We start from the raw sequence: 57,671 nt of genomic DNA, 5'->3' as shown, positions 1-57,671 counted from the left end.
TCAATACAATACTATGGCAGCAGGGTTGGCTGCATCCGTTATCGGATTGCGCAAGGATAAGATCAGGGAAGCCATTCAATCCTTTGAAGCGCTGGAACATCGGATGGAAACCGTCGCCACCGTACGTGGGGTGGAATTTATCAACGATAGTAAGGCGACCAATGTGAACAGTACCTGGTATGCACTGGAAAGTATGAACAAGCCGGTTATCCTGATTTTGGGTGGAGTGGACAAAGGGAATGATTATTCTCTGCTCTTGGATCTGGTGAAAGAAAAAGTAAAAGCGATTGTATGCATGGGCGTGGACAACCGAAAAATCCAGGAGGCTTTTCAGAACCATGTACCGGTGATGGTGAATACGGGTAGTGCCGCAGAAGCCGTGCATTCTGCATTCCAGCTTTCTAACAAGGGCGATGTCGTATTGCTGAGTCCGGCTTGTGCCAGCTTCGACCTGTTTAAAAATTACGAAGACCGCGGCAAGCAATTCAAAGAGGCTGTTTTAGCGCTCTAACGTCTCACCCGTCCGGTGCCACCGGACGGGTGAAGAAAATTAACAACAATGAACCAACTCTTAAATAAAACCAAAGGCGATAAAGTGATCTGGGCACTGGTAGTGCTCCTGGCACTTATGTCGTTGCTGGTTATTTATAGTTCCACTGGTTCATTGGCCTATAAAATGTACAAGGGGAATACCGAAATCTATCTGTTCAAGCAGGTCGTGTTTATCGGTGTGGGACTGGTGCTGATTTATTTTTTTCACCAGGTGAATTATACCATTTATTCCCGTGTGTCGAAAGTGTTGTTCTGGCTGGTCATTCCACTCCTGATCTACACGTTGTTTTTTGGAGTTCGGCTGAATGAAGGAAGTCGCTGGATCAAACTGCCAATCATCAATCTGACCTTTCAAACATCCGACCTTGCAAAGCTGGTGTTGTTTATGTACCTGAGCCGGATGCTGAGTAAAAAACAGGAAGTAATCAAGGATTTCAAAAAAGGTTTTCTGCCGTTGATCATACCTGTTGGACTTGTATGTGTATTCATTGCTCCGGCGAATTTGTCTACAGCCTTATTGGTTGGCGCTACCAGCATGCTTTTGTTGTTTATTGGGAGAGCCAGTATGAAGCACCTGTTTTATACAGGACTAATTGCCATGATTCCGGTAGTGATCCTGGTTCTGATGGCAGTATGGCAGCACAAAGAAGGAAATGGTGTGGCACCGAAGGTGGAGAATCGCAATAAGCTAACGGCAAGGGTGGCTACCTGGGTAAACCGGGTGGAAAGCTTTATGTATGGAAGTGATCAGAAAAATGACGAAGACAATTACCAGGTTAACCAGGCAAAAATAGCGATCGCAAAAGGGGGCTGGATGGGATTAGGTCCGGGTAATAGTGAACAACGCAACTTTCTACCCCATCCGTATTCTGATTTTATATATGCAATCATCATAGAAGAATACGGAATTGCTGGAGGCGCATTTGTGTTGTTTGTATACCTCGTGTTTTTATTCCGGAGTATTCAATTGTTCCGGAAATGTCCCTTTGCCTTTGGTGCATTCCTTGCTTTGGCATTGAGTTTTACGCTCGTCATTCAGGCCATGACCAATATGGCGGTAAACGTGAACCTGTTTCCGGTAACAGGAGTAACACTTCCCCTGGTAAGTATGGGAGGAAGCAGCTTTTTATTTACCTGTACGGCGATTGGAATCATTTTGAGTGTATCCCGATTTGTAGAGAAAAATCAGTTGGAAGGAAAAGAAGAGGAAGAAGAGGAAGAAGAAACGCAAGACGAAAAGGAGGAAGCCCATGACTAAGCGCATCATCATAGCAGGAGGAGGAACTGGTGGGCATATCTTTCCGGCGGTGGCAGTGGCCAATGCCATAAAAAAACTGTCACCAGCAACCGAAATTCTGTTTGTGGGTGCCAAAGGAAAGATGGAAATGGAAAAAGTGCCGCAGGCTGGTTACCAGATAGAAGGACTTGATATTGCAGGATTCAATCGTACGGCACTCTGGAAAAACATTTCACTTCCCTTTAAACTCATCAAAAGTTTTTTTCAGGTACGCGGAATAGTTAACCGCTTTCAACCTGACCTGGTTTTTGGTGTTGGAGGATATTCCAGTTTTCCTGTGTTGAAATATGCACAGCAACAAGGGATTCCGACCTATTTGCATGAAGCAAATTCCTTTGCCGGTAAAACCAACCAGTTGCTTGGGAAGAATGCCAGTACCGTATTTGTTGCTACACCCGGGATGGAGAAATTTTTTCCGGCAGATAAAATTGTGGTGAGTGGAAATCCGGTGCGTTCCAACATCGTGAACTGCCAATTATCAAAAACGGATGCAGCCCGATTTTTTGGATTGGATCCGGAGCGCCCGATCCTGCTTTCGGTAGGTGGCAGCCTGGGGGCCAAAAGTATCAATGAGGCCATCGCGGCCGGATTGGATGCTTTACAAGCGGCAGGTATTCAGCTGATTTGGCAAACGGGTAAGCCATTTGCCGAGACCGCTAAAACGGCAACGGCTAACCGAAAAGGAATCTGGGTAAATGATTTTATTAAAGAGATGGAGTATGCTTATGCTGCAGCGGATGCGTTGATCTCCAGGGCCGGCGCTATGAGTATTGCTGAAATTTGTGTTGTTCATAAACCGGCCGTATTGGTTCCCTATCCTTATGCTGCAGAAGATCACCAAACCGTGAATGCCGGTTACCTGGTAAAAGAGGAAGCGGGGATTATGGTAAGGGATGGAGAGGCAGCCCAACAGCTGGTGGCTACAGCTATCCGGTTGATGGAAGACCCCGTGAAACGCGAATCCATGAAAAAAAAACTGGCCCTCCTGGCAATCCGGGATGCTGATGAATTAATTGCGAAACATTTATTACAATAAACTTGCTATCCGTTAAAGACATACAATCCGTTTATTTCATCGGTATCGGCGGTATCGGGATGAGTGCACTTGCGCGTTATTTCAATGCACTTGGGAAAATCGTTAGCGGATACGATAAAACGCCAACGCCCCTTACAGAACAACTGGAAGCGGAGGGAATTGCGATTCATTTTGAAGAAAACCTGGAACTGATTCCAAAGCAGCCGGATCTGGTGGTGTATACACCAGCTGTTCCGAAGCAACACGCCGAGCTGCTCTATTACCAGCAGCAGGAAGTACCTGTGCTGAAACGGAGCGAAGTATTGGGCATCATCAGTAACAGTTCATTCAATATCTGTATTGGTGGAACACATGGTAAAACCACTACCACTACAATGACAGCTCATGTGTTGCGACACACAGGTTATGGCTGTAATGCTTTTCTTGGAGGGATCAGTGTGAATTACCAGACCAATTTCTGGAGCGATCCACGAAATGTAGCAGTGATTGAAGCCGATGAATACGATCGCAGTTTTTTACGCCTGCATCCCGATATTGCCGTGATCAGTTCCATGGATCCGGATCACCTGGATATTTATGGAACAGAAAAAAATCTGCAGGACGCGTTCATTGAGTTTTCTCAAAAACTGAAACCGCAGGGACTATTATTCAGCAAATACGGATTGCCAAGATCCTCCGAGTTAAAAGCTGGTAATCATTTTACGTATAGCCTGGATAATACCAACGCCGATATCTATGCGAAAGATATCCATATGAAGGATGGCAGCTACACCTTTTCTGTGAAACTGCCGGATATCGAACTGAATGATGTAGCACTGCATATGGGCGGGTTGCATAATGTGGAGAATGCTTTGGTGGCGATCGCCATCGCGCAGCAGTTGGGAATTAGTCCGGAAAATATTAAAGAAGCGATTGCAGCCTTTAAAGGAGTAAAAAGAAGATTTGAGTATGTAGTGAAAAGTTCTCGCATGGTCTTTGTAGATGATTATGCACACCATCCGGAAGAATTGAATGCTTTGATTAAAGGAGCGAAAGCCTTGTTTCCGGATCGTGTCTGCACTGTAATTTTTCAACCGCATCTGTATTCAAGAACCCATGATTTGTCATCAGGTTTTGCTAAGGCACTCAACCAGGCTGATAAAGTGATGCTGTTGCCTATTTATCCGGCAAGAGAATTGCCAATGGAAGGAGTGGAAAGTGCGTTGATCGCGAATCAGATGCAAGCGGGAAAAGTTCAGCTGATTGAGAAAGCTGCTTTGCTGAATCAGATTAAAGAAACAGTGCTGAATAATAAAGAGCAATTGCATTTATTGATAACGGCCGGGGCTGGAGACATTGATGCGCTGGTTCTGCCGATTGCAAAATTAATTGAACAACATGCCGGGTAAAAAAATCAGTATACGAAAAGTATTGGTGGCCCTCAGCTGGATGCTGGTTGGCGCAACCCTGCTTGTAGTATTGATTGCGGCAATCAACCGGACCAACGGTGCCAATTGTTCAGTAATTAATATAACTATTAAAGGATCGGGTGAAACCAGTTTTGTGGATCGTGGAGATATACTTTCCATAATTGGAGCCAAAACAACTAAATCCTTTGCCAGTAAACCGATGCAGTCAATAGATCTCCGTGGTTTGGAGAACCGCATTCGTAAGAATGTTTGGGTAAGGGATGCAGAGCTCTACTTTAATGCGGATAGGGAACTGGAGATAATGGTGATGGAGCGGACACCGGTTGTTCGGGTATTTACCGCCAACGGAGCCTCCTGGTACATGGATACGGCAGGAGTGTATCTGCCCATTGTATATGGAAAAGCGCCGGTAAAATTGCCGGTAGTGACAGGATTACCAGAGAAATTGTTGAAAAGAAGATCGGGCGACAGTTCCCTGATTGCAAGGGTATTGGGCATTGTGGAAGTATTGAATAAGGATCCTTTCTGGGATGCACAAATCGAACAGGTGGTGTATACTCCGGAAAAACAAATTGAACTGATCCCCCTGGTGGGAAATCATCGGATCCTGTTTGGAAATGGGAGTGAAGCGGCAAAAAAATTCTCACGACTCAAATTGTTTTACGAAAAAGTGCTGATCAAAACAGGCATGAATTATTATGCTACGATTGATCTTGGTTTTGCAGGGCAGGTAGTGGCAACGAGAGCAGCAGGAATATCCACACCCGTGGATAAAAATATAGTTCCGTACAAGCTCACAATAGCACCTTTACAGGTTAGTAATCCAGTATCCTCCGAATCCCGTCTTTTATCCGGTCCAGCCCCTGTGACAACTGCTTTAAAACAACTAAAAACAAGATAGAATGAACAACGAACAACCCATTATTGTAGGGCTCGATATTGGTACAACCAAGATTGCTGCCATTGCGGGTCGCAAAAATGAGTTTGGCAAACTGGAGATTTTGGGATTCGGTCGTGCGAATAGCAACGGAGTCAAACATGGACAGGTACTGAATATTGACGAAACCATTAAGGCAATAGCAGTTGCCCTTGAAAATTGCATGGCCTCTAATCCTGATTTACAGATCAAGGAGGTATATGTAGGAATTGCTGGTCACCATATCAAGAGTTTACAGACCAGAGGAGATATTGTACGTCAGTCGAATGAAGAAGAAATTTCTCAGCGCGAAATTGATCAGCTGATTGCAGATCAGTATAAAACCTATATCCCCGCGGGTGATCAGATCATTGATGTGATTCCGCAGGAGTTTACGGTGGATAATTTTCAGAACATTCCCAACCCCATCGGGTATGGCGGTGTGAAAGTCGGTGCTAATTTTCATATCATCACCGGTGATAAAAATGCCATCCGTAACATCAACCGTGCTGTTGAAAAAAGTGGACTACAAACCAAGGACCTGGTACTCCAGCCCCTGGCTTCCGCTGCTGCGGTAATGGGGCAGGAAGATATTGAAGCCGGTGTGGCCATCGTGGATATTGGAGGTGGTACCACGGACCTCGCTGTATTTTATGAAGGAATCTTAAAGCATACGGCTGTTATCCCTTTTGGCGGAGAGAATATTACCAATGATATTAAAACCGGTCTGGGTGTATTGAAAACCCAGGCGGAGCAAATGAAAGTACAGTTTGGGTCGGCTTTGTCCAATGAAGCAAAAGCGAATGCCTTCATAACGATTCCGGGTATGCGCGGTTTGCCTCCCAAGGAAATCAGTGTGAAGAACCTGGCCAATATCATCCAGGCAAGAATGAGTGAGATCCTGGATTTTGTAACCTATCATTTGAAGCAGGTTGGCATGGACAGCCGGATGCTCAATGGCGGTATCGTTTTAACGGGAGGTGGTTCTCAGCTTAAACACCTGATCCAACTGACCGAATATGTAACAGGTTTAAATGCACGGATAGGTTATCCGAATGAGCATCTTGCTTCGAACCATACCGATGAGTTGACCAAGCCGATGTATGCTACCTGTATCGGTCTGATCCTGAAAGGATATGATGATTACGAGCGTAACCGTAAACTCTTCACCAAGCAGTTTAAAATGGTGGAAATTCCAAAAGAGCTCAAAAAGGAAATCCAGGAAGCGCCCGTTCAGGATGCAGTAGCTGCAGATGCTAAAGAGGAACCTGTTGAAGTGACAGCCAGAACACGGAAGCTAGCGGGCATCAATGGCTTCTGGAGCAAATTCAAAGACAACCTGATCGACCTGTTCAAGGAAGAAGAGGATAAGAATTTTTAAGGATCACATACTAACCCAACTATTCTAAAACAAAACGTGATATGATACACTTTGATTTACCGAAGGAAAAATCATCCATCATCAAGGTGATTGGTGTAGGAGGTGGAGGCAGCAATGCTGTGAATCACATGTTCAGTCAAAGTATTGACGGGGTGAATTTCATCATTTGTAATACAGACGCTCAGGCTATTGCACAAAGCGAAGTGCCTAATAAAATACAACTCGGTCCGCACCTGACACAGGGACTTGGAGCCGGTGCGAATCCAATGATTGGTAAACAGGCAACTGAAGAAAGCCTGGAAGAGATCAAACGCATCCTTGAAGTAAATACCAAAATGGCTTTCATCACTGCCGGTATGGGTGGTGGAACAGGAACCGGGGGAGCGCCGATCATTGCCAAAATCTGTAAGGATCTCGGTGTGCTGACTGTTGGCATTGTAACTACGCCGTTTTCCTATGAAGGAAGAAAGCGTCAGTTGCAAGCGGAAGAAGGCATACAACAACTGAAAGATCATGTAGACACCCTGCTGGTGATCAGCAATGATAAATTAAGGCACCAGTACGGTAACCTAAAAATGAAAGAGGCATTCGCCAAAGCGGATAATGTGTTGGCTACGGCTGCAAAATGTATCACAGATGTGATCAGCAGCACAGGTCAGATCAATGTCGATTTTGCGGATGTGTGTACAGTTATGCGCAATGGTGGTGTTGCCATCCTGGGGAATGCAACTGCATCCGGTGAAAATCGGGCACAACGTGCAATTGAAGAGGCATTGAATTCACCGTTGCTGAATGATAACGATATCCGCGGTGCGCGCTGGATCCTGATTAATATCAATTCTGCTGAAGGGGAGCATGAGTTCACGATGGATGAAGTGGATATTATTCAGAATCATTTGCTGAGCCAGGCCGGTGAGGATACTGATGTTATTCTCGGGTTGGGATATGATGCCTCCCTCGGAAATGAGATTGGAATTACGTTGATCGCAACCGGATTTGAATACAAGGATCCTTTCAACAAACGTGCAGCGAAACAGCCTGAAGTAAAGAAAGATGAGAAAATTGTGATGACTCTGGATCAGTCGGTGCTGCCATTTGGAACAGAAGATAAAGCCTACTATAATCCGGTTCCCAGTGCTACAGTACAAACTGCACCTGTCGCTGCAACACCAGCCGTGAAGCCTGCAATTTCTGTATTGCGTCCGGCAGAAACACCAGCACCAGCGTCAGCATCAGCATCAACGCCTGTGCCACAGGTAGAGGATAAATTACAGCCAAGGCTGATGGAAGAACCTTCTGTTCGTGAAACTACGAGTCCGGTTATTTCTTTTACGGAGGATGAGGATCGTACAATTACTGTGGATAATTCAAACGATGAAAGAGATAATCAAACCTTAGTTTCGTCCGGCTCACACTCATCCATACCCGAAGCTAAAGTTCAATTCGATCTTTCTGAAAATAATTCTCCGGTGTCTGCAGCATCAGGGGGATACTTGGCCAAGCCATCCAATATTTATGCCGAACCGGTACAAGGGCCTGAACCCAGTTCTCGCCAGGAAGACAGTTCTCCTGTGAACGAACCCATCCGTCAGCAGTTGCCGGCAACGCCACAGAAAGATGACGCAACTTCTTTCGATATGCAACTGGTGATAAAAGATGAAACCCCTGCGGCGGAGCAGCCGTTGGCACCATCAACTCAATCTTCTTTTACCCCCTTTGCTGAGGAGCCGGCTTTGCTGGACGAAGTGGAGGAACAAAAAAGGAAAGCAGCAGAAAGAATTCAGAAATTACGTAATCTGTCTTTCAACATCAATGCCGCGGACCCGAACAATGAGTTTGACACTGTGCCGGCTTATATCCGCCGCAACCTTGAACTCTATAACACTGTTTCACCGGCTGAAAATTTTTACAGCAATTACACGGTAAAAACAGATGAGCATAATAATACCCAGATCAGTACGATCAATACTTTTCTGGATGGTAAAAAGCCGGATTAATCCGATTCTTCCGGCTTTTGCCAACGATTTTTGTTTTTAGTTGTTTATCCGAAAAGGATAGTCGGCCCTTCGTTTTTGCGAGGGGCCTTTTTCTAGGAGGAATGGAAGATGGAGGAATGGAAGATGGAGGAATGGAAGTAGAAACAATAGTGAAATGAAAACAATACTTATAACAGGGGGTACTGGCATGATTGGCAGGGCCCTTACAGCAGCTTTATTGGAGGCAGGACATAGGGTAATTATTTTTACCCGTAATCCTGCACAATACAAAGCAACTGGTAATTGCAGTTACGCAGCGTGGGACCCTGCAAAGGGTACCATCGATGAAGCTGCTATTCAAAGTGGCCATGCAATTTTACATCTGGCGGGTGCTGGTGTGGCTGACAAACGTTGGTCTGAAAAACGGAAAAAAGAAATCCGTGATAGCAGGGTGCAGGGAGGCGAATTGTTATGCAAAGCACTCTCTACCATTTCAAATGAGATTTCAGTTGTAGTATCAGCCTCGGCAATCGGATGGTATGGACCCGACCCCCAGGTCCCCAATCCAAAACCATTTGAGGAAACAGCTCCTGCTCACGATGATTTTTTGGGGCCCACTTGTGAAGCCTGGGAACAATCGCTGGCCCCACTAACGGCCATGGGTAAACGTGTTGTATTTCTTCGTACCGGTATTGTCCTGGCAACCCAGGGCGGGGCACTTGCCGAATTCATGAAACCCGTTAAGTTTGGAATTGCCGCCATTTTAAGTAATGGCAAACAGATGATCAGCTGGCTCCATATCCAGGATATGGTTCGGATGTACCTGGAAGCAATGGAAAATGAGCAGTGGCAGGGTGCCTATAATGCAGTAGCACCACATCCCATATCCAATAAGGAACTGGTGCTGGAGCTTGCGAAAAAAATGCGTGGAAAAGCATTTATTCCCATACATGTTCCAGGTATTTTCCTGAAAATCGGTTTGGGTGAAATGAGTGTGGAAGTCCTGAAGAGCACCACAGTTAGTGCTGACAAAATCCGGAAAGCAGGCTTTCAGTTTGCCTTCCCTACAATTGAAGCTGCATTACAACAACTACTGAAATAAATAATTGATTACCTCAATTGCACAACTTTGGTTTTGGTCCATCTGTCATGAAATGGATAACCGTTAAGACCAGCAATCGCATCAAAGGGCACCAGTCGGGTTAAACTCCGCAAGAGGTAATGCTTAAAGGTCAATTCAGCTCCATCTACGTGTACTACCCTGGTTCGGGTTATCAGTTTACCTAAAGAACGGCCCCTTGAAAAGTATTCAAACAAGGTATAATAAACTACATAAACCAGCATGGTAAAGATTCTGTCTATAAGTGGATTTATATCTTCCTCCTGCCATAAAAATGATTCGCCGGTGATTTCAAAAATAACAGCAATCAAAAAACCAGATACAAAAACCGCAGCATAAAATCCCACATAATCTAAAAGCAGGTTGGCAAACCGCTGGCCTCTTGAAGCTGCTTCAAAATTGGAAATTTCATTGAAATCTTCGAGTATGTCAGCAGTAGAGGGTGCATTTTCCATAAGTTATTTTGATTGTACAAAATAATATGGAGAATCCAAAGATGCAAGCCTGCGGTGATTTATAAATCCCGCTTCAGGTACAGGCGATAATTAATGAACCAGGTCAGTACCACCAGTGCAAGGGTTAACCAGACATGTGTTGATACTGCGTCCAGTGCGGCCTGGTATTTGGCTTCATCCAACCTGCTCATAAAGGCAGGTTGCGGCAACATACGATCTGCAATCTCCAGTGGAAAATAACGTCCGATTTCCAATTTGAATTTATACTTCAACAGGTTCACCGCAATCGGTTCTGCAATAAGGGCATAAAACAGAAAGATCGCCATGGCCAGAAAAGCTTTCCTTACGAGCAGACCTACCAAAAAAGCGATGGATAATTGGGAAAAGGTATGAAGGGAAAATAAAGCGATATAATAGATTTGGTCAAAAATCGCATATTCCTCTCCGGTAGTATTCTGCATGCCCATGAAAAATGCGACCACTGCATACATAATGGTTACAATGAGGGTAATGAGTAATACATCAATAGCTTTAGCCACCATGAAATCTTTTCGGCTCCAGCCATCAATAATATTCTGCCGGGATGTTTTATAATTGTATTCATTAGTGATCAGCATTATCACCAATACCGCGGGAATAAATACAAAAATGGAAGAAAGATAGGCACTTGTTTTCCATACTTCCGGAAAAGAGAATGGGTTCCCAAGCAGCATGGTTACTATCTGTCCTGTTGTGGATTCCTTCTGCGTTACTTCGTGATATACATTTAATACGATCAGGTTAATACCTGGATAGGTAATCATACAGATTCCCAGCAACAGCCAGAAAGCTGGATATCTGTTCAGTTTTAACCACTCTGTCCGGAATAGCGAATACATAATTTGTTAGTTACTGGTTAATTCAAAGAAGCGGGCTTCCAATCGTTTTTTACGCATTGCCAAATGATTGATGCGAATTCCTGCAGTATGACAATATTCATTAATCGCTGCAGGGTCCAGGCTACCTTTGGGGCCTTTCACCAGCAATAAATTTCCTGCTTCTTCAACCGCTGCAATTCCTTCCAATCCGTACAGTGCTGCTTTTGCCGCAGCCTGATCTTCTACTCCCAATTCCAGCACATCTTCATCTGCCAGCACTTCATCCACCGTTCCCTGTGTGATCAATGTGCCTGTTTTCAAAATGGCTACATGGGTACATACTTTTTCCACTTCATCCAGCAGATGACTGGCAAGTATGACCGTGGTGCCATTTTCGCTAAGTTGCCGGATGAGGGATCGAATCTCAGCAATACCAACAGGATCCAGTCCATTGGTAGGTTCATCCAATACCAGTACGGGCGGGTTGCCCAGTAATGCAGCAGCTATCGCCAAACGCTGTTTCATACCCAGGCTGAAGGTGCTGAACTTGCTGTTTCTTCGCTCGTATAAATTCACCGTTTTTAATACCTCTTCGATTTCAGCCATTGACCCCCTTCCGCTAATGCTTTGCGTAATTTTTAAATTATTTACAGCTGATAGATAATGATAGAAGTTGGGTGTTTCCAGCAAGGATCCGATTTGTCTGCGCTGGTACTTGGACCCAGGTTGACCAAACCAGGTATACTGTCCCTTGTCTGCAGACAATACATCCAGTATGATACTGAGCAGGGTTGTTTTACCACTACCATTCGGACCAAGAATTCCAAATACCGTACCCTTTGGTACCGAGAAGCTGACACCCTTCAGTGCCTGGATGGGACCGTAGGATTTATGGATGGAATCCAATGCCAATACATCCATTTCTTTTTTTGACAAGATAAGCTAAGCACTGCAGGATCAGAAAACAAATGTAGGACCGGCAAAAAAAGCCGGCCCGAAGGCCGGCATTCCTATGTGTGTTACAAAATGACTGCTGGTAGCATCATTTATTAGTTGCGAATCGGTTTGCCCGATTTTAAAACAGCTTGAATTCTTTCCAGTGTTTTTCTTTCTCCGCAGAGCGACAAAAATGCCTCTCGCTCCAGGTCTAGTAAATATTGTTCAGATACCAGGGTAGGTTCACTGAGATCACCTCCGCACATTACATAGGCCAGCTTACGTGCCACGAGTGCATCGTGTTCAGTTGCATAATTGGCTCGCAGCATTCCATTGATACCGGTTAACAATGTTCCTAAACCAGATCTTCCCAAAACTTTGATATCGGTTCTTGGTATCGGTGTAATATATCCGCTATCGTATAGTTCAAGTACTGAACGCTTCGCTTCACTGATTCGGCGGCCCTGGTTCAACACGATCTCATCTCTTCCTTTCCGAAGTATACCCATCTCCATTCCTTCCTGCGCGGAGGTGGCCACTTTTGCCGTTGCAATGGATAAAAAGCGATTTTTTAGGGTGATGGTCTCAGGTTCGTCTTCATGCATTTCATCTGCTGCACGTAAGGCAAATTCCTTACTGCCTCCACCACCGGGTATCAAACCTACACCCAATTCAACCAGTCCGATATAGGTTTCAGCGGCTGCACAGATTTTATCTGCATGTAAATTCAGTTCGCATCCTCCTCCTAATGTGAGTCCGTGTGGTGCTACTACCACTGGTATTGAAGAGTAACGAGCTCTCATCATGGTTTGCTGGAATTGGCGGATGGCCATATCCAACTCATCGTATTCCTGCTCAATGGCCAGCATAAAGATCATGCCCACATTGGCACCTGCACTGAAATTCGCACCTTCATTGGCGATTACCAATCCCTTGTATTTTTCCTCAGCAAGCCCGATAGACTTTTGGATGGCTTCCAATACTTCACCACCAATGCTGTTCATTTTGGTGGACCATTCCAGTCCGATTACATCATCACCCAGGTGATAAGCTCTGCAGGCAGCATTTTTCCAGACAGTCTGTCCTTCAAAATTCTTCATCACAATAAAGGCTTCTCCACCCGGTATCGGCTGGTAGGCTTTTGTTGCGATATCATAATAAAAACGTTTGCCGTTTTCCACTTTGTAAAAATTGGTATGCCCGGCTGCCAGCATTTCTTCTACCCAGGGATCTACCGAATAACCAGCTTCCATCATTTTACTAACGGTCTTGCCTACCCCAAGTACATCCCAGCTTTCAAATGCTCCGATTTCCCATCCAAACCCAGCCATCATAGCATCATCAATTCGGTAGAGCTCATCAGAAATTTCAGGAATACGGTGACTTATATACGAAAAGAGTCCATAATGAAAATGACGATAAAACTCTCCTGATTTATCAGTAGCCTGCACCAGCATTTTAAGACGGGTTGCGAGGTCTTCCACCGGTTTGGCTGCTTCCAGTCCGGCAAATTTGGGCTTCTGCCTTGGACCATATTCCAGTGTGGAAAGATTGAGGGTCAGAATTTCTTTTTCTCCACCTGCACCCTTGGTTTTTTTGAAGAATCCCTGTCCGGTTTTATCCCCCAGCCAGTTATTGGCGACCATTTTTTCCAGCCAGGCGGGAATAGTGAAAACGGCCCGCTGTTCATCATCCGGGCAATTATCTGCCACTCCTTTCGCCACTTTCACCAGGGTGTCAATGCCTACCACATCAGCAGTGCGGAAAGTGGCTGATTTAGGGCGACCGATTACAGGTCCGGTCAGTGCATCTACTTCATCAATGGTGAGCCCCAGTTTATCTACCAGTCCGAATATCGCCATAATGCCATATACGCCAATCCTGTTCGCGATAAAAGCAGGTGTATCCTTACAGAGTACGGTTGTTTTTCCTAATTGTAAACTACCAAACTGCATCAGGAAATCCACCACTTCCGGTTTGGTTTGTGGTGTTGGAATAATTTCCAGCAGCCGCAGGTACCGCGGCGGATTGAAGAAATGAGTACCGCAGAAATACTGTTGAAAATCCTCCGATCTGCCCGCAGCCATCATATGTATAGGAATGCCTGAGGTATTGGAGCTAACGAGTGTACCGGGTTTACGATACTGCTCTACCTGTTCGAAAATCTGTTGTTTTATATCCAATCGTTCCACTACCACTTCTATGATCCAGTCCACACCGGCGATCTCCTTCATGTTATCAGTGAAATTACCAGTACGAATCCTCTTTACCACCTCTTTACTGTAAACCGGGGAGGGGTTGGATTTCAGAGCTGCCTGCAGCGCATCGTTGACCAGTTTGTTGCGGGCTGCTTTGTCCTGGGATTCCTGGGCATCTTTTGGTACCATATCCATTAACAGCACTTCAATACCTACCCCCGCGAAATGACAGGCAATCCGGGAGCCCATGACTCCACTGCCCAGTACCGCCACTTTTCTGATCGTTCTTTTCATATAACAAGTTGATGTTTCGTATTCCGACAAGAAATTAGTTAGTTAAACAACTAATTGAGTCGAAGTTAATGATTTATTGGAAATTCAATAACAGTCGTTCGTTTTATTTAAATCCTATCTTGGCGATATGAACAGTGCTACAGCCAAAACCATATTCCAGGCCGGCATAGAGGCAGTGCTTCCTTCCGTGTTCATGGCGGATTTTCTGGAGAAAAAAGATGCCGCATTCCGGGTTGGAACTCAATGGATTGCCCGAAAGGAGATAAGGCGATTGGTGGTGCTGGCTATGGGAAAAGCCGCTTCTGCGATGGCATTGGAAGCGCAAAAAATACTGGGTGAATGGGTGGATCAGGCACTGGTAGTGACCAAGGAGGATCATGCATTGCCTGGTTTAGAATGGCCCCAACTGGAAGCGGGACATCCGGTACCCAATCAGAAAAGCTTTGATGCAGGACTAGCGGTCCGAAACCTGGTTAGCAGTTTGGACCAGCGGGATCTTTTGCTGGTATTACTCAGCGGTGGCGCCAGTGCACTGGTAGCTGATCTGCCGGAAGGATGCAGCCAGGAGGAACTGCAATCCTTTTACCAGTTGCTGCTCGCATCCGGCGCTTCCATTGCTGAAATGAATGCAGTTCGAAAGCATTTTTCTTCCCTGAAGGGAGGCCAATTGGCAAGACTGGCTGGTGGTGCCAAAATCGAAGTGGGTGTATTGAGCGATGTTCCCGGGGATGATCTTTCCGTTATTGCGAGTGGCCCTTTTTATCCCGACAGCAGTAGTATTGCAGAGGTGGAACAATTGCTTTACCGGTTTGGTATAACCGAAAAGCTACCGCAAGGCTTACAGAGTCATATCAACCGACTGAAAAATGATCCCGCTCTCGAAACCCCCAAACCTGGGGATCCCCTTTTTCATAAGGTACAGCATCATTTACTGGCTACCAATCAACTGGCTTTAAAAGCCTGTGCTGATAAAGCACTTGCGCTTGGATTTGAACCCATCACGTTTCATGCAGCGCTTGATGGCGAAGCTCGGGAACTGGGTGTTAATTTTCTTCAACAGGCACTCTCCCAAATGGAAGCATATAAGAAACAAGGCGATTGTTCGGCCCGCTGTTTCCTGGCGGGTGGCGAAACAACCGTAACCTTAACTGGTATAGGAAAGGGTGGAAGAAACCAGGAACTGATTCTTGCTTTATTGGTAGCATGCCTGAACAAGGATGAGCTTGCCAAACAGCTTAAATCCTATGCTTTTGCGTTTCTAAGTGGAGGAACCGATGGAACCGATGGACCTACAGATGCTGCCGGTGCTGTACTGGATGAAACCTTGCTGGAGCAGGTAAGAAAAGCTGAATTGAATCCTGATTCATTCCTGGCTAACCAGGATGCCTATACGTTTTTTTCTGCTGCAGGAGGTTTAGTGAAAACAGGACCCACACAAACCAATGTGATGGATATCCTGCTTATCCTGTTACAACATAAAGAGCCAGTACGCCAAGCAGGGTAGTGATTCCCATCGCTGCAGTTAACAAGGTGTAACTCCGATATAGTTTATTAACAGGGATCTTGCCATATTGATGGATTACCCAGAAATAACTGTCGTTGGCATGACTTACCGTCATCGCCCCACCGCCGATTGCCAACACTACCAGGGCTTGCTGCGGAGTGTTAAGATCAAAAGATCCCATTACGGGGAAGAGTAATGCCGAAGTAATTATCAGCGATGCAGTGGACGAACCCTGTGCTGTTTTCAATAGGACAGCTAGTAAAAATGCAACCGGGTAAATGGCCCAGTTGGGTATACCGGATGTATGCAGGAATCCTGATAGTACATCCTGAATCGGTGTGGCTTTTAATACAGCTCCGAATGCACCACCAGCGGCTGTAATAAATATAATAGGGCCGGATGCTACCAGGGCCTGTTGAAACCATTCCCCCCAGTTTTTGCGTTCCTTTCGGGCCAGTAAAACCAGCGCCAGTAAAGCACTGATTCCGAGTGCCGGCACCGGGTGTCCTACTAATTGAAAACCATGCTGCAGTTTCTCATTGCTGATGAAAAAAGGAGCAACTGAACCAGCGGTGATCAGCAGTAAGGGTAAAAGAAGGGGAAAAAGGGAGGAAAGGAGTGTTTGTTCACGCACCTTGCTTGATTCTGTTACAGAATCGGTTTTGCGTACCGGAGGATCTATTGCAAATAACTGTTTATCCATTTTTCGAATAAGCATACTAGTGAGTATGGCAACCGGTATCAATACTATAAGTCCGAGCAGTATTACCCAGCCAAGCTGGTTTTCCAGTCCCAGGTTGCCGGTTGCAGCCATTGGTCCTGGTGTAGGGGGTATCAAAACATGCGATGCATACAACCCGGTACCCAATGATAACTGCAGCGCAGATACTGAACTGCCCTCTACCATGTGCATGGACTGAATAAGCCTTGATAATAAAATAAAGCCTGCATCACAAAAAACCGGGATCCCGACAAGTAACCCTAATGCATGCGTCAGATAAGGAACCCTTGCTTGTTTGGAGCTGTTGATGAACTCGCTGGCAATTCTGGCAGCGGCACCACTTCTTTCCAGCACTTCCCCCAGGAAACTGCCAAGTATGATCAGAAATCCTATGCTTGCGAAAATGGATCCCGCTCCACTTAAAATGGTTTCCATAGTTTGTTTGGGGGATATACCAGATCCTATTCCAACAAACAAGGCTGCCGTCAGCAATACCAGCATGGGATGCCACTTTAATCGGGCGCAGGCTATTATGATAAAAACAATCGCACTGCCTATTATGAATACTAAATAGATGGCAGAATTCATATGGTTAATCAAGCAATTCAATTGGAATCTCCAATCGCTTTGCTTCTTTTTTATAATTACGAAGGTATTTTCGGTTGGACTTTACACCCAGGTTGGTCATTAATCCGCTTAATGCAATCTTGCCCCAGTAATTGAAAGTGGATTTGTTCTGAACCCGCTCCTGGTAGACCAGCCCTTTTTTGCCATTCCTGTTTTTTATCAACAGGTTCGCCAGGAAACTGGTGAACTTCTTTTTTCTTCCGTTCTCATCATAGAGTTCAAATTTTAACTTACGATAATCCAATTCCATATGGCCGTAAGCAAAATAATCATTGCCTTTTACCCGAAGCCAGACGCTATCAGCACGACCCTGTTTAATATGCAGATTGAAAAGGGGCATAAGTAAAGGGGATAATGCATTTAATTCCATCTTTCCCATTCTTGCCAATAAATAGAATCCATACAGACTGTCGAGATATGCCTGGTGAAAGCCAAACCGAAGGTGTCCGCTGTCCATAAATAGTGTGGTAGCGGTTATTCGTAAGGAATCAGTTGGTCGCAATTCGAAATTTTTAATTGGTCCCGCTACCAGGTTGAGATCATTAAACCAGACCGTTCCCTGCTTCCCGGTTTTGCCACTGGTTTCACTATACTGGATGCGGGATTTCGTTAACAATGCAGAACCAATCTCCAGGTTCAACGGGATTTTTTTGATGAGCCCGGGTAACATGTTACGATAGCTGACGGTGTCCTCCGGCTTTCTTTTATCGCGCTCTACTTCCATGTTAAACTGATCCAGCTCAATACGATTCGCTAACCATATGGTATCCTTTTCTTTGATTTCACGATTCAGTCCAAGTATTCTTCCTTTGCCAGCGTGGAACTCAATAAAATCTGTCTGGTAGGATGCCCTGGCAAGGAAACTGTCTTTGCTGATCAGGCTGCTGAATCGTATACTGTCAAACCCAATGATCTTTTTGTCAGCATCTAATAGTGTTTTATATAGTTCCCATTTCCGATCCTTTTTCTTATAAAAAACTTCATCTGCCGCCAGGTTAATATTGGGTAGGTTTTCAAGGAACTTGCGCAGCTCTTCTTTTTTGCTGGAAAAAAGAATCGGTTCTTTATTTAGGACCGCAATATCATTGATCCGTAAATGATAATTGTCGGTTTGATGATCAATGTTTCCCTGACCTAAAGAAACCTTCTGGATAGTTGTTTCGAGGTTTCTGTCCAGGTGAAAATTACTGGCACGTAATTGAAAGTTACCAATGTGCAGGTTGGTTTTTTCCGGCATTGCTATGATCTTATTCAGGGAGAGGTTTACAAGGGCTGTTGAGACGCGACCTTCATTAATGTTTATGACATCTGTTTGGATATTTCCGCCTCTGTTGCTAAAGAGTTCAATGGTTCTGCCTTCTGATTCTCTTGAGATATTCAGCGCCGGGTCTATTAATTCCAGGGCAGGCAGTTTAGTATAACGGTTAGCCGTGACCGCAGTTTCCTCAAATTCGGTTACTTCCTTAAGTACCAGTTTTATATCGGGACTGGTTAGTACTGCTTTTTTTATGCTGGCTAATGGATCCTTCAGCGATGCGGGACTTCCTGATAACTGTACTCCTGGCATCTGGCCTGCTAAATCAAACCGATTTCCTTTCGCTTGAATTTGTACCTCCTGCAGGTTGCTTTGCTCAGATGAAACCAGATAAGGTCCAATACTGAGCGCCAGCTTATCCTGATTTAGTTTCAGTTTTTGTCCCGCCAGGTAATAATGAAACCAGGTCCATTGCTGGTTCTCATACCTTAAACTGTCCACAGCAATGCTGTCAATTGAAGTATTGACGGATAGTCCGGGTTGGTCAAGCACAAGCTCAAGTTTGCCGGTTCTTATATTCCGGATCATTTCCTGGGGAATCCTGGTTTTCGTTGAGGTTTTATTTTTCCCGGTTGAATGACCGATGAATACTTTACCAGTTCCCAATTCAATCACTCGCACCCAGTTGGTGTCCTTGCCTTCAATGATACCGGCAGCGTTGATATCCTGCACATGAATATTACGAAGATCAAAACGAATGTTGTTTTCACTTGTGTTGCCAATAGCCTGGCTGGCACGAAGATCATTATCTTCGTATACTGCATTCGTTAAATCTACATTGAAATTCTTAAGACGAAGTGCCAGTTGAGGCATTTCCAACCGATTCTTACCATCAAATAATTCCTCGAGCGTACCTGCCCGTAATACACTGTTACTTGAGATAATGGCAGAAAAAGAGGTTGAGCTGACCAGCGGTTTTTTTGCACCGCTTGCTGTTATCTGAAGGTCAGCATCAAACACACGGATGGTTTCAATCTGGAGTTTGCGACGAATGGTTCGTTGAATCTCACGTAATGGATTTAGTTTTTTGCCAGTATTCTTACCTGCCAGTTGGAGTCTTACATTGGGACTGATCAGATCCAGCTCATCTGCTTTTAACTGACCACTCAGCAAAGCGGGAATAGAGAGGTTGTGCAAAATTAATTGACTGGTGGAAATACTGGTATTGGCTGTTTTGTTTCGGTTAGACGCGCGGAGAAAATAATTTTGTAGGGTTAACTGGTTCTTTTTGATGCGCATGCCGTCAAACCCGGTTTGAAAGGTTTTATTACTATCCGATTCGAGGAAACCACGTACAGCAAACTCAAGATCGTCCAGCTCAATTTTATTAGGTAAGGAATTATCTACTACCAGATTGGATACATAAAAATTATCACCCAATATTTCAAGGCTCTCATTACCTCTCCGGGTGATGGTGCTACCCTTAAACTGGATGCTGTCAATCTGGACGGTTTTTATTTTAATTGGCCCCATTACATCCAGGAAGCTGTTTTCAATGCGGACTGAATCTTTATTCCTGGCCCGGCGGAATCGAATATTATTGCTGGTAAAATATCCCTTTGCGGCTTTCAATAATCCAAGTTCAATTCGTCCTTCCGTCAGTAATTTGTTCCAGTTTAAAGAATCCAGTTCAATATTTTCCAACCGAAAACCTGATTTTTCTTTATAGTCTTCCACTCGTTTATGAAAATCAAGTCCGCTTAACTCAAATCGTCTTGTTTTGGATTGCCAGACCAGTTTGTCAAGTACCACCTGCAATGTAGAATCCGGATATTCAATGGTCGGTTTCAATAATCGAAAATCTACAGCTACCCGGTTGGTATTATCCCATTGTTTGATTTTTCTCAGCAGGTGCAGATCATCCAGTGCCAGGTAAATATGATTCAGAAAAAAACGTCGCTGGTGAATGCTGGTTTCCGGATAAATGGAAACACTTCCGTCGCTCATCCTGAACTGCTGTACTTCAAGCGAGGACAAAACATTAAAAAATACATCCTGAACGGCTGCGATTTCAATGTGCAGGGGGCGTAATGGCCTTTCCCTGGTGCTGTCTTTTGAAGCCCTTTTTAATTCCAGGTAGGGAGATTTCAATATCAGTTTGTTTACCGCCAGCCGCTTAAACAATAAAAGTTGGATGGGATTGTTGATCTGTATGGAAACCGAGTCGGCTTTGAATTCAAACAGACTGTTGTCGTCATTATCAATAGTCGGCGCTACATGCAGATTTCTTGCATTGATCTGAAATTTAAACAGGTTAAACCGGAAACTGGTGGCGCTTAATTTATATTGCCCACCTGATAAATTATTCACCAATTGTTCCACTGCTTCCACTGAACGGTACCGAAGCAAATAACCCAGCACCAATCCAAGCACCAACAACGTGATCCCGGCTCCCATCAATATCCAGTGTTTACGCAAAATCCTGCCCATAAGATACAAGTTAAACAAAAAAAAGAGGTTGTTCAAGTGTACCCGAACAACCTCTTTTTTTGCAAATGCCGACTGCTTAACTTACCCCTGCACCCGGATTAATCTGCGTACCCGGTTTTACAAAATGTAATTTACCTTCCTTGTCCTCAGCCATCAGGATCATTCCATTGCTTTCGATACCACGCATTTTACGCGGTGCCAGGTTGGCCACTACTACTACCTGTTGTCCGATGATGTCTTCCGGTTTGAAATGCAGAGCAATGCCGCTTACGATCGTCCTGGTTTCAGTTCCCATATCAACCGATAATTTCAATAGTTTATCTGCCTTCTCCATTTTTTCAGCAGTTACAATAGTGCCTACTTTCAATTCAATTTTTGCAAAGTCGTCGAACTGAATGGTCGCTTTTGCCGGTTGGGAAGGTTGCTCAGCAGGCACTGCTGCTGGTGCTTCCGGTGCGGGCTGACTGTTACTCTTTAATTTTTCAATCTGTTGTTGTATTTCCATGTCTTCTATTTTTCTGAATAATAACTCCGGTGCTCTCAAACTATAACCCACACTCAGTAGTTTCATCGTGCCGGCATTTTCCCAATCCAGCATACGATCCACCACTTTCATTTGGTGTAACATCTTCCTGGAAGTATTTGGCAGGAATGGATTCGATAGGATGGCCAGGTTGGCACACAACTGCAAACAATAATGAAGGCAATTATCGATTTCAGGTTGGGCTGAATCTCCCGCTTTTGCCTTTATCCAGGGTTCTTTTTCCTGCATATAGCGGTTGCCTTTCCTTGCCAGGTCGATCAGTTCAAACTGGGCTTCCCGGAACTTATAACCTTCCAGCAGGGCCTCTATTTTTACTTTTGAAGCCTGAATGGCAGCTTCCAGTTCCTTGTCTTTTTCATCCAGGATCTCTGCATGAACAGGCGGCACCTTACCATTGGTGAGCTTATGCATCAACACAAATGTCCGGTTGACGAAATTGCCAAAAATGGCTACCAGTTCACTGTTCACAGCATCCTGGAATCCTTTCCAGGTAAACTCGCTGTCCTTGGTTTCCGGAGCGATCTGTGTCAGGTAATACCGCAACGCATCTACCAGTTGAGGCCCACCGTTTTCCTTCTTCACAAAATCATCAATAAAGTCCTGCATGTCCAGCTTCCAGTTTCTGCTGGTACTCATTTTATCCCCTTCGAGGTTCAGGAATTCATTGCTGGGTACGTTGTCAGGCAGAATATTGCCATGCAGTTTGAGCATCACCGGGAAGATAATTGCATGAAACACGATATTATCTTTTCCAATGAAATGCACCAGCTTGGTATCCTTATCATACCAGTATGGTTTCCAGTCCTTATCGTTTTGTTTTGCCCAGGTACGGGTGGCGCTGATATAGCCAATGGGCGCATCAAACCATACATATAATACTTTTCCTTTGGCTTCTTCCAGCGGTACAGCAATTCCCCAGTCGAGGTCACGGGTTACTGCCCTGGGTTGCAGGCCGCCATCGATCCAGCTCTTGCATTGTCCCAGTACATTGGCTCTCCAATCGTCTTTATGTTCTTCAAGTATCCATTGCCGTAAGAAGTCTTCATGCCGGTTCAGTGGCAGGTACCAATGGGTAGTTTTTTTCTTGACAGGGGCAGATCCGCTCAGGGTACTTACCGGGTTAATCAGTTCATCCGGACTTAATGCCGTACCACATTTTTCACACTGATCGCCAAACGCTCCGTCGAATCCACAATTCGGGCAGGTGCCTTTGATATAGCGATCGGCCAGGAAGGTAGCCGCCTGCTCATCAAAATACTGTTCGGTTTCACGGGTTTCCAGTTCACCTGCTTCGTGCAGCGCGGTGAAAAATTCCTGCGAAGTTTCATGATGGATTGGAGCACTGGTACGGTCATAAATATCAAAGGAGATACTCAGGTCGGCAAAATTTTGCTTTATGATCTCGTGGTATTTATCAATGATCGCCTGGGGCGTGGTGCCTTCTTTCATTGCCTGGATGGGAATGGCAGTACCATGTTCATCACTTCCGCATACAAATACAACATCTCTTTTTTGGGCCCGGAGATAACGGACATAGATATCCGCCGGCAGGTAGGCGCCTGCCAGGTGGCCAATATGTTTCAGACCATTTGCATAGGGTAGTGCTGCAGTGATCAGGTATCTTTTTGGTTCTTGCATGGCGCAAAAATACGGAAAGGCAGGCAACCTTATCTTTAGCCTATGAAACGCCACCATTTTCTACAGCAACTGGGCGCACTTACATTGGGTGCCGGTTTGCCATATGAAAGTTTTTCCATGGAACCGGAAAACAATGCTCTATTTCAGCCGCCTTTTTTGAAGGCAGGTGATATCATCGCCATCAGTTCGCCAGCTGGTTATATAACCCGGGAAGAGATAAACCCCGCTGTTCAGCAATTGCAGTCCTGGGGCTTGACCGTTCGTATTGGTGATACCATCGGAAAACGGGATGGAACCTTTGGAGGCACCGATCAGGAAAGGACGGCTGACCTGCAACGGCTTATCAATGATCCTTCGGTAAAAGCGATCCTCTGCGCAAGAGGGGGGTATGGATTGATTCGCATTATTGATGGGATTGATTTCCGGCCGCTTCGCAAGCATCCCAAATGGCTTATAGGCTTCAGTGATGTAACCGTGCTGCACGCGCACCTGTTCCGGAAAACCGGACTGGCTTCCATTCATTCCAAAATGTGCAACAGTTTTCCGGATGACTGGTCCAAAGCGGATGAGCTGCAAAAAGCCACTATACTTTCGATTCGGGATATGTTATTCGGTCTGCCGATGAAGTTTGAATACGCAGCAAGCCCATATAATCAATTGGGAACAGGGGTAGGTCAATTGGTTGGTGGTAATTGTAAGACCATTGAGTCGCTGGCTGGTTCTGCCTCTGATCTGCATACAAGGGGTAAAATCCTATTCCTGGAAGATACCGGTGAATACCTTTACAGTATTGACCGGATGCTCTGGAATATTAAGCGAAGTGGCAAGCTGGAACACCTGGCCGGCCTCATCATCGGAGGGTTCAAACACAAGCCGTCAGAAAAGCCGGAGGAAGAATTTGGTAAAAACCTGCAGCAGATTGTCCTGGAAAAACTGGATGATTGCCGGTACCCGGTATGCTTTGATTTTCCGGTCGGGCATCAGAAAAACAATTTCGCATTAAAATGTGGAGCTCTGGTACGCCTGGAAGTAAACGCTAACACAATTAGATTAACTGAATTACCTTCGTTACAATGATCTCTTTTATTCTTTGGTTGATCCTGTTTGTATTGTGTTGGCCGCTGGCCGTACTCGCAATAGTATTATATCCGGTATTTTGGATACTGCTATTGCCATTCCGCCTGCTGGGTATTGCAGTAGATGGTGTGTTGGAACTGATCAAAGCGATTGTGTTTTTACCCGCACGATTGATAAAAAAAATATAATAACCTAAAAGGAGAATTTAGGAAAAGGTTCATGTTCTGTATCTAACAGCCGGGGTAATTCATCACCAGGTATCATGGTGAATACCGGTGCAACACTTGGGTTGGAAGGATAGGAGTTCCCATCATACTTTAGCAGGTGTAATTTTCCTGCACTTTCAATGAGTAAGTCATTCCATCCTTTTGAACGCTCTCTAAGCACAATTACCGGTGTTCGGCTAACGGTGAATTGGGTAATCAGTTTTCCATCGGGAGAGAGTAGCAGTAGGTTGCAACCTCCTGAGCCACAATAATAGGGGCCGGTATGACTTACAAAAATTTCTTTTCTGCCATCTTCATTTAGATCATATTCAAAAAAAACAAAGGTTCTGCTAAAGGAATCAATCAGGTTTTTTTCAATATCAGATTTGTAGATAGTGGCTAATGTATTGATCACCAATTTGGCGGTTTCCGGTCGGTGGGTATCAGGACCGTACCTTAAGCTGCTATCTGCTACCGATGTTTCAAGGTTGGTAGTAGACGTATTCTGGCAGGCTGTAATACTCAGGCCAATTACCATCAAACAGAGCAATTGTTGTTTAGGAGACATGTTATTGGGTTTTATTATTAGGCGAATGGGGTGTAGGTGTTTTAAGCAATACTTCCTGTTGAGGAATTGGGATTTGTATACCGGCAGCTTCAAATTGTTCCTGGATCTGCTGAATAACCTGGCTTTTGACTTCCCCTGCCATTCTCAAATCACTGAGCCAGAAAAATACTTCCAGTTCAATACTGCTAGGCGCAAAATCGCGGGCAAGTACCACCGGTGGCGGAATGGTTGAAATTCTTGTATCTGACGTAAGTATTCCGGTAATTACTTCTTTAGCCTGCGAAATAGTTGTTCCATAAGCAACACCAACTACCAGGCTGATCCGCTTTCTGTTTTTGCTCATGGTCCAGTTTACCAGGTGTTGACTAAGTAAATCACCATTCGGAATAATAAGGCTGGACCCATCGGATGTTACTACCACGCTTGACCGAAACCCGATGGACTTCATGGTGCCGGATTTTCCATCCACTTCAATGATATCTCCCACATTCACCGGTTTCTCAAAGGCGATTATAAGTCCGCTTACCAGGTTATTCACCAGCCCCTGCAACCCTAATCCAATACCAACTCCCAATGCTCCGATTATCAACGTAATCCGATCCAGGGGAATGCCTGCTGCCGCAATGGCAAGAAACAAGCCGGAGCTGATGATGATAATTCGAATCAGTAATAACCAGCTCCCTACAGATACTTTGCCGATTTTTTGTTGATGTGGTGAAGTTGCATCCGGTTCGGCCGCAAAAAAAGAGATAAGCCTGGAAAGAAAAAGAGAACCAAAAAGGATCAAAACAAAAATAAAAATGCCATTGATGCTGAAACTGTAGTCGCCAATTGTTCGTTCTGTCGTCAAGAATTGATTAAATGGTCCTGCCAATTGCCGAAAAACGAAAAGATGACGGCCCATTAAAATTGCCCAGCCAACTATGAGAAAAATATAAAATAGGACAGGTACCCTGTTTCCAACTTTTTCAAAATTTATATAGAAGAGTTTTTTATCCGGATGCTGATAAATCTGGGAGGCAATCACTAGACCTTCATTTAAAAGTCGTACGGTCCAAAGAAACAGAATAGCGATAATTAACCCGCTGTATCCAATAATCATAAACGTCTTGGAGAGGTTATACCGACCGAATGAATTGAACCCAGCTGCCAGCAATTCTATAACAGTAAAAATGCCAATGAAGTAGAGAATTTTTCGTTCTCTCAGTTGAGCTTTTTGCTTGTTTTGAAGAATATATATTCCATAGACAATTCCAAAAACCTGCAAGGCTAACATTCCCCATCTTTCAATACGGGAAGCTTGCAATATAAGATTACTTAATCCTGATAGAGCGAAAGCTGCTACTATAATAATCCAGAATCGCATCCAGAATGGAGTTATATACCTGTTAAACAATACGCCAAGGAAAATGGCAGCGGCTAACCATAATATAAAACTGAAAATGAAGGGAGGATCGAGGAACATGAATTGGAAAATGGAACTACTGATGATGATGGCAGACAATACAGGATATCTGACTACCAGCTGGCCTTCATGAGTTACCTGTAGGTTGTTGTTTTCTTTCAGATGTCTTTTGAGGGTGTTTATAAAGTAGCTGCATATCACAATAAAAAAAACGAGTAGCAGCAATCTTACTATGTTGTCTTTAATATAAAATTTTAATGCCAGCGATTCTTTTTTTTCTGAAATGTTCAGAATTTCAGGTAATGGCCGTTTGTTTTTTGGCTTTTCCCAAAGGTTGGGGAATTCCCGATTTCCCAAATTTGCTGCTAGGTTGGCATTGATTTTTTCAATCTCATTTCTAGCTGTATGAACCTCGAATAAAAACATGTCAACATCCTGGAGTAAGTGCTGAATAGAAGAAACTGCGTTAGTTATGGAACTATCAAGTGGGGCAACTTCCTTAAGGATGGAAAGCATTGTTTTGAAATAGTTTACCACCTCGCTTGAATCAGTCGGAAATTGATATATAATCGTATCACTGGACAAGGAGTCGATTCTGTAACGGTAACCTGAAAGTGTCTGATAGTAAGTGTCAAGTTTGGATCTGTGATTTTCGAGCGTAAAAGCAACCTGTTCGAGTATGGCATCAGAAACAAACAGGTTTCGCTGTGTATGATGAGTTCCCTGGTTCCGGAATACACCATCACCTACTATAGCAAAGGAAGCTTTGCTGCTCTTTAGATCCCGAACAATATTGGTAGTGTCAACTGATTGCTTGAGAAAAAGTCCCGCTTTCTGAATTTCCTGGCGAACGGCTTCCAATACTTTTCGCTGCCTTGCTTCTATTCTGCCCTTTTCAAATTTGGCAATACTGCTCAATTCTTCTTTTATGCCGATTTCCTTAACCATTTTCATAAAAGCAGAACTGTCTGATGCTGCCACTGTATGAAGGGTGTCGGTTTTTTGGCCAACAGCTTCAAAACAATTGTAGAAAAAAACAAAAAAAATAGTAAGCCGAAGAAAAACGAAACGGTTGATTTTCATAAAATGATTACTTTGAATAAAGCGGGCATCTTTTTAAAAGGTATTCCAGTGTAATTTTATAAGCATCCTGTGTATTCCAGAAGGATCTCCTTTCCTGACTGTATATACTAACTCCTTTATCATTGTAAATGCTGAGCGTTAAACTGGTTTCGAAATTCTGGGTACTGGTTGAAACAACCGAGCCGGAACTCTTTTCTCTGCTCTTGTACTGATTGTTTTTATTGTTATTACCACTGCTGTAGGTAGTGTTCGAATTACCGGTCGTAATATTTGTCTGATTACCTTTATTTACTGAGACGATTCCATCAATTACATATTCAACTCCCAGAATATTACAAAGATCGTCCATGGTATATCCTTTAATTGTTTCCCTGTTGATTCCTGCTTTAATTAATAAAGCATTGCTTGTTCTTGGGTCTACTATGCTCATTACACCCGCATGACGGCTCAAAAAGGCAAAGGTTTCACTTTGTACTTTGAAACTGATATCGTCAGATGCAGTTTCCCCGTCTTTCAAAAACGCATAGGGCAGGATGGCTACCTTATTATGGTGGTCAGCAAGGCCAGGTCCGCCGGATGCTTTAGCAGCTGCAGCGGTTCCTGTTTCCGAAGGTAGCGGCGGTTTTGAATACATTTCAATTCTTCCACTGGCGTAGGTTATTTTCAGAATGTCTGTTTTTTTTATTTTATACACCAGCGATTCGCCTTTGTAGGTAAACTTGATTTCATCATCAGTTATCTCCATCACTTTGCCGGATAATTCCTCACCGTTCAGTTTTAAAATAATATCGCTTTTTGCATCAGATTGTGCCATGAGTAGGGTAGTACAAATACCCAGTAAGTAGGTTAATAATAGTTTTTTCATATTCAACGTTTAAGTGTTTTGTTAAGGCGATTGGTAAGATTGGCAACCTTTTCTTTTATTACCGATGGAGCAGGTATTCTATATCCCACAAACAATTTGAAAACGATTCGGGCATTACCATTTACTACCTGTGCATTTTCCTGCTTATAGGAAGCTGCAAAGGCAGTGGCATACAGGCCTCCGAAAAAGCGCTCGCCATTATAGCCGATGCCTGCTCTGCTGTCGATCCGAAAGATCGGGTCCTGCTGACGGGTACGGATTTTGTCTCCGCTTCCATTCCTGGTTGTCAGATTCATGAACAGCATTCCGGCCCCAGGCGTGATTCCCATCGCAACATAAAAGTTGCGCTTTAAAACCAGGTTATAATAATACCCCGCACCCACTAACAATTCCAGGTTGTTGGATCGTTGAGAAGACTGGTTAGGGTTTATCAGTCGGGTTCTGTCATCTATAATATAATACCTGTATAAAAATTGAGGAATAAAACTGCCGGCACTTTTTAATTGCCGTTCCGATTGAGTAGCCAACGCATTCAGGGAGAAATTCCGGTTGAATTTGTAGGCTGTCATACCCTGGAAATTTCGGTAATATAGATCGGGAATCTGAAAATAGGCATCACCTTCCTGCCAGCCTGGATTGAAATCGGAGGTGTTTTCCAGGTAGTACCCTTTTGTTCGGTGATAGGAAAGTTCCTGTAACCAGTGATCCAGGTAAAAATTTAAGGCCATGCCTCCGCTTCGGGTTTTCCCTTTTTCACTGTTATCGCGATTTCCTGGTAAAAAAGATGGTGCAAATCGAAACGACAAGGAGATAAAGGAATAGTTTGCACTAATAGTAGTAATAGAGGAGGTGTTAGGATTTATCCGATACTTCGTATCATCCGTATGAACCGAAAAGTTTTCCTGATCCGTTGTCTGGGCAACTTTAAGTGTAATGAACTCTTTAATTGGCTGAATAAAGATAGACTTACCGTCAATCTGTACAGGAATACTGTCCTGAGAAAAAACAGTACTTCCAATTTGTAGCAGTAATCCTGCTGCCAGTAGTCTAATTCCGGAATGCATAAAAGGCATAGTAGTTAGTTTGGGCTCGGTTTTCAGGGTAGGAATCCGCTGCCTCTGGTATGCCTTAACGATATTCAATATTAAGTTAAAGTATTAAATATTGAGTTGATTTTACTCTTTCCTACCTTTGACCTATGTCAATTAGTTCCGCCGCTGAATTAATGGGAATGCAGGCTGTTAGCACCGCAGTTGCCATTACACTTAAGAAAATGAGGGAATTTGCCAAACCCGGCATGAACTGTGCCGAGCTGGATGAATATGGAGCAGCCTTACTGGCAGGCTTCGGAGCCAGACCTGCTCCTAAACTCACCTACGGTTTTCCCGGATACACTTGTATAAGTGTGAACCAGGAAGTAGCACATGGAATTCCTGGTAAGGACAAAATCCTGGCAGAAGGTGACCTGATCAATATTGATGTCTCTGCCGAGCTAAACGGCTATTGGGGTGATAATGGAGGCTCTTTTGTTTTGGGAGCTGATCTCCATGGTCATGCTAAACTGGTGAATACCTCCCGCGAGATTCTCCTTAAAACCATTGCAGCCATCAGGCCCGGTATGAAAATCGCCGAAATGGGAAGAATGATTGAGCTGTCTGCAAAAAAAGAAGGCTTTCGTGTTATCCGGAACCTGACCGGTCATGGTATTGGCAGAAGCCTGCACGAATACCCGCATTCCATTGCGAATTATTTTGATCCCTTCAACAAAGACCGTTTCCGGAAAAATATGGTGGTGGCTATTGAAACCTTTATCTCAACCGGCGGACAACGAGCGAAGGAATTGAAAGATGGTTGGACGCTGGTTACAGGAGATGGAAGTTATGTGGCCCAGCACGAACATACCATCATGGTAACTGAAAAAGAGCCGCTCATTTTAACTGCAGCTAATGAAATTTAACGCCTCCTGGTTTTTTTTGCCAATCGGTTGATGACTGTATCCAGTTTTACCTGCTGTTCGCTACTGCAAATAGCCCGAACTTTTCTGAAATGCCGGTAATTATTCATACTGATCTGCTTTTCAAAACCAGCTATTTTTCCAGCCAATGAGTCGATCAATGATTCCGGTTGAGGCTCCAGTTTCAAATTAGCATACAATGCCTCCCGATTCTGCCGAATTGAATCATATAATCCCCGGTTGTTGTTAGATACCGTTTCCCAGAGCTCCCGAAACTGTTGCTTTTGGGTACTGTCAAAACCAATTTCCCTTGTCATGTATTCCACCGGCGACCGATCATTCCGGTTATTCTGGGGTGTTTTTTTCTCCCGACCCCAGAAATAAGCGCCCAGTAATACCAGGTTGCTGATCAGCAGGGCGGCTATGACTATAATTAATGTTTTATTCTGCATACAATCAGGGTTGATTAAATCCATTCTCCAGTATATTGGAGGGTTGGAAGCTGTAGTCTTGTGCCAGACTTACCAGTTGATCAGTTGTCTCTTCCGGAACCGACCGATTGGCAGTTATGGTTAGAATGTTTATCAGGATGATGGTGCCCACTAACGCAGCAGCCACAACAGGTTTGGATAGAAAGGCAGCCAACCATCCCCAACTGCTTTTCTCCTGCTCCAGTTTCGTTCTGATGCGCGTATACAGATGAGGGTTAGCAGTGGCTGGCTGGATGCCCTCCAAACTGCTCATCGCTTTCGCGACCTGCTCCTGTACCTGATTTTTATTAGTCATCTCTGTGTGTTTGATAATAGTTAGTCAATGTTTTTTGCAGATTGGTTTTGGCCCGGTTTAACAATGCTTCCACAGCCCCGTCCGTTGTTTCCATTACCTGTGCTATTTCCTTTATGGCCAGTCCTTCGATCTTCTGCAAGCTGTATGCCACCTGTTGCTGTTCCGGTAATTTACGAATCGCTTTAAACAAAACCTGCGCTTCCTGCTTTTTCTCCAACTGTACACCCGGATGCAGAAAATTTCCGGGTTCCTGCTCTTGTTCTTCCTCCGATCCTAAAAGCGGCACCAGGAAGCCAAATCGTTTCTTGCGTTTTCTTTTTCTGATGCAATCGAGCGACTGGTGTACCGCTATTTTATACAACCAGGTCTGGATACTGGATTCGCCTCTGAATTGTTGAACCGATTTCCAGGCAGTTATAAAAACATCCTGTGTTATCTCCTCTGCATCCTCTGCCTGCTGTACCAATCCAAGTGCTGTGTTGTATATCCTGTCTTTCCAATCTTCCACCAGTTGATGAAACGCTGTTTCATCTCCCTCTCGGAGCAGTTTTATAAATTGGGGATCGGTCACCTTTCTTTCTGATTGCCTGTTTCAGCCCCAATTTACAGGTTAATTCATCGTTCCACCAAATCCACCCGGACCGCCATATCCGCCGGGACCACCACCTGGTCCCCATGTACCCTGACGACGCTGCTGTGCCGGTGCCTTACCAAAATTTTTGATCCGGTAAGAAAAGGTCAGCATGAAATATTGTGTCAGTACCTGTGTCTGATTGTCTTCAATATAGTTCGGTTGAATCGTTCTGCTGATGCTTCGGTTCTGCTTCAATAAGTCAAATACGCTTAAACGCAGTTCTCCTTTCTGATCCTTCAGGAATTTTTTTCCAACACCCATATTCCACAACCAGAAGTTCTGATTGAATGCGGCGGTCAAACCACGGAACAGTTGATTGTTGATATCGGTATTGAAGATCCATCCGTTTTTACTCAGCAGGTTTACTCCCAGGCCGGCAGACTGACTGAAATAATTATTATTCAGCGATTGCTGGAAACTGTTTTTAACTGTACTGTAATTCGCATTGTAATTCAGGTTGAAATCAACATACTCACTGATATTGCTGGCGATGATCATTCCTCCACTCCAGGTGGTATTACGTGCAATGTTGGATACACTGTTGATGATACCAGGAGTTTTGCTGAAATTCCCTCCGGCATTAAAAGTCAGGTTCGATTTTATGGCTTTGAATGGAAAGGAATAAGTGAACATAGTATTGGCCGACCAATATCCATTCAGGTTGACCGGCTTGGATAACTGTGCTCCTTCTCTTAGTGTAACCGTTGGTGTTAGTACGGAATCAGAAAAAGCGGTATAGGTTGCATTGGTGATAAAATTATCCGATTGTGTTGCAAAAAAGTTCACAAAAAAACTATTGCCTTTTCTGCTATTGGTATAGGTGTACCGGCCACCAACGCGGTTACTCACGGTCTGTTCGAGCTCCGGGTTACCGGTATTCAGGAATAAAGGATTGGTGTTGTTGATCACATTCTGCAACTGATTTACAGAAGGGTTGTTGGTACTGCTTCTGTAAAAGATGCGGATATTGCTTCTCTCGCTTAGCTTCTTGCGGAAGAAGGCATTTGGCAACAAATTGCTGAATGTCTTTTTCAGGTTGCCCGTTTGCGGATAGGTTTGGTTGTTATCAAGCGTGGTATGCTGTGCATCCAGTCCGATATTGAGGTTCATGTTACGATCCCCGATCCTGTAGGTAACACCCCCACGATGTGTCGTAACCTCATTTACAAACACATTGGATAAACTGGTATCCAGGATGCTGAACTTATCCGTAGTATTGTCAAATGCCCAGGTGCGTTGATCCGCATCGCTTTTGGTAAAGGATGGGTTGTAGCTGAATTGCAATTGTCCGCGTTTGCCAATTGGTTCAGTATAGGAAATGTTTCCGGATAAATTATAGCCTTTGGTATCTGCCAACTGTTGCTGCAACAGAGAGTCATTGGTTGGTATACCAGCTTTGTAAAAAGTTGAAATTGCAGAAACATCCTTCTGGCTGTTTCGGTCATTGATCCCCGTTGTAATTCCAACCGAAATGGATCTGCCTCTTTTTCCAAAGGAGTGGCGGTACAACAGGGTGTTATTGAAGTTGTAACCATTTCCGGTGGTTCGGTTCCGGTTTTCGGTTTCGCTGATCAAATCGCCATTTTGTTGTGTCTGAATGCCGCTGATATTGTTCTGAATATCATTTTTCTGATAGCTAAAACTGGGTATGATCAAAAGCGTATTGTTGGAATCTATCTTGTACTCCATCCGCATATTGACACGGTGGTTGAAATTCTTGTTTTCACTGAGTGATTCTTCATTGTACAACGTGCTGGAATCCGGGCGAATGAATTGTTCGCGGGTCGATCTGGAATCATTCTCATTGTTGGCATTGTTGAAGAAATAACTGCCGCTTACATTGAAATTCTTTCCCCAAAGATCGCTGAAGTTGATGCCCAATGCATTGGTGGTTGTAATTCCATTTGAACCAGGAACCTGGAAGTTGCCACCACCACCTCTGCCAGCACCACCACCCCGGCCACTTCCACCACCTGAAAGTCCCAACAGGTCAGAGCTTGAGAAGTTTTGCTGATTGATATTGTTAAAAAGTCCTACAACAGAAATCCTGCGTTCCTTATTAAAGAAATTGACAGAGCCACCACCCTGGTAGCGATCATTTGTTCCATAACCAGCGTATACCCTGCCGAACTGCCCGGCCCTGCGATCTTCTTTGGTTACAATATTGATGGCCTTATAACCCTGACCATCATCAAAACCGGTCAATTGTGCCTGGTCGCTCAGGCGATCAAATACCTGGATTTTATCCACTACATCGGCAGGCAGGTTACGCAACGCGGCCGTGGCATCATCTCCAAAGAACTCACGACCATCCACTGTTACTTTACGCACCTGTTCTCCCTGGGCTTTGACCTGTCCATTCTCTATAGATACACCTGGCATTTTTTTAACCAGGTCTTCCACATTTGCATCGGGATTCACTTTGAACTGGCTGGCATTGAACTGAACAGTGTCGCCTTTCTGCTGGGCCGGAGGAGTAGTTGCTTTTACTACTACTTCTTCCAGGGCATCTTCGCCTTTTGCCAGGCGGATGGTGCCCAAACTGGTTTCACCTCCCCTCAGGGTTACCAATTTTTCAAATGGGGCAAAACCAACAAAGGAGATGGCAATTTTGTAAGATCCATTCGGGATTTCAGTAAAACTAAAGGAGCCGGTTTTATCCGTTACTGCATTTCTGCTGAAATTACTGTTCCTCAGTTGTACAGTGGCGCCAGTTAAGGGCGATTTGGCGGTACTATCTTCAATCTTACCCGTAATACGGTTTTGTGCATAGGAAGGTAAAATTGAAACCAAAATCAGCGCGAGTCCAAGAAAATACTTCATATTATATAGGTCTGTGAAGTATTGGACGCTGATTCTTATAAAAACCTACGGCTCCTCCTCAATCTTTTTTAAAAACTTTCCGGTTTTTGGTAACAGGCTCCGTTGAGAACTATAGATGCCGGTATGGCCACTGAAATAATAGGCAGTAAAACAGGCAATGGCAAAGAACAGAAAATGCTCTCCACCGAACAGTTCAATTCCCATAATTGTACAGGCAATAGGGGTATTGGTGGCTGCAGCAAACACAGCAATAAAACCAAGCCCTGCCATCAGGTCTATCGGGGCCCCCATCCAAACGGCCAGGACGTTCCCAAGTGTAGCACCGATAAAAAACAGGGGGGTTACCTCACCTCCTTTGAATCCCATCCCTATGGTAATGGCTGTGAATAACAGTTTCCATGCCCAGCTAAACGGTTGAGCTCCGCCCGTGCTGAAAGCAGAACTGATGGTGACAACGGATGGGTCGGCATTCCAGACTCCCAAACCCAGGTAGTCCTGGTTGCCCGGTATCATACTGAGTCCAATTACAAGTAACCCGCCAGCAATGGGTATCAGCCAGGGCCTGGGAATCAGCATATTGGAGATATGTTTAACCTGGTTGGTTAGGATACTGAAACAGGCACTAACCAGTCCAGCGCAGGCTCCAAGAATAATGACCTTGACCAGCAGCATGCCCGAATTCCACCAGTTTTCCGGCGCTGTGAGTGTTATCGCCTCTGATAAAATGGAATAGCTCACATGTCCAACGCCCCAGAACTGGCAGGCGATATCAGCCAGCAAACTGGCAATCAGGCAGGGGAGTAGTGCGGTATGCAGGATCTGTCCGAGAAATAACACTTCCACAGCAAATAAGGCACCGGTTACCGGGGTACCAAATACAGCCCCAAATCCGGCTGCCATTCCGCAGAGTAGCAGGGTTTTGCGGTCTTCCTGACCCAGCCGGAAAGGTTTTGCCAATGCATCTGCAAGGCTGCCTCCCATCTGAACGGCGGTTCCTTCACGCCCGGCTGATCCGCCAAACAAATGGGTGATCAGGGTAGCAATCAATACCAGTGGGGCCAGCCTTAGTGGAACGCCAGTACTGGGCTCATGAATTTCATCCAGGATCAGATTGTTCCCTTTCTCTGTTCTTTTTCCAGCCAGGTCATACATGAAATAGATTAGTACACCAGCCGCTGGTAAAAAAGCAAGTAGCCAGGGGCTTTGAAGCCGGATGTTAGTGACTTCCTCCAACGACCAAAGAAAAAAGGCTACCAGGCTTCCAACCAAAATCGCAAGGGGGATTGCCAAAATGGTCCACCGAATCAGGAACCAGGATATCCGGGCTTGTTCAGGCGCCTTCCATTTTTGTTGTAAACCTTTCATGTGTAATAAAAATACACAAGTTAAGAGGGAATAGGGAAGGAAACCGATATTTGAAATATGATTTATCCTCCCTACTTACAAAAAGGCGATACCATTGGAATGGTTTGTCCGGCTGGTTTTATGGCCCCTGAAAAATGGCAAACCTGCGTTCAAACCCTGCAGGACTGGGGATTTAAGGTGGAGCTGGGAGCTACTATGAATAGTGCATCAACTACCTATTTCTCAGGTACGGATGAAGAGCGCAAACTGGATCTGCAACGTATGCTGGATGATAAAAAAATCAAAGCTATTCTTTGCGGAAGAGGCGGTTATGGGATGGGGCGAATCATAGATCAGCTTGATTTTAAAAAATTCGAACGTCGCCCCAAATGGATCATTGGCTTCAGCGATATCACGGTGCTGCATGCGCACCTGAACAGGGTAATAGGAATTGCAAGCATTCATGGACCCATGGCTGCGGCTTTCAATGAAGGAGGAGATGAAAACCCCTATGTTCAATCACTCAAAGCAATGTTGCTCGGAACAAAAGCTGAATACAATGCGGCACCTCATGCTTTTAATATTGCAGGAACTGCACAGGGTCGATTGGTAGGCGGCAACCTGAGTTTGATTGCCCACCTCCTTGGAACAAGATCTGCCTTTAAAACAAAAGGTAAACTACTTTTCCTGGAGGATGTGGGGGAACAATTGTATAATGTAGATCGTATGTTCTATCAGTTAAAAAGGGCTGGCGTGCTGGATGGATTAGCCGGACTGGTTCTAGGTGGGTTTACAGATAATAAAGATACAGAACGCCCCTTTGGCCAAACAGTGGAAGAAATCCTGCATCACCTGGTTAAGGATTGTGAATACCCGGTTTGCTTTGGTTTTCCGGTTAGTCATGAGAAAGAAAATTTCGCGCTGAAAGTGGGAGCGAAGTATCAGTTGCTGGTTTCTCCGTCAGAAGTGCGACTGATAGAGAAAGGCTGATCACTGGCAGCCCGTTGCAAGCTGCTCCGAAACGGAATTAAGTTTAACCTGGAAAGTTAAGCCAGTACTATCGGTAGCCGGCTGCAATTCAATGGTAGCCCGAACAAATACTCCTTCAGCAAGTTTGGCTGCCTGTTTTGCAAAAAAACGATTAGCTTCTTTCACACCGTTATCGCTAATCAGCTCCCAAATTTTTGATAGTCCGCAGGGTTGAAAAATTCCCTGGTTTTTTTCAATTTTCAGAAATCCATTCGTTAAAAACGGACGGGTGACCGGATTGTCAGGTTGGGTTGTTTGTTCAAGACTGTAATCCAGTCCGGTTATCATCTCAGAGCCATCTTTGTCCAGTTGCACGATCCTGTCTTCCATGATCTTAAATCTGCGGGCGCTGTCATCTGCAGCACCCAGGGTAAGAATATCACCCTCCCGGCTGAAACTACCAAAACTGCCCAGAGGCTGACTTTGTTCTCCAATGTACGATTCGGATAGAAAATAGGTGCTGTCATCCAGTATAGCCAATTCAGTAAATATTCCTTCACAACTGGCACAGGGTAATGTATCTGCATAGTAGGAAGCCAGTTCAGTAAGTGATATGGCTGCTCGGGTTTCGGGAACAGTTATGTCAGTAGTTACTTCAATACCATCATTACAGGCCAGCCAGCCCAGGGCAAGCAGGGCCATAAAGTGGGTTCGTTGCATTGGAGGAAATTTGACCCAATATAATGAAAAAAGCCACCCGTATGGACGAGTGGCTTTAGTGTGCTTACTACCAACCAGTGACTTAAGCAAAAATTTTATGTTCGTTATAATTCAAATTTATCCTTTTTTCAGATAGTGAAAGGATTGATTAATTTTATGCATACATAGATTCTATCTATCAAATGACACTTACCCAGCTTGAATATATACTAGCAGTAGATGAGCACCGGCATTTTGCTACGGCAGCTGCGCATTGTTATGTAACCCAGCCAACCCTTAGCATGCAGATTCAGAAAATGGAAGAGGAAATGGGGTTGAAAATCTTTGATCGCAGCAGGCAACCGGTAATACCCACGCCGTTGGGTGAGTTGGTGCTGGAGCATGCCAGGAGGGTGATGCGGGAAGCAAAACTGCTGGAAGATGTGATAAAGGAAAAGCAGGGGCTGATACATGGAGAGTTGCGCCTTGGTATCATTCCTACGCTGGCTCCCTATCTGCTGCCCATATTTCTTCCATCCTTTCTGGAAAAATATCCGGAGCTGCAATTGAAGGTAAAAGAGATGACAACCGATAACCTGGTGGATGCAGTTGCCAAAGGCAGATTGGATATGGCGCTGGTAGTAACACCGCTGAATAATAAAGGAATAGAAGAATACCCTCTTTTTTATGAAGAGATGATGGCCTATGTATCGCGCAAGCATGCAGCGTATAAAAAAACCTACATGCTGGCAAAGGACATAGATGTGCATGATCTCTGGTTGCTGGAAGAAGGACATTGTTTTCGGGATCAGATCCTGAATCTTTGTGAATTGCAGCAGGCACATAAAGACCTGCTTTTGTTTGAGTACGAAGCCGGGAGCCTCGAAACATTGAAGAAAATGGTGGAAACCAATCGTGGCATTACTATTTTACCTGAATTGGCTACCTATGATTTGACTGCTTCCCAGCAACGCATGTTACGGCATTTTAAAACACCTGCACCCATGAGGGAGGTTAGCCTGATTGCCAGCAAAACTTTTGTGAAGGAGAAGCTGCTCGAAGCGCTGAAGGAATGTGTGCTGTCCAGTTTACCTGAAAAAATACGAAAGAATAAACCCCGAAATGTTATTCCTGTTCAGGAGGGCTAACGTTTATGGGTATCCTAATACCTTAATACAGAATCAATCGCGGCCTGATAGGCAGGAAATCTTGTAAGATCATTATGACTTCCCTCTTCTATCGTTACAAATTTATCGGCTGCTTTTAATAGGGGTTTCAGTCTGCTTGCATTGGAATAAGGAACAACACCATCATCCGTGCCCTGTAGTATCAGAATGGGCGCTTTAACCTGTTGGATATACTGGTAGGTAGGGAATTTCATTTTTATCATCCGGCTCACCGGGTAAATAGGAAGATAGCGACTGAACAATGACGTAATACTGTAATAGGGTGTTTCAAGAATCAGTGTTTGGGTGGCCGACTCAGTTGCCAGTCGGGTCGCAATTCCCGTCCCCAGGCTCTTGCCATAAATAAAAATACTATCAGCTCCATATTGGGCTCTGGCCAGTTTGTAGGTTTGTTTCGCAAACTGATGAAGCTGTTCTTCCGTCAGTTCCCCGGTGCTTTTGCCAAAGCCCGGATAATCGGGCATCCACACTTCAAGTCCCCTGCTGGTAAAATAACTGGCATAGTTGGCATAATGCGAGATGTTTTTTTTGTTGCCATGAAAATATAGGACAGCGCCTGATGCCGGTTTACTACTGTCTGAAGCAGGTAAAAACCGCACTACATTCATGTTAACCCCTTCTTTAATGGGGATATTCATTTCCCTAAAGGGTTGCTCAAATTTATAGGGACTTGATTTTGTTAATGGTTCAGGGTGAAACAAAAAATAATCCTGTAAATAATAAACCGCGATTCCAATCACCGCATACAATACCACTGCAATTTGAAGTCCTTTCAGCCATTTCATCCGGCAAAAATAAGAAAGCAGCCTGCTCCTCTTGCAGGTAATTAAATTAATACTAAATTGAATATGAAAATAGTAACATATGAACAGAGGTGTTTCACTTATAACGCTTGTAATTGCCCTGTTTTCGGTATTACAGCTTTCTGCACAAACCGAAGGGCAGGAGGAGAAACTAAACCTACCGGGAGATAACCTGAACCTCTATGCTGTTATGAAGATGTTCCAGGAATCGGAGACCCTGGAAATATTTGAAAAAAAACTCAACGAAGAAGATAACCGGATCAATAACCTGGATCTGAACGGAGATGATGAAATCGATTATATTAAGGTCCTTGATGAAGTGGATGGGGATGTTCACAATATAATTCTGCAGGTTGCTTTGAATGATAAGGAGAAACAGGATATAGCAGTATTCACGGTGGAGAAAATCAAAGATGGCCAGGTGCGGATTCAATTAACCGGCGATGAAGAACTCTATGGCAAGGATTATATTATTGAACCCAATATGACAGAAGGCGCTTCCAATGGGAGGCCCAATCCTGGTTATACAGGCAAAACTCAAAAAATCGAAGACAAGATTATTGTAGCCAATTCAGTTCCCCAAACTGAAATTGCCACCTGGCCGGTGGTGGTGTATATGTACCAGCCAACCTATGTAGTATGGCGCTCTCCCTATTACTATGGATATTATCCGCCCTGGTGGAGGCCCTGGCGCCCCTGGTACTGGCACCAGTACTATGGATACCATTACAACTGGTACTTCCATTACTATGGATTCTATAGAAGAAGTTACTACCACTACTATCCCGGCTGGTCTGTTTTTTATTACAGCAACCGCAGATCGGTTTCAATAACAGTCACCAACAGACGCAGATCCGGCTATTACCGGTCTACTTATTCCAGACCTGAATTGAGAAGAGATGGGATGGCGATGTATACTCAAAAACATCCCGATCGGCCAGTGCTGAAACCAGGGGTAAATCGCCCTGCACCCAGGCCAACACCCAGCAAACCTACAGTAACCAGGCCTGCTCCCTCGAGGCCAGCACCTACAAAACCTGGAGTAGAACGCCCTGTTGCAAGACCAAATCCACAGCAACCAGCCACCCGACCAACAAAACCCGTTAACAGGCCTGCACCTTCAACGCGTCCGTCCCCTTCAACACGCCCGGCACCGAAACCAGCCACCAGACCGGCAACCCGCCCGGTTAAAAAACCGGGTGGAGGAAATTAATGATCTACACTGATAACGCGGGTGATCAGCCAACGGTCACCCTCTTTTTTCCATACCATGATGTTTTTAAAACTGCCGCAGTCCATTTTTCGATTCTCAATATGGCAGAATCGATGGCGGTTGACCTGGATCGCACCCGAACCCGGAACAGGATACACTTCTAATGTACCAGGTTCCATATCCCTACGAAAACCAGTTTCTGTATTTCGCTCAAACAACTGTTTTGATTTCATTCGGGTTTGTTCATAATTGTCCTTGCCTCCTTTATCATGATAGAATTCCAGGTCAGGAGAAAAATAAGACATGACTTCATCCAACTGGCGTCGGTTAAACGCATCAAAAAAGGCGCTGTCCAAAGCCTGGATTTTTTGATACAAGCTATCCTTGTTTGTAGCCATGCCTGATTTAGCGATCTCAGGTACCGCAAACAGGGTGGCAGTAAATGCCAGCAGGGTTCCATCCCCATATGGACCATGTCCGGGTACTACTGTTGCTACCTCCGGATAAGCAGCCTGAACAGCCTGAATGGTCTTACTCCAACTGGTGATATTGGCATCGCCCACAAATCCAAATCCTGCATCCAGCGACTTAACGAGGCAACCTCCAAACAATGCCTTATACTCCGGTACATAACTGACTATATTGTCTTTCGTATGTCCTTCTCCGAAATATCGGTTGATCACCTGTTTGCCATTTATCAGTAGTACCTGTTCTCCTTTGAAAACCTCCCTCGGCAAAGGACTGCCCGCCGCTTTCGCCAGCTCCCTGGTCAGTTCATTTGAGATTGAAGTGATACCCGCTTTATGAAACTCCGCCAATCCAGCCAGGCAATCATTATGAAAATGATTTATAACAACAGCCTTCACCTTTAGCTTCCATTTCTTTCTTAACACCCGGATCAGCTCAATACTTGCTGTATCAGATGCGGGAGTGTCAAACACAACAGCAGAATCTCCACTAATATAGATCATACCGTTGCATCCTACTTTACCCCATTTGTCGGTTTGCAGATAAGATTCATGTACCAACAGGTTGGGCTGAATGGGGGTGATCTTCAAATGCGAAGACGCATAGGTTTTCGGTTGTGCCTGCAGGTTGTATCCCATTGCAAGGCTTACTACTATGAGTATCGCCCTACTGATACAGGTCCATCCAGGCAAGGAGTTTTTCTTCAAACAAGGTTGCTTCTTCATATGGAGGGTTATGTGCACTGTGTTCAAATGATTCAAGTGTAATGTCTGAAAACTGTTTCATCAGACCAGTCCACTGATCCGCGGGACCAGCGAGGTAATCGAATTTTCCATGCGCCAGCCATACCGGCACATAGAAATCCGTCAGCCCCTGGGTTATATCAATATCTCTGAAAACAATTCCCCACAAATAATCTATCGCCGGCATATTGGTATATACCTCAGTCCAGAAAGCACCAGCATCCATTTCAAGATTCAACCAACTCTTGGGTGCCAATGCCAGGTTATACAAGAGGAAGGATTTATCCGGTTCAGCTTCAATGGCCGCTGGTAATGCTTCCATATTGGCACGAAAGGCATTGATACGTTCCGGCTCTGCCAATGTTTCAAAATGCAAATCAGCCAGTGCATGATTTCCCGTAGAGAGGGAGGTGGCCATGCCTGTCAGGATTACTCCCTTAACGTGATCGGCATATTTTTTTGCATATTCCAATGCCATAAAACCATGACCACTGTGACCTACAACCCAGCATCGCGTCCAACCTAGTTCTCTTCGCAACGCATCCATATCTTCAATGATCTCCTCCAATGCATACAGTTCTTCTACTGGTTCTGTGCTCTCGGGAGGAATGCTAAAGCCACGGTGGTCAGCAAATACAAAATCAAGTTTCTCTTTAAGGGATGCAGAGAACAGACGATGATAAAAAAGTCTGCTTCCAATTACGAATACTGGTTCGCCTTTTCCTTCTCTTAAATAGTGGAGCTTAAAGCCATTTCTTTCTATAAAGCCTTCCTGGATTTTCATATCGGATCTTGCTTTGGGGTACGGGAATTTCGGTCAGTTTTATTAACAGCCCGCAATATACTACAGCAACGGTTTTGTAAGGATGTAAATGGTAAGCAATTATTCACATGATTGAATTATTAAACGCATGATTTCTCCTACTCGTTGATTCGTCCATCTTGTTACTACTACCAGTTCATTTTTATAATCAATTATGATATAATTACCACCATATCCTGCTGCATAATATAAATCCGTAGGCGCTCCTTTCAATGACTGATCACTGTTGTTCCACCATAGATATCCATACGCTTTATTGGCAGGCGATGGTGCAAGTGCCTGCTGTATCCAGTTTTCTGAGAGCACCTCCACTTACTGATTGTACCTGCAAGCCATCCATAGTTACCCATGAATTGGAATAACCATACCATCTCCAGGTAGTGGAAGCTCCAATAGGGTCCTGTATCTTTTCTTTTAATACCTGCGGCAATGGCTTTCGCCATACCTGCAATAGCGCATATGCAAGCAGATTCACCCGGATATCATTGTATTTGAAAAAAGTACCCGGTTCATTTAGTTTCCTGTTTTTCCAATCGTCAATAGTTCCTTCACGGGGAGGCCTGTCGGCCCAGTCCTGCTGACCGAATAATTCACCCGACCAATCCGAACTCTGGTTTAATAAATGTTCCCAGGTAATCTTGCTGTTATGCGGACTATCAAAGGATCCATCCCAAACATAGTTGTTCAGCTTGTCGCGGGTAGAACGAATTAGTCCCTGGTCTACTGCCAATCCTGCTATGGTGGATAAATAACTTTTCGTAACACTAAAGGTCATGTCCACCCGCTCGATATCTCCCCAACTGGCAACGATGTATCCCTTTCTGATAATCAGTCCGGCTGGCTTACCCCTGTCCTTCATGGGCCCCAGAATCTGGTAACCCGGTTCACGCTGATAGGATTTATAGGCAGCAATTCTCAGGTCGGTATCCAGCTCAATTTCAGATCGTTTTGCCAGTGCTACGGCACTGTCCAGCAGTTGTTGGTTCATACCCAGTTTGGCGGCCGGTTGCCGTATCCAGTTACTGTCGGGATAGTACCCTTGCTGCGCAAAACTTGTCAGGGTAAAACAGGCAGTTATCAACTGAAACAGCAGAATCTGAACAGGATTTCTTTTCATTACAGAAAGGTACAGCAGGGGACTGAAAAAAAATCCTGGAATTCTGTAATGCAGTGATACCTCCTGCATCTATAGAAGTATAAAACCTGAAAATATGAACCTTCGAATCATGCTTTACCTGGCAATTTTTATTGGGTTAACCATCAGATCCCAGGCCCAATATGCATTTAATATAGAAGTAAGCGGTAAAGGTCCGGCCCTGCTGCTGATTCCCGGCTATAGCTGCAGTGGAGAGGTTTGGAAAGAAACAGTGGCAACCCTTAATAATCAATACGAGTGTCATGTACTAACACTGGCCGGTTATGCGGGACAACCGGCTATTGATACACCTGTACTGAAAACTGTAAAAGGAGATATCATTCGCTATGTAAAAGATAAAAAACTAACCAAACCTGTACTGGTAGGGCATAGCCTCGGAGCTTTTATGAGTATCTGGGTGGCAAGCGAAGCACCGGAGCTTTTTGGCAAACTCGTTTGTGTGGATGGTGTTCCTTTTATTTCAGCATTAGGCAGACCTCAAATCACAGTTGATTCAGTCAAGAATAATCCGGCATTCAATCCGGAACTGGTGATCCGCAACTTTATGAACCTGCCGGATAAAGGGTTTATTGATCAAACAGCCATGGCTATGCGCTGGCAGGTAGCCGATACCGCTAGAGCCAGGCAGATTGCGATCTGGCAATACAAAAGCGACCGTAAAACACTTGCTACTACCTTGCTGGAAATGTCTACCACCGATCTTCGCGCTGCATTAAAACAAATTCCTCAACCTGTATTGGTAATGGGCAGTATTTATCAGACAAAGGAGCAGTCTGAGCGTTGGCTGAAGCTGCAATACGAGCAAACACCTGACCTTGAAATTAAAGTTGCCGATAGTAAACATTTCATCATGTACGATCAGCCGAATTGGTTTATAACTGAATTAACTGCATTTTTAAACAAATAAGCAGGTGAAGCAACACAAAGAATTTACGGATCTCTACGAGCAGTACGCTCCCGGTATACTAAAACTCTGTATGGGTTATACCGGAGACCGTACGCAGGCGGAGGACCTGTTGCAGGAAGTCTTTCTATCTGTCTGGAACAATATGCACAAGTTTCGACAGGAAGCTTCCTGGAAAACCTGGATTTACAGAATCGCAGTCAATACCTGCCTCACCTATTTGAGGAAGCGTAAGTTGAAAACCGTGGATATTGATGAACACCCGGTTGCACAGTTACAGGAGGAAAAATCAAACCGGGAGCAGGAAGTACAGTTGTTGTACACCTGCATCAGCAAACTTCCGGAAGCCGATCGTCTTCTTATTTCCATGGTGCTGGAAGATCAGTCCTATGAGGAAATTGCTGCAGTAGTTGACATCAGTGTGAACAACCTGCGCGTGAAAATTCATCGTATTAAAAAACAACTGACAGAAATCTATAATCAATATGCAAGACTTTGATGCACTGAAAAAAATCTGGCAGGAGGAGCCAGGTAAAGCCAGGCAGATTTCTTCACCTGCTGAACTTAGCAGTACCTCCCAGCGAAATAGAAAATGGCTGAAGAACACCCAACTGATTGGTGCCATCGGGCAGATCTTTACAGCAGCATTCATTACCTGGATGATCTTTTTTGGCAATTTTGGATTCAAGTTCTGGTACACCTATTTATCCATGAGCTTAGTTGTGTTGCTTTGTCTGATGCAGGCCGCTTTCATGTTTTATACGTATGGCAAAATCAAAGCGATTGATGAAAGTCTTAGTCCGGCTGAACACCTGCGGCAATGGGAAGAATACTATGCGATCCGGAAAAAACAGTTGACTTTTCAGGGCCCCGTTTTTACCATGCTGCTCAGTGTTGTCATCGGCATCTACTACATCGAAATTCTGAGTGGACGTCCTTTTTGGCCTTCCCTGATTATTGTTGTCGTAACCATTGCCTGGATTCTATTTGCCTATTTTTATCTCGGGAAAAAAAGTATAAAAAAAGAAACTGGGCGTTTGCAGTCCATTATCGATGAATTGAAACAGGTGAAAGAACAGTTCTCAACCAACGATTAAGAGTTAACCCGCTGACTCAATACTTTAAAATATCTCTCAAAAAATTATGGTATTCCGGATAGGAGGGCAGGTTATTATGCCCTCCGCCTTCAATTCGGATCAATGTGATTTTGGAACGATTGATGGCCTGTAATTTTTCACTGTGCCGGATGGGAATCAGCCAGTCGCGCGTGCCATGAAGTATATAGGTGTGACAATTCACATGCCGGATCCATTTGTCTGTCCGGAGGTGATAACGCAATACCACAGACACCGGCAGGATGGGCAGAAATCGTTCCACTACTTTTTTGAAACTATAATAGGGCGCGTCCAGGATCAGGTAACGGGGCCGATTATCCGAAGCCAGTTTGGCGGCAAATCCACTGCCTATACTTCTGCCATAAACAATGATATGATGTTCAGGGTACTGGCGGGTAAGTTCTGTGTAGACAAACTGGATATCTGAAAGCAATTGTTTCTCGCTTCTCTTGCCGGTGCTTTTTCCAAAGCCGCGGTAATCAATCAGCACTACGTCATAGTTGTACCGGTAAAAATCCCGGGCATATTTGGCCCAGCCCTTAATACTGCGACTATTGCCATGCAGGTAGAGGATTAATCCATCCGGTTTGTCGCGGTAAAAATGCAGTCCATTGATACTGACCCCTGGCTCCGGATGAAAGAACAATTCCCGAAATGGACTATCATATTTAAACTCAAAATCAGCCGCCAGTTTCTCCGGTTTGAAAATCAGTTTTTCCTGCAGGAAATATCCCAGCACGCTCAGGAGCAATATGGTAAGGAAGATGTATAGGAATAGCATAGATGTGAGATGTCAGACGTGAGAAGGGAGGAAAGGAAGATGCAAAAAGGAGGAAAGGGAGCCTGGTCTTCCATTCCTCCCGTCTTCCATTCCTCCCTCTTCCATGCTCACTCCTCCTCATGATACACCCGCTTCAACCGAATCGTTGTAACCGGTGCAACAATCAGTGGGAACTTCTCTACCACCACATTGGAGGGATCGAGTCCAAATCCTCTTTCTTCAGACAGGCTGATTTCTTTCAGCCAGAAATAAATCTTCATAATGATCCGCTCAAAGAATGGCAGCTCATTGTCCTGGCTCAGGTATTTTTCCATCACGATGAACTGGAAATCACCCACCACATTGTTTCGCTCCAGGCTTTCGTACCGGCTGTAAATATTCACTTCCTTGTTGTTCACCAGTTCTTCCACCACCTTGCGGAACAGCAGGTTGATTTTGGGTTCCATCCGGAAACCCAGCCTGAACTCCACCCGAATAATATCATTGGGAATGATATGATCCACCACATACTCACAGGTATAAGGATCATCCAGCGTATCCACATGCACAAACCAATAAATGTCGGCCCGCTTGGGTTTCTTGTTCAGGATGGAATAAATGATCTTATGTTCAATCTCTTTGGGATTGTTCGCACTGGTCATATACACCAGGTGAGTGGCATGTTTCGGAACCGTTTTATCATTGCTGAGTTCCTGGATCATGGGTACATAATGCTCCAGCCGAACAAATTCCACATAACGATTTTTGATCTTGCGACTCCGGTACGATACATACATGATGATGAACATACCCAGCCCAATAATCAGGGTGATATAACCCCCATGGGTAAACTTTTCCAGCAAGGCTACCAGGAAAGTGATTTCAATCACCAGGAAGGTAACCAGAAACAGGTAGATCAGTCCCGAATTAATCCTGCGTGCCACCATATAATTTGAAAACAGGATCGTGGTAGTAATCAGGGTAACTATAATCGCCAACCCATAGGCAGCTTCCATACGGGAAGATTCCTTAAAGTAGAGTACAATGCCCACGCAACCTATAAACATCATCGTGTTGATACCCGGTATAAACAACTGGCCTTTTTCTTCGGAAGGATATCGAATCTTCAGCCTGGGCCACAAATTGAGTCGCATCGCTTCACTGATCAGGGTATAAGCACCGGAGATCATTGCCTGGCTGGCGATAATGGCAGCAGTGGTGGCAATGATCACACCTGGTATAATAAACCATTGTGGCATCAGGTCGTAAAAAGCATTAATACCCAGCTCTGCTTTTGCCGCAGGGGTAACTTCAATGCCGGTACGATTGGCCAGCAAAAACGCGCCCTGTCCGAAATAATTCAGCAACAGGCAGGTTTTTACATAAATCCAGGAGAAACGTATATTATCCCGACCGCAATGTCCCAGGTCACTATAGAGCGCTTCCGCACCCGTGGTACAAAGGAATACCGCACCCAGCAACCAGATCGCCTTGGGATAGGTAGCCAAAAAGTTGACCGCGTAATAAGGATTGATCGCCTTTAAAATGGATAAATCATCTGTAATATGCAATACCCCCAAAATACCCAGCATGGTAAACCAGACCATCATAATGGGACCGAACATCTTTCCAATGGAAGCAGTCCCAAACTGCTGCATAAAAAAGAACAGCGATATAATCGCCAATACAATATATACAATGGTGGAAGTCTGCAATTCATGAAATACCGGCAACTCTCTTAACCCTTCAATGGAAGAAGTAATGGTCATGGGAGGGGTGATGATACCATCCGCCATCAGGGAAGCCCCCCCAATCATGGCAGGTACTACCAGCCATTTTTTTCTTCGCCGTACCAATGCATACAGGGCAAAGGTTCCGCCTTCCCCCCGGTTATCTGCCCGCAATACCAACCACACATACTTAACCGTGGTTACCAGGGTGAGGGTCCAGATAATACAGGACAAAGCTCCAACAATCAAATCCTCCGTGACAGTCCTGCCGGATATAATCGCGTTAAATACATAGAGAGGAGAAGTTCCAATATCACCGTAAATAATTCCTAAAGCAATTAAGAGGCCTCCTAAGGAGACTTTGTCTAAATTTTTTCCCACTGTTAGACTATTGCGCCGGCATTCAACTGCCGACTGGTATTCAGAATAGACCAGCTATATGGATGGTCGTCTTGCAAAGGTATAGTTAAAATAATCATACCTTATGCATATGTTGTGAACATAAACAACCGACTGGTGCGTAAAATTGTCCTATAAATATCTGCAATGGATATTACCTTTAACTAAAGCGTACGAAATGAAAATCAAACTCGTATTGTTTGGCATTTTTTTATTGGCCCTTATTAATGTAAACGCCCAGGCTCCCCGGATAGTATATACGGAGCCTGAAAAGGAAGACTCACGCCGTACCTCTTTTGAGATCCTGGGAAAAATTAATGGAAGCCTGCTGATCTATAAAAATAACCGGACAGAACATGCCATTTCCATCTATGATGATGAAATGAAGTCGCAGGATCGGGTACTCATGGACTTTATGCCCGACCGCGTAATCAATGTGGATTATATTACCTATCCGGAAAAGATCCTGTTCTTTTATCAGTACCAGCGCAAACGGGTAGTGTATTGTGATTATATCGCTATCGGCGCCAATGGTAAACCCCTGGGTAACCCTGTAACCCTGGATACCACCGAAATCGGTTATACATCCAGCAATAAGATCTATACCGTCATCAATAGTGACGACAAACAAAAGATCATGTTGTTTAAGGTGAATAGCAGCAATCCCCGTAAATTCTTCATCACTTCTTTCCTCTACGATGAGAACCTGGCCCTGATCACCCGCAATTTCAGCCAGGTGGATATGGATGAAAAGGGAGATTATTTCTCTGATTTTCACCTTAGCAATGCCGGAGAACTGGTGGTAGCCCGCTTTTCAAGAGCCGGCAACTCTGATTTCATATCCGGGGTCAATATGTTAATCAAACACCCCGATTCCCTGGGCTTCAGTATCCGGAATGTCGAAATCGGTAAACAGATTCTCGACAACCTGCTCATGAAAATCGATAATAGTAACAACCGGGTGATTCTGGCTTCCTTTTTCTCCCGGCAGAAAAGAGGAAATATAGAAGGACTCTACCTGGTGAACTGGGATAAAGGCAATAATGCCAAAGTCATGGATACGGCAATTGTGTTTACAGACGACCTCCGGGTAATGGCCAAAGGAACCGATGCTAATAAAAAATCCGCCTTCAATGATTTCTTTATCAAAAATATCTTTACCCGGAAAGATGGTGGTTTTGCTATCGTGAGTGAGTCTCTTTATACCACTTCCCGCAATAATGGTTTCAACAGGTGGGATTATATGGGCTGGGGCAACCCCTGGTTCGGTCCCATGAATTACGGGTATTGGTCGCCGGTATATTCCCCCTTTGGTATGCCCTGGAACCGCTATGGCTGGAACAACAACCCCATGAACCGCTATTTTGCTGAAAACGTTTTGGTGATTTCCTTCAGCCAGGATGGTACCAAGGAATGGAATAATGTGATTACCAAAAATCAGTTCGACGACGAGAGCGATAACCTGATTTCTTATGGAATCATGAATACAGGCGGGGAAGTTCACTTTCTTTTTAATACTTTCGAAAGAAGAACTTTTGTATTGACCGACCAAAGCCTGGATCCAACGGGTAAGATTACCCGCTATCCAACTTTGAAAAACCTGGATAAGGGATACGATTTCATGCCTAGATTCGCGAAGCAGGTGAGTGGCAGGCAGATCGTCATACCCTGCCTGTACAGGAATTACCTGTGCTTCGCCAGGGTCGATTTTTAAAACCCAGCCAACGTGATAGGAGTTTTCAGGCAAAAAAATCCAGGCAATGCCCTCATCCTGCTGATTTATGCCTTTGTACTAAAATTCCCGCTATTTCTGCATTCTACTGCTCCGCTAAAGCAGGAGGATGATAATTATCTCTATAAGTTATTACTCAAAACCCTTGCTCCCTTCTTTGGTGAGCAAGGGTTTTTTTATCCCCTGCTGGCCTTTTTATTACTCTACCTGCAGGCCAGCCTTCTCAATCGGATCGCCAATACCATCAAACTCCTGCCCAAGCCCAATTACCTTTTCGGGATGGCCTTCCTGCTGGTTAGCAGCCTGCTGCCGGAATGGAACCAGTTCTCCAGCACCCTGTTGGTAAACTTTGCCCTGATCTGGATCTGGTATGGCATGGTGCGCTGGTACAATAACCAACGGGCCATGGGCGCCATCTTTAATACCTCCCTGCTGGCGGGAATCCTGCCTTTATTATATACCCCTTCCATCGGATTTGTGCTAATGGTAATCCTGGGCATTTTTATTACCCGCCCGCTCCGGATTGGTGAATTCGTAGTAGCCCTGATCGGCTATATGGCACCTTTTTATTTTCTGCTGGTGGTGATGTACCTGACCGATAACTGGCACCCGGAAGAACTGATCCCCTCCATCCAGTTCCACCTGCCCAAATTGCCGGAATCACTCTGGACTACAGGTGGTATTTTACTGCTGGTCATTCCTTTTTTGGTTGGCGCCTTTTTCGTGCAGGACAACCTGAATAAAATGCTGATCCAGGTACGAAAGAACTGGAGTTTGCTGTTGTTGATCCTGCTGGTCGGACTCATTGTCATTCTTGTAAATCCGGGTGACAATTACCAGCACTGGATGCTGAGTGTGATTCCCATCGCCTGTTTTCATGCGGCAGCCTATTTTTATCCCAATAAAAAATTGTTCCCCCTGATTCTACATTGGCTGCTCTTTGCCTTTGTGATGGCCATCAATTTCATTACTTTTGCGCCTTAAATTATCGTACATGAAGTTTGGTGTAGTCGTTTTCCCCGGATCCAACTGTGACCGCGATATGCAGGAAGCCCTGCAAAATGACCTGGGGCAGGAAGTCATCATGCTCTGGCATAAAGACAAGGACCTGTCAGCCTTCAACACCAACGACTGCATTGTTTTACCCGGAGGATTTTCTTATGGCGATTACCTGCGCTGTGGTGCAGTAGCCCGCTTTAGCCCGATGATGCAAAGCGTGATTGAATTTGCCAATAAAGGAGGAAAAGTGCTGGGCGTTTGTAACGGTTTCCAGATTTTATGTGAAGCTCACCTGCTTCCCGGTGTATTATTAAGAAATGCCAATCAGCAGTTTATCTGCAAAAATGTGTACCTGAAAGGAGAGGATTCCAGCCAGGCCCTGAAAATTCCTATCGCCCATGGGGAAGGACGTTTTTTCGCAGATGAAGCTACCCTGGATCAACTGGAAGCCAATAACCAGGTGATCTATCGCTACTGTGATGCCGGTGGTTCCATTGACACCAAAGCCAACCCCAATGGAGCACTCAGAAATATTGCCGGTATCCGGAATGCCGCAGGAAATGTATTCGGCATGATGCCCCACCCCGAAAGAGCTACTTCAGAAGCCCTCGGTAACCTGGATGGCCGTACTGTTTTTGCTTCCCTTTTAGGTGTCAGATAACTGTTAATCTAAGATCTTGTGTGACTTGGTTAACATAACATTTGATTTTTTTCGCTGAATTTTGAGCCATGAAAAAAATGTTACTCTCTTTTCTGGTACTGGTACTTGCAACAGGTGCTTTTGCCCAAAGCGAAAAACAGGTTCGCTGGACCTTTCAATCTAAAAAAATTGCAGAAAACACCTATGAGGTCCGCATGACCGCAGATATCGGTGGCAATTTTCATATGTATGCCCAAAATGGCGGGGATGGTCCCGTTTCAACCACCTTTGATTTTACCAAAAATCCCCTGATCAGCTTCGACGGGCAGGTAAAAGAGCAGGGGAAACTCAAAAAAGTATACGAAGAGGCATTCAGCTCCGAAGTTCGTTACTACGAGAAAAAAGTAGATTTTATACAGGTTGTCAAAGTGAAAGGCAAGGCTAAACCTACCCTCGCAGGCAAAGTTGAATTCATGGTCTGCAATGATAAAGAATGCCTTCCCCCCTCCACCGTCAATTTCAAAGTAGCGCTCGGTGGTTAATAAACCCTGATTGGTATGCTCAATCGAATTTTACTACCCCTAATTTTACTGGTACTCCAGTTGCCCCTGCATGCGCAGGAAAGTCCCAAACCTGTTGAATGGACCTTTACCGGTTCCAACAGTTCCGGGACTCCTGAAATTATACTTAAAGCAAAAATTGCTCCCGGTTGGAAATTGTATTCCATCACCGCCACCGATGAGCAACCCAATACCCGGATTGTTGCGGACTCCTCCTGGGCTGCCCAAATGGGAACCCCAGTGGAAACAGGAAAGCTGGAAAATCAGCCCGAACCCCTGTTTGAAAACGACCGGATTCCCTATTTCCAAAATGAACTGGAAATTCGTATCCCGCTTCAGAACCTGAGTGGCCAGCAACTGCTCAAGGGCAGTATCAATTACATGGCCCTGAAAGGGGAGGAGATCATCGGACCGGAAGAAGTTCCTTTCCGCTTTGAACTGGAAGCCGATGGATCGCTTGCTGTTGCTACGCTGAAAACAGTAGATGGCACCCAGGGTATCATTAAAAGAGCTGCCATTCAATTGGATCAGCCTGCCGCCGATTGCGGAGGAACCGGACTGGTGAAAGAAGGTGAAGGCGGACTCTTAAATATTTTCGTGCTCGGTTTCCTGGGTGGGTTGATTGCCCTTTTCACTCCCTGTGTATTCCCTATGATTCCCCTGACCGTTTCCTTTTTCACCAAAAAATCACAGGATCGCAAAAAGGGAATCGGCAACGCGATGTTGTATGGGTTTTTCATTTTCCTGATTTATCTGCTCTTGTCGGCGCCCTTCCATTTCCTGGATACACTCAACCCGGAAATACTGAATAATATCTCCACCAATGTTTGGCTGAATATCCTCTTCTTTGTGATTTTCGTGGTATTCGCCCTTTCGTTTTTCGGCTTGTTTGAAATTACATTACCCAGTAGCATTTCCAACTCGGTGGATTCCAAAACCGGTGTAGGTGGCAGCGTGGGTATTTTCTTCATGGCCCTGACCCTGGCCCTGGTATCGTTTTCCTGTACAGGTCCCATCCTGGGTTCCCTGCTGGCAGGATCTCTTTCCTCCAATGGTGGAGCCATGCAACTTACTGCCGGTATGGGCGGATTTGGTCTCGCTCTTGCATTGCCCTTTGCCTTGTTTGCCCTCTTCCCTAACTGGCTGAATGCCATCCCGAAATCAGGAGGATGGCTTACCACCGTTAAAGTGGTGCTCGGATTTGTAGAACTGGCATTGGCGATTAAATTCCTGAGCAATGCAGATCTCGTAATGCACTGGGGTATTCTTAAAAGAGAAGTATTCTTCGGTATCTGGATTGTAATCGGGCTTGTTACCAGTCTCTACTTATTTGGCCTGATCCGCTTCCCGCATGAAGGTCCGGCTAAAAAGCTGGGCACTACCCGCAAAGTCTTTGGAACCCTGTTTGCCTTGTTCACCTTGTACCTGATTCCCGGCTTAACCAATACGCCGTACGCCAATCTGAAATTGCTGAGTGGATTTCCTCCACCGCTAACCTATAGTGTGTATCATCATGAAGAAACCATTATTGTAAATGATTACGAAAAGGCACTGAAACTTTCCAAAGAGTTGAATAAGCCATTACTGATCGACTTTACGGGCTGGGCCTGTGTGAACTGTCGCAGAATGGAAGAGAATGTTTGGCCGGATGCCAATGTCAAAGCCCTAATGGAAAAATTTATCCTGGTTTCGCTCTATGTGGATGATCGAAAACTGCTGCCGGATGCAGAGCAGTTTATCTACACCAATGAAAAAGGAGTGCAAAAAGAAATTAAAACCATCGGTGATAAATTCGTCACCTTCCAGACCGAGAATTTTAAAAATGCTTCTCAGCCCTGGTATGTGATTCTTTCACCGGAAGAAAAACTGATGAATAACCCTGTGGGGTATACGCCGGACAAGCAAGCCTATGCCGACTGGCTACAATGCGGATTAAATGCATTTGAAAAGAAATAAAAGAAGAGGCTGTCGATTTCGACAGCCTCTTTGCTTACTGCTAACAGCCTAACCTTTATAATTAAAACCAAACTAACTGCTAGAAGGAGGGATCCGTTGGCGTGTTCGGGTTGTTATCCCGCTCACGGAAAGGATAGGGGAAGAAGTTTCTTTTCTTCTCCACATTCGGATCATTAGAGCGATTGAATCTTCTCATGTCTTCCATCTTGAAGCCCTGCATGTATAATTCAATACAACGCTGACGATAAATCTCTGTCAGCACTGCTTCCTGTGTAACCGCACCACCATAAACCGGTTGATTGGCACCAATTCCAAAGGGATCTGCTGCGCTGGTTTTGGTCAGGATCTTATTGAGTTCTGTAACTGCATCATTCAGGGAAGCACCACCTGCTCTTGCAAGGGCTTCCGCTTTGATGAGGGTCATCTCACCCGGAACATAAATAGCCCAGGGAGTTGCCAGCTCTGCACCAAAACCTTTTATGCGCCAGCGGGGAGCTATGGTCGTATTAAGGCTCATGTAAAATCCAATCCGGCCATCTGACATGTCAGGTCTAAATGCTTCCGGTAATCCAAAAGTGGAATCAATTACCTGGAACACGTTATTGGTAGCAGTAGACACATTGAAAATGGGATTGGGTGATACCGCATCAAAATTCATGGTGCTTTTCTTGGTCAGATCAACCGCATTAGCAGCAGCCAGTGCGCCAGCATAATTGCCACTGAAAAGGGAATACCTGGCCTTCAAAGCCTGCAGCGTATTCGGGATTTCGATTCCAGCCGGCAGGTTGGTCAGAAACTGCGCACTGATCGGGTCGGCGGCGATGGCAGCCAAAGCTGCATCCAAAGTTGCAATCGCTTCGGCAAATCCTTCCGCGCGACTCTTAAAACTTACATTGGTTCCAATGGATGCAGGGATCTGTTCCCAATACATCGATAAGTTACCAAGCGCCATGGCCTTGAAGATGGACGCATAACCAATCAGTCCGGCTGCATAACCCTTGTCACCCAGGTTGGCTGCATTGTTGATCACATTGTTGGCATCAAAAATCACTTTCAAACTGCTGGTCCACAGGTTGCCCAGGATATTGTTGTTACCATCCACATTGATACCACCACGCCATAAGTTAAATTCATCCACGTTTCCTTCATTTCTCAAGCTCAGTTCAAAGCTGGAGAAACCATTGGCAGTTACCAGGTTGTATAAAGCCGACTGACGGCCTACACTGTATTGTTTTTGTACTCCTACAGCCACACCGGTAAGTCCGGTTGAACTGGAGAGTGCATCTTCTACCGGAGTAGCACCCGGATTATCGAAATTCTTGCTGCAGGCTACCAGGCTAAAGGCCAGGGAGGTGAGCAGGAATCCTTTATAAATAATTCTTTTCATACTGTTTAATTGAAGGTTAGGTACTAGAATCTTGCACTGATGTTGAAAGCAAATGTTCTTGGAATCGGCACATTCCCAAAATCGATACCACGGGCAATATTGCTTCCACCACCGGCATTGGTTTCCGGATCAAATCCTTTGTAATTATCCCAGCTGATCAGGTTTCTACCGGAAAGGCCTATTCGCAGATCGCTGATGGCTTTACCAACTTTACCCAATCCATAGCTCAGTGAAACTTCCCGCAGTTTTACAAAACTTCCATCATCAATTCTCCACTCTTCAATGGCATAGATGCCACTGATATAACCTCTTGGCAATTCACCACGGTGTTCTTTTTCTGCAAATTCAGCCCCGTTTCCTACGCCCTGGCGGGTACGGAAATCAGCATTGAATACATCCACACCCTGTACTGCATCCAGTTGTACACGCAATGACAGATTCTTGTATTCAAAAGTGTTTACGAGGGTTCCTGTCCAGTCGGGGTTCGGATCACCAACAATCTTACGCAATGGTGTTCCTGTTGGCAGTCCGTCTGCTCCTCTTTGAGGCGTATAGGAAAGCGGACTGTTCTGCGTTCCTCTTTCCTGCACCGGAATACCGTTGGCATTTTTGATTTCTCCACCATTTTCGTCCCTAGCAAAGAAGAATCCATAGAACACACCAATGGGTGCACCACGCAGCAGCGATACAGATCCTGCAGGCAGGTTAAACTGGATCAATCCCTGAGGGATTTCTTCCACCACGTTTCTGTTGCGGTTGAAGATCACATCCACATCCCAGCGGAAGTTTTTATTGCGGATGGGTGAACCACCAATCATCAGTTCAATACCCTTGTTACGAACCACCCCTACGTTATCCAGGAGGCTGCTGTAACCGGTACTGGGAGCAATAAAGCGGGATATCAACAGGTCGGTTACTTTTTTATTGTACCAGTTGAAGGTTACATTCAGCCGGCTGTTGAAGAAGGCCATATCGGTTCCAATCTCTATCTCTTTCTGTACTTCCGGACGCATATTGGTATTGGCCAACTGTCCGGGTGACAACAATGCTGTTCTTCCCACCAATGGAGAAGCATTGTAGATATTAAAGCGATCATAAGCTCCAATACCAGTCAGGTTACCACTTTCACCATAAGCAGCACGAAGTTTGAAATAGTTCCAGGTTTTCGCCAATCCCAGTTTCTCCCAGAAATTTTCATCACTCATTACATAGGATCCACTGAGTTTCAGGTAGAACTGGTTGCGCTGATCTTCACCAAACACAGAAGAACCATCGATCCTTCCGGCAGCAGTTAAGAAGTAGCGGTTTTTAAACTTGAAGTTCTGCTGCAGATAACCACCTGAGATGGAAATTTCAGAACGGGCATCTGATCCGGGAAGTACGGTACTGGCACCTCCAACTGTTTGTACAAATGGAGCTAACCCACGTCCTTGTGCAACCGAAAAATTAGAACGCTCATACTGAAGGGAATAGCCTA

At 44.8% G+C, this 57,671-nt stretch carries 49 protein-coding genes (2 of these 49 cut by a window edge); 23 read left to right on the top strand and 26 right to left on the bottom strand.

Annotated features, from left to right (window positions below):
• From murD to MD536_RS14335, 8 genes are all read left to right on the top strand, one after another.
• On the top strand, window positions 1-511 hold the 3' portion of the coding sequence (gene murD, locus MD536_RS14370) for a UDP-N-acetylmuramoyl-L-alanine--D-glutamate ligase (protein ID WP_239601344.1). 869 nt of this gene lie to the left of the window's left edge; only the last 511 of its 1,380 coding nucleotides appear in the window; its start codon lies beyond the left edge, outside the window; it ends in the stop codon at window positions 509-511.
• Window positions 512-559: 48 nt separating this feature from the next.
• Window positions 560-1,810 carry an FtsW/RodA/SpoVE family cell cycle protein gene (locus MD536_RS14365; protein WP_239601343.1) on the top strand — a complete coding sequence of 417 codons (1,251 nt, stop codon included), beginning with the start codon at window positions 560-562 and terminating at the stop codon, window positions 1,808-1,810.
• Window positions 1,803-2,885 carry an undecaprenyldiphospho-muramoylpentapeptide beta-N-acetylglucosaminyltransferase gene (murG, locus tag MD536_RS14360; RefSeq protein ID WP_239601342.1) on the top strand — a complete coding sequence of 361 codons (1,083 nt, stop codon included), beginning with the start codon at window positions 1,803-1,805 and terminating at the stop codon, window positions 2,883-2,885. Before MD536_RS14365 ends, murG begins: the two co-directional genes overlap by 8 nt.
• A 2-nt stretch (window positions 2,886-2,887) precedes the next feature.
• The gene (gene murC, locus MD536_RS14355) at window positions 2,888-4,273 is read left to right on the top strand and encodes a UDP-N-acetylmuramate--L-alanine ligase (RefSeq protein ID WP_239601341.1); all 1,386 of its coding nucleotides are present in this window, start codon (window positions 2,888-2,890) and stop codon (window positions 4,271-4,273) included.
• The gene (locus MD536_RS14350) at window positions 4,263-5,195 is read left to right on the top strand and encodes a cell division protein FtsQ/DivIB (protein ID WP_239601339.1); all 933 of its coding nucleotides are present in this window, start codon (window positions 4,263-4,265) and stop codon (window positions 5,193-5,195) included. The genes murC and MD536_RS14350 overlap by 11 nt, the downstream gene beginning before the upstream one ends.
• 1 nt (window position 5,196) lies before the next feature.
• On the top strand, window positions 5,197-6,591 hold the full coding sequence (gene ftsA, locus MD536_RS14345) for a cell division protein FtsA (RefSeq protein WP_239601338.1): 1,395 nt from the start codon (window positions 5,197-5,199) through the stop codon (window positions 6,589-6,591).
• 41 nt (window positions 6,592-6,632) lie between these two features.
• Window positions 6,633-8,588 carry a cell division protein FtsZ gene (gene ftsZ, locus MD536_RS14340; protein WP_239601336.1) on the top strand — a complete coding sequence of 652 codons (1,956 nt, stop codon included), beginning with the start codon at window positions 6,633-6,635 and terminating at the stop codon, window positions 8,586-8,588.
• Between the two features lie 154 nt (window positions 8,589-8,742).
• A complete protein-coding gene (locus MD536_RS14335) occupies window positions 8,743-9,669 on the top strand; it encodes a TIGR01777 family oxidoreductase (RefSeq protein ID WP_239601334.1) in 927 nt (308 codons plus the stop codon).
• Between the two features lie 8 nt (window positions 9,670-9,677).
• Here MD536_RS14335 and MD536_RS14330 read toward each other — a convergent pair whose 3' ends face one another.
• The 4 genes from MD536_RS14330 to MD536_RS14315 all read right to left on the bottom strand — a co-directional run bounded on the left by MD536_RS14330 (window position 9,678) and on the right by MD536_RS14315 (window position 14,427).
• The gene (locus MD536_RS14330; RefSeq protein ID WP_239601327.1) at window positions 9,678-10,142 is read right to left on the bottom strand and encodes an RDD family protein; all 465 of its coding nucleotides are present in this window, start codon (window positions 10,140-10,142) and stop codon (window positions 9,678-9,680) included.
• 59 nt (window positions 10,143-10,201) lie between these two features.
• Window positions 10,202-11,020, bottom strand: a complete 819-nt coding sequence (locus MD536_RS14325; protein ID WP_239601325.1) for a DUF2705 family protein — start codon at window positions 11,018-11,020, stop codon at window positions 10,202-10,204.
• A gap of 6 nt (window positions 11,021-11,026) precedes the next feature.
• Window positions 11,027-11,935: an ABC transporter ATP-binding protein gene (locus MD536_RS14320; protein ID WP_239601323.1), complete on the bottom strand. Its 909-nt coding sequence runs from the start codon at window positions 11,933-11,935 to the stop codon at window positions 11,027-11,029.
• A gap of 113 nt (window positions 11,936-12,048) precedes the next feature.
• Window positions 12,049-14,427, bottom strand: a complete 2,379-nt coding sequence (locus MD536_RS14315) for a 3-hydroxyacyl-CoA dehydrogenase/enoyl-CoA hydratase family protein (RefSeq protein ID WP_239601321.1) — start codon at window positions 14,425-14,427, stop codon at window positions 12,049-12,051.
• A 127-nt stretch (window positions 14,428-14,554) separates the two neighbouring features.
• On the opposite strand from MD536_RS14315, the gene MD536_RS14310 reads away from it, so the two are divergent.
• The gene (locus MD536_RS14310) at window positions 14,555-15,931 is read left to right on the top strand and encodes a glycerate kinase type-2 family protein (RefSeq protein WP_239601318.1); all 1,377 of its coding nucleotides are present in this window, start codon (window positions 14,555-14,557) and stop codon (window positions 15,929-15,931) included.
• On the opposite strand, the gene MD536_RS14305 is transcribed toward MD536_RS14310, so the two are convergent.
• From MD536_RS14305 to metG, 3 genes are all read right to left on the bottom strand, one after another.
• The gene (locus MD536_RS14305; protein WP_239601316.1) at window positions 15,888-17,240 is read right to left on the bottom strand and encodes a GntP family permease; all 1,353 of its coding nucleotides are present in this window, start codon (window positions 17,238-17,240) and stop codon (window positions 15,888-15,890) included. The genes MD536_RS14310 and MD536_RS14305 overlap by 44 nt on opposite strands.
• A gap of 4 nt (window positions 17,241-17,244) precedes the next feature.
• A complete protein-coding gene (locus tag MD536_RS14300) occupies window positions 17,245-21,024 on the bottom strand; it encodes a hypothetical protein (RefSeq protein WP_239601314.1) in 3,780 nt (1,259 codons plus the stop codon).
• Window positions 21,025-21,100: 76 nt separating this feature from the next.
• A complete protein-coding gene (gene metG, locus MD536_RS14295; protein ID WP_239601313.1) occupies window positions 21,101-23,206 on the bottom strand; it encodes a methionine--tRNA ligase in 2,106 nt (701 codons plus the stop codon).
• A 42-nt stretch (window positions 23,207-23,248) separates the two neighbouring features.
• On the opposite strand from metG, the gene MD536_RS14290 reads away from it, so the two are divergent.
• Both MD536_RS14290 and MD536_RS14285 read left to right on the top strand, forming a co-directional pair.
• The gene (locus MD536_RS14290; RefSeq protein ID WP_239601310.1) at window positions 23,249-24,283 is read left to right on the top strand and encodes a S66 peptidase family protein; all 1,035 of its coding nucleotides are present in this window, start codon (window positions 23,249-23,251) and stop codon (window positions 24,281-24,283) included.
• Window positions 24,280-24,471 (top strand): hypothetical protein, encoded by a 192-nt coding sequence (locus MD536_RS14285; RefSeq protein ID WP_239601309.1) that lies wholly within the window; start codon window positions 24,280-24,282, stop codon window positions 24,469-24,471. Before MD536_RS14290 ends, MD536_RS14285 begins: the two co-directional genes overlap by 4 nt.
• A gap of 4 nt (window positions 24,472-24,475) precedes the next feature.
• On the opposite strand, the gene MD536_RS14280 is transcribed toward MD536_RS14285, so the two are convergent.
• Genes MD536_RS14280 through MD536_RS14265 form a run of 4 tightly spaced genes read right to left on the bottom strand, consistent with a single transcriptional unit; the run spans window position 24,476 to window position 29,483 of the window.
• Complete coding sequence (locus MD536_RS14280; RefSeq protein ID WP_239601307.1) at window positions 24,476-25,057, bottom strand: COG3650 family protein; 582 nt, start codon at window positions 25,055-25,057, stop codon at window positions 24,476-24,478.
• Between the two features lies 1 nt (window position 25,058).
• Window positions 25,059-27,545 carry a mechanosensitive ion channel family protein gene (locus MD536_RS14275; protein WP_239601304.1) on the bottom strand — a complete coding sequence of 829 codons (2,487 nt, stop codon included), beginning with the start codon at window positions 27,543-27,545 and terminating at the stop codon, window positions 25,059-25,061.
• A gap of 7 nt (window positions 27,546-27,552) precedes the next feature.
• The gene (locus tag MD536_RS14270) at window positions 27,553-28,410 is read right to left on the bottom strand and encodes a hypothetical protein (RefSeq protein ID WP_239601303.1); all 858 of its coding nucleotides are present in this window, start codon (window positions 28,408-28,410) and stop codon (window positions 27,553-27,555) included.
• A 2-nt stretch (window positions 28,411-28,412) separates the two neighbouring features.
• On the bottom strand, window positions 28,413-29,483 hold the full coding sequence (locus MD536_RS14265) for a DUF4421 family protein (protein WP_239601301.1): 1,071 nt from the start codon (window positions 29,481-29,483) through the stop codon (window positions 28,413-28,415).
• Window positions 29,484-29,608: 125 nt separating this feature from the next.
• Between MD536_RS14265 and map the strand changes: the two genes are divergently transcribed.
• On the top strand, window positions 29,609-30,367 hold the full coding sequence (gene map / locus MD536_RS14260; protein WP_239601299.1) for a type I methionyl aminopeptidase: 759 nt from the start codon (window positions 29,609-29,611) through the stop codon (window positions 30,365-30,367).
• Here the strand turns inward: map and MD536_RS14255 are convergent.
• Genes MD536_RS14255 through MD536_RS14235 form a run of 5 tightly spaced genes read right to left on the bottom strand, consistent with a single transcriptional unit; the run spans window position 30,364 to window position 35,972 of the window.
• On the bottom strand, window positions 30,364-30,816 hold the full coding sequence (locus tag MD536_RS14255; RefSeq protein WP_239601298.1) for a Spy/CpxP family protein refolding chaperone: 453 nt from the start codon (window positions 30,814-30,816) through the stop codon (window positions 30,364-30,366). The two genes, map and MD536_RS14255, sit on opposite strands and share 4 nt — an antisense overlap.
• Window positions 30,817-30,820: 4 nt before the next feature.
• On the bottom strand, window positions 30,821-31,150 hold the full coding sequence (locus MD536_RS14250) for a hypothetical protein (RefSeq protein WP_239601297.1): 330 nt from the start codon (window positions 31,148-31,150) through the stop codon (window positions 30,821-30,823).
• Window positions 31,143-31,721, bottom strand: a complete 579-nt coding sequence (locus MD536_RS14245; RefSeq protein ID WP_239601296.1) for an RNA polymerase sigma factor — start codon at window positions 31,719-31,721, stop codon at window positions 31,143-31,145. Before MD536_RS14245 ends, MD536_RS14250 begins: the two co-directional genes overlap by 8 nt.
• A gap of 39 nt (window positions 31,722-31,760) precedes the next feature.
• Window positions 31,761-34,607 (bottom strand): TonB-dependent receptor, encoded by a 2,847-nt coding sequence (locus MD536_RS14240; RefSeq protein ID WP_239601295.1) that lies wholly within the window; start codon window positions 34,605-34,607, stop codon window positions 31,761-31,763.
• Window positions 34,608-34,652: 45 nt separating this feature from the next.
• Entirely contained in the window at window positions 34,653-35,972 is a 1,320-nt protein-coding gene (locus MD536_RS14235; RefSeq protein WP_239601294.1) for a voltage-gated chloride channel family protein, read from the bottom strand.
• A 57-nt stretch (window positions 35,973-36,029) separates the two neighbouring features.
• Here MD536_RS14235 and MD536_RS14230 point away from each other — a divergent pair, with 57 nt between their 5' ends.
• A complete protein-coding gene (locus MD536_RS14230; RefSeq protein WP_239601293.1) occupies window positions 36,030-36,941 on the top strand; it encodes a S66 peptidase family protein in 912 nt (303 codons plus the stop codon).
• Here MD536_RS14230 and MD536_RS14225 read toward each other — a convergent pair whose 3' ends face one another.
• Complete coding sequence (locus tag MD536_RS14225; RefSeq protein ID WP_239601291.1) at window positions 36,942-37,640, bottom strand: copper resistance protein NlpE; 699 nt, start codon at window positions 37,638-37,640, stop codon at window positions 36,942-36,944.
• Between the two features lie 182 nt (window positions 37,641-37,822).
• On the opposite strand from MD536_RS14225, the gene MD536_RS14220 reads away from it, so the two are divergent.
• Window positions 37,823-38,767, top strand: a complete 945-nt coding sequence (locus MD536_RS14220) for a hydrogen peroxide-inducible genes activator (RefSeq protein ID WP_239601289.1) — start codon at window positions 37,823-37,825, stop codon at window positions 38,765-38,767.
• Between the two features lie 14 nt (window positions 38,768-38,781).
• On the opposite strand, the gene MD536_RS14215 is transcribed toward MD536_RS14220, so the two are convergent.
• Window positions 38,782-39,591 carry an alpha/beta hydrolase gene (locus MD536_RS14215; RefSeq protein ID WP_239601287.1) on the bottom strand — a complete coding sequence of 270 codons (810 nt, stop codon included), beginning with the start codon at window positions 39,589-39,591 and terminating at the stop codon, window positions 38,782-38,784.
• Between the two features lie 79 nt (window positions 39,592-39,670).
• On the opposite strand from MD536_RS14215, the gene MD536_RS14210 reads away from it, so the two are divergent.
• On the top strand, window positions 39,671-40,822 hold the full coding sequence (locus MD536_RS14210; protein ID WP_239601286.1) for a hypothetical protein: 1,152 nt from the start codon (window positions 39,671-39,673) through the stop codon (window positions 40,820-40,822).
• Here the strand turns inward: MD536_RS14210 and bla are convergent.
• The 4 genes from bla to MD536_RS14190 all read right to left on the bottom strand — a co-directional run bounded on the left by bla (window position 40,819) and on the right by MD536_RS14190 (window position 43,973).
• Window positions 40,819-42,015 (bottom strand): subclass B1 metallo-beta-lactamase, encoded by a 1,197-nt coding sequence (gene bla, locus MD536_RS14205; protein ID WP_239601284.1) that lies wholly within the window; start codon window positions 42,013-42,015, stop codon window positions 40,819-40,821. The genes MD536_RS14210 and bla overlap by 4 nt on opposite strands.
• Window positions 41,957-42,817 carry an alpha/beta fold hydrolase gene (locus tag MD536_RS14200; RefSeq protein WP_239601283.1) on the bottom strand — a complete coding sequence of 287 codons (861 nt, stop codon included), beginning with the start codon at window positions 42,815-42,817 and terminating at the stop codon, window positions 41,957-41,959. Before MD536_RS14200 ends, bla begins: the two co-directional genes overlap by 59 nt.
• 99 nt (window positions 42,818-42,916) lie before the next feature.
• Window positions 42,917-43,162 (bottom strand): hypothetical protein, encoded by a 246-nt coding sequence (locus MD536_RS14195; RefSeq protein ID WP_239601282.1) that lies wholly within the window; start codon window positions 43,160-43,162, stop codon window positions 42,917-42,919.
• On the bottom strand, window positions 43,110-43,973 hold the full coding sequence (locus MD536_RS14190) for a serine hydrolase domain-containing protein (RefSeq protein ID WP_239601281.1): 864 nt from the start codon (window positions 43,971-43,973) through the stop codon (window positions 43,110-43,112). The genes MD536_RS14195 and MD536_RS14190 overlap by 53 nt, the downstream gene beginning before the upstream one ends.
• 94 nt (window positions 43,974-44,067) lie before the next feature.
• On the opposite strand from MD536_RS14190, the gene MD536_RS14185 reads away from it, so the two are divergent.
• From MD536_RS14185 to MD536_RS14175, 3 genes are read left to right on the top strand one after another with little or no spacing between them, the layout of a single operon-like run.
• A complete protein-coding gene (locus tag MD536_RS14185; protein WP_239601280.1) occupies window positions 44,068-44,919 on the top strand; it encodes an alpha/beta fold hydrolase in 852 nt (283 codons plus the stop codon).
• A gap of 4 nt (window positions 44,920-44,923) precedes the next feature.
• A complete protein-coding gene (locus tag MD536_RS14180; RefSeq protein WP_234866965.1) occupies window positions 44,924-45,415 on the top strand; it encodes an RNA polymerase sigma factor in 492 nt (163 codons plus the stop codon).
• Window positions 45,402-46,013, top strand: a complete 612-nt coding sequence (locus MD536_RS14175; protein WP_239601278.1) for a hypothetical protein — start codon at window positions 45,402-45,404, stop codon at window positions 46,011-46,013. Before MD536_RS14180 ends, MD536_RS14175 begins: the two co-directional genes overlap by 14 nt.
• Before the next feature lie 16 nt (window positions 46,014-46,029).
• Here the strand turns inward: MD536_RS14175 and MD536_RS14170 are convergent, their stop codons facing one another.
• A complete protein-coding gene (locus tag MD536_RS14170) occupies window positions 46,030-46,812 on the bottom strand; it encodes an alpha/beta hydrolase (RefSeq protein WP_239601276.1) in 783 nt (260 codons plus the stop codon).
• Window positions 46,813-46,919: 107 nt separating this feature from the next.
• Window positions 46,920-48,902 carry a KUP/HAK/KT family potassium transporter gene (locus MD536_RS14165; protein ID WP_239601271.1) on the bottom strand — a complete coding sequence of 661 codons (1,983 nt, stop codon included), beginning with the start codon at window positions 48,900-48,902 and terminating at the stop codon, window positions 46,920-46,922.
• A 196-nt stretch (window positions 48,903-49,098) separates the two neighbouring features.
• On the opposite strand from MD536_RS14165, the gene MD536_RS14160 reads away from it, so the two are divergent.
• The 5 genes from MD536_RS14160 to MD536_RS14140 all read left to right on the top strand — a co-directional run bounded on the left by MD536_RS14160 (window position 49,099) and on the right by MD536_RS14140 (window position 54,807).
• A complete protein-coding gene (locus tag MD536_RS14160) occupies window positions 49,099-50,634 on the top strand; it encodes a hypothetical protein (RefSeq protein ID WP_239601269.1) in 1,536 nt (511 codons plus the stop codon).
• A gap of 12 nt (window positions 50,635-50,646) precedes the next feature.
• A complete protein-coding gene (locus MD536_RS14155) occupies window positions 50,647-51,636 on the top strand; it encodes a hypothetical protein (RefSeq protein WP_239601267.1) in 990 nt (329 codons plus the stop codon).
• Between the two features lie 10 nt (window positions 51,637-51,646).
• Entirely contained in the window at window positions 51,647-52,312 is a 666-nt protein-coding gene (gene purQ / locus MD536_RS14150) for a phosphoribosylformylglycinamidine synthase subunit PurQ (RefSeq protein WP_239601266.1), read from the top strand.
• A gap of 68 nt (window positions 52,313-52,380) precedes the next feature.
• Window positions 52,381-52,833: a protein-disulfide reductase DsbD domain-containing protein gene (locus MD536_RS14145; protein ID WP_239601264.1), complete on the top strand. Its 453-nt coding sequence runs from the start codon at window positions 52,381-52,383 to the stop codon at window positions 52,831-52,833.
• Between the two features lie 15 nt (window positions 52,834-52,848).
• Window positions 52,849-54,807: a protein-disulfide reductase DsbD family protein gene (locus MD536_RS14140; RefSeq protein WP_239601263.1), complete on the top strand. Its 1,959-nt coding sequence runs from the start codon at window positions 52,849-52,851 to the stop codon at window positions 54,805-54,807.
• A gap of 79 nt (window positions 54,808-54,886) precedes the next feature.
• Here MD536_RS14140 and MD536_RS14135 read toward each other — a convergent pair whose 3' ends face one another.
• Complete coding sequence (locus MD536_RS14135; RefSeq protein ID WP_239601261.1) at window positions 54,887-56,194, bottom strand: RagB/SusD family nutrient uptake outer membrane protein; 1,308 nt, start codon at window positions 56,192-56,194, stop codon at window positions 54,887-54,889.
• Window positions 56,195-56,217: 23 nt separating this feature from the next.
• Window positions 56,218-57,671 carry the final stretch of a SusC/RagA family TonB-linked outer membrane protein gene (locus MD536_RS14130; protein WP_239601260.1) on the bottom strand. It continues 1,660 nt past the right edge of the window, so 1,454 of the gene's 3,114 nt are visible here — the last part of the coding sequence; the start codon falls outside the window, past its right edge; it ends in the stop codon at window positions 56,218-56,220.

It is taken from the genome of Flavihumibacter cheonanensis (genome assembly GCF_022352215.1).
In the GTDB taxonomy this organism is placed as follows: domain Bacteria; phylum Bacteroidota; class Bacteroidia; order Chitinophagales; family Chitinophagaceae; genus Flavihumibacter; species Flavihumibacter cheonanensis.
This window is presented reverse-complemented; position numbering and strand designations above follow the sequence as displayed.

Excerpts from the sequence above, each read along its gene's own strand:
- MD536_RS14365 (WP_239601343.1), top strand. The coding sequence starts at position 560 with ATGAACCAACTCTTAAATAAAACCAAAGGCGATAAAGTGATCTGGGCA.
- murG (WP_239601342.1), top strand. The coding sequence starts at position 1,803 with ATGACTAAGCGCATCATCATAGCAGGAGGAGGAACTGGTGGGCATATC.
- MD536_RS14350 (WP_239601339.1), top strand. The coding sequence starts at position 4,263 with ATGCCGGGTAAAAAAATCAGTATACGAAAAGTATTGGTGGCCCTCAGC.
- ftsA (WP_239601338.1), top strand. The coding sequence starts at position 5,197 with ATGAACAACGAACAACCCATTATTGTAGGGCTCGATATTGGTACAACC.
- ftsZ (WP_239601336.1), top strand. The coding sequence starts at position 6,633 with ATGATACACTTTGATTTACCGAAGGAAAAATCATCCATCATCAAGGTG.
- MD536_RS14335 (WP_239601334.1), top strand. The coding sequence starts at position 8,743 with ATGAAAACAATACTTATAACAGGGGGTACTGGCATGATTGGCAGGGCC.
- MD536_RS14330 (WP_239601327.1), bottom strand. The coding sequence starts at position 10,142 with ATGGAAAATGCACCCTCTACTGCTGACATACTCGAAGATTTCAATGAA.
- MD536_RS14325 (WP_239601325.1), bottom strand. The coding sequence starts at position 11,020 with ATGTATTCGCTATTCCGGACAGAGTGGTTAAAACTGAACAGATATCCA.
- MD536_RS14315 (WP_239601321.1), bottom strand. The coding sequence starts at position 14,427 with ATGAAAAGAACGATCAGAAAAGTGGCGGTACTGGGCAGTGGAGTCATG.
- MD536_RS14310 (WP_239601318.1), top strand. The coding sequence starts at position 14,555 with ATGAACAGTGCTACAGCCAAAACCATATTCCAGGCCGGCATAGAGGCA.
- MD536_RS14305 (WP_239601316.1), bottom strand. The coding sequence starts at position 17,240 with ATGAATTCTGCCATCTATTTAGTATTCATAATAGGCAGTGCGATTGTT.
- MD536_RS14300 (WP_239601314.1), bottom strand. The coding sequence starts at position 21,024 with ATGGGCAGGATTTTGCGTAAACACTGGATATTGATGGGAGCCGGGATC.
- metG (WP_239601313.1), bottom strand. The coding sequence starts at position 23,206 with ATGCAAGAACCAAAAAGATACCTGATCACTGCAGCACTACCCTATGCA.
- MD536_RS14290 (WP_239601310.1), top strand. The coding sequence starts at position 23,249 with ATGAAACGCCACCATTTTCTACAGCAACTGGGCGCACTTACATTGGGT.
- MD536_RS14285 (WP_239601309.1), top strand. The coding sequence starts at position 24,280 with ATGATCTCTTTTATTCTTTGGTTGATCCTGTTTGTATTGTGTTGGCCG.
- MD536_RS14280 (WP_239601307.1), bottom strand. The coding sequence starts at position 25,057 with ATGTCTCCTAAACAACAATTGCTCTGTTTGATGGTAATTGGCCTGAGT.
- MD536_RS14275 (WP_239601304.1), bottom strand. The coding sequence starts at position 27,545 with ATGAAAATCAACCGTTTCGTTTTTCTTCGGCTTACTATTTTTTTTGTT.
- MD536_RS14270 (WP_239601303.1), bottom strand. The coding sequence starts at position 28,410 with ATGAAAAAACTATTATTAACCTACTTACTGGGTATTTGTACTACCCTA.
- MD536_RS14265 (WP_239601301.1), bottom strand. The coding sequence starts at position 29,483 with ATGCCTTTTATGCATTCCGGAATTAGACTACTGGCAGCAGGATTACTG.
- map (WP_239601299.1), top strand. The coding sequence starts at position 29,609 with ATGTCAATTAGTTCCGCCGCTGAATTAATGGGAATGCAGGCTGTTAGC.
- MD536_RS14255 (WP_239601298.1), bottom strand. The coding sequence starts at position 30,816 with ATGCAGAATAAAACATTAATTATAGTCATAGCCGCCCTGCTGATCAGC.
- MD536_RS14250 (WP_239601297.1), bottom strand. The coding sequence starts at position 31,150 with ATGACTAATAAAAATCAGGTACAGGAGCAGGTCGCGAAAGCGATGAGC.
- MD536_RS14240 (WP_239601295.1), bottom strand. The coding sequence starts at position 34,607 with ATGAAGTATTTTCTTGGACTCGCGCTGATTTTGGTTTCAATTTTACCT.
- MD536_RS14235 (WP_239601294.1), bottom strand. The coding sequence starts at position 35,972 with ATGAAAGGTTTACAACAAAAATGGAAGGCGCCTGAACAAGCCCGGATA.
- MD536_RS14230 (WP_239601293.1), top strand. The coding sequence starts at position 36,030 with ATGATTTATCCTCCCTACTTACAAAAAGGCGATACCATTGGAATGGTT.
- MD536_RS14225 (WP_239601291.1), bottom strand. The coding sequence starts at position 37,640 with ATGCAACGAACCCACTTTATGGCCCTGCTTGCCCTGGGCTGGCTGGCC.
- MD536_RS14220 (WP_239601289.1), top strand. The coding sequence starts at position 37,823 with ATGACACTTACCCAGCTTGAATATATACTAGCAGTAGATGAGCACCGG.
- MD536_RS14215 (WP_239601287.1), bottom strand. The coding sequence starts at position 39,591 with ATGAAATGGCTGAAAGGACTTCAAATTGCAGTGGTATTGTATGCGGTG.
- MD536_RS14210 (WP_239601286.1), top strand. The coding sequence starts at position 39,671 with ATGAACAGAGGTGTTTCACTTATAACGCTTGTAATTGCCCTGTTTTCG.
- bla (WP_239601284.1), bottom strand. The coding sequence starts at position 42,015 with ATGAAGAAGCAACCTTGTTTGAAGAAAAACTCCTTGCCTGGATGGACC.
- MD536_RS14200 (WP_239601283.1), bottom strand. The coding sequence starts at position 42,817 with ATGAAAATCCAGGAAGGCTTTATAGAAAGAAATGGCTTTAAGCTCCAC.
- MD536_RS14190 (WP_239601281.1), bottom strand. The coding sequence starts at position 43,973 with ATGAAAAGAAATCCTGTTCAGATTCTGCTGTTTCAGTTGATAACTGCC.
- MD536_RS14185 (WP_239601280.1), top strand. The coding sequence starts at position 44,068 with ATGAACCTTCGAATCATGCTTTACCTGGCAATTTTTATTGGGTTAACC.
- MD536_RS14175 (WP_239601278.1), top strand. The coding sequence starts at position 45,402 with ATGCAAGACTTTGATGCACTGAAAAAAATCTGGCAGGAGGAGCCAGGT.
- MD536_RS14170 (WP_239601276.1), bottom strand. The coding sequence starts at position 46,812 with ATGCTATTCCTATACATCTTCCTTACCATATTGCTCCTGAGCGTGCTG.
- MD536_RS14160 (WP_239601269.1), top strand. The coding sequence starts at position 49,099 with ATGAAAATCAAACTCGTATTGTTTGGCATTTTTTTATTGGCCCTTATT.
- purQ (WP_239601266.1), top strand. The coding sequence starts at position 51,647 with ATGAAGTTTGGTGTAGTCGTTTTCCCCGGATCCAACTGTGACCGCGAT.
- MD536_RS14145 (WP_239601264.1), top strand. The coding sequence starts at position 52,381 with ATGAAAAAAATGTTACTCTCTTTTCTGGTACTGGTACTTGCAACAGGT.
- MD536_RS14140 (WP_239601263.1), top strand. The coding sequence starts at position 52,849 with ATGCTCAATCGAATTTTACTACCCCTAATTTTACTGGTACTCCAGTTG.
- MD536_RS14135 (WP_239601261.1), bottom strand. The coding sequence starts at position 56,194 with ATGAAAAGAATTATTTATAAAGGATTCCTGCTCACCTCCCTGGCCTTT.